We start from the raw sequence: 55,238 nt of genomic DNA on the forward strand, positions 1-55,238 counted from the left end.
ACCCGGTAGCCACGCACCTTCACCTGGCTGTCGCCACGCCCGACCCAGGTCAGGATGCCCGCCGCATCGACCGTCGCCAAGTCGCCGGTGTCGTACATCACGGTCCCCAGATCGCGCTTGAAGGGATTGGGCCGGAAGGCCCGCGCCGTGATATCCGGAGCCCGCCAATAGCCGTGAGCGAGTTGGCTGCCGGCGATCATCAACCGGCCCACCTCGCCGGGGGCCGCCAATTCGTCGGTATCGGCCCGCAGGACGAACAGTTCGCAATCGGTACTCGCCCGGCCGATGGGAACGGGCCGGCCGGCCTCGACCGGACCGTCGGCGTCGACCAGGAAGGCGGTGCAGAAGATCGCAGCCTCGGTAGGCCCATAGGTGTTCCAGATGGGCACGCCGGGTTGCAGGCGCCGCCATTCCAACGCCCATTCGGCGGGCAGGGCCTCGCCGATGAACAGGGCGACCCGCAGATCGGGAAAGGGGCCGGCGGCCAACTGGCGCGACTTTATCATCATGCCGATGGTGCCGGGAACGGAGCACCAGACAGAAATCCTCTGGCTGCGGATGAAGTCGCCCGGGAAGGTCAGATCCTTGCCCCCCAGGATCGGGCAGACGGTTCCGCCGGCCAGGAAGCCGGCGAAGATGTCGAACATGGCAACGTCGAAGGTCAGGCGCGAATGGTTGGCGAAGCGGTCGCCGGGCGCCAGCCGCCACAGATCGACGCTCCAGCGCAGCACCGACATTACCGCCCGGTGCGACAGCATGACGCCTTTCGGCCTGCCGGTGGTTCCCGAGGTGAAGAGGATATAGGCGAGGTCCTCCTCTCGGTTTTGCGGCACCAGGCGGGCGTGGGGGGCGGCTTCCAGGTCGTCGGCCCCGAACAGGTGCGAAGCCGGGATGGCCGGCCCCGCGTCCGGACGTCCGGCGACATCGAGGACCACCACCATGGGCGAGGCCTCGACCGCCGCATGGCCCAGCACGTCGGCGAGCAGCGGCAGGTGCTCGCCAAGGGTGACCACCGCCACCGGCCCTGCCTGCCCCACGATATCGGCCAAGCGGAAGGCCGGAAAGGCGGGACTGAGGGGCACGAAGCAGGCATCCGCCGCCAGGGTTCCCAGCAGCCCGGCATAGGCCTGGGCGCCGTTGTCCATCAGGACGGCGACCCGGTCGTTGCGCCCTACCCCCAGTTCGCGCAGCAAAGCCCCCAGGCGGCGCATGCGGTCGCGCAGTTCGCGGTAGCTCCAGACGGAACCGTACTCGTCCACCGCCGGGGCGTCCGGCGTCGCAGCCGCCCAGGCCTCGACCGCCTCGTGCAGGAGAGACGGGCGGACCATCACGCCACGCCCTCCCGAAGGAAGCCCAGCAAGGCCGGGACGTCGGTCAACTGGCCGAACATGTCGGGCGGCACCTGGACGCCGAAGCGCAGTTCGAGCGCCAGGATCAGATCGACCTGGGCCATGGAATCCCAGCCGGGCGTCTTGCCCATGGCCGCATCGACACCGATCTCCTTGCGCCGCAACTGTTGGCCTAGAAAGGCCAGCAGGTCGGATTCGCTGATCGCCATCGGTATTCCCTCCCCTTTAGAACCGCGAATAATAGGATGCCGTGCCACCACCCGCCGTCTTGTCGCGACGGTGCTCGGCCGTCAGCAGGAACAGCGCCACCGCCACCCCGAGACCGGTCAGGAAATGAAGCAGCCGCGGACGGTGGCCGAGCCAGGCTTTCATGGCGTTCTCCCCGTCGCCGGCAGGGATAGCCGCCATTCCGCCTGGCTGATGAGTTGTTCCCGCACCGCCTCCGATTCCGCCTCGGACAACATCGCCACCGGCATGGGCAGGGAGGGCAGGGCCGCCTCCCAGCGAGCCGGCGGCAGAAAGCGCGATGCAGGCCCCGCCACAATACGCCGCTCCGCCAAGTCGGCCAGCAGAATCCGGGCTTGCTTCAGCTTGCCGCCGAAGTTGAACAGATAGCCGCTGGCGAAGTGCTTCTCCGCATCGTAGACCTGATCGCAGGCCGACAAACCGTGGCCCATCGCATGGTCGACGACAGCCGCGTTGGGGAAGGCGGCCAGCACCGCCTTGATGCGCTCGACGAACCGGGGCCGAAACTCGGCCGCGTAGCGCGCCTCGGAGAGGTTGAGGTGAGGCGGCACGTAATAGACGAAGCGTACCCCGTGTTCCGCCGCCAAGCCGGCCGCGAGGCGCAGCCACGCCTGCCAAGTGGCCTCGCCGCCGGCGCCGATCCAGTACTGCCCGGCGGGCATCGGGGTTCGATTGCGGGCCTGGCAGGCGGCGGGATTGTCGTAGTTGGCCCGGACCTGTTCGAACAGCGTCCGCGCTTCGTGGTGCGCCCGCTGCATCGGCCAGACGGTGAAGGCGACGCTGTCGCGCAGGCCCTGCCAACGGCGGGCCACCCCGTCTGCCCAGGCGGACAGGCGGTCCGTGGCCGACGGCACCACCGCCTGGGCATGGCCCTGGGACGCGAGAAGCGCCGCGCGGAAGGTCTTCGCCTCCTCGGCCAGCCGCGGATATTCGGCCTCGATAGCCGCCAATACCGGCAGGGCCGCCAGGGTATCGGACGGACGGGTGAAGGTTTGCAGGGAGCCGGGATTGTTGATGTAGATCAGGCTGCGCACGTCGCCCTGGCGGACCGCCTGGTAGACCGAGATCAGATGGCGTTCGAAGTCCACGTCGGGCCGGCCGAAACCGTAGAAGCGCTCCTCTCCCCCACCCTTCTCGTCCAGGATGGCGTTCAGGGCGGCATGCAGGGTGGCCTTCTGGCTGTTGCGGGTCTCGTGACGGCCGGAAACCATGTAGGCTTCCGTGGTCCAGGTCCAGCAGCCGGTGCCGACGATCAGGTGCTTGGGCTGGGAACGAAAGTTCCAGGGATAGGTATCGAGGTAATAGTTGTCCCAGCCGTCCCGTTCGATACGCCAAGGGGGCGCCCAAGCCAGCAGGACGACCAGAGGCAAGGCCATACCCAGAAGAAAGGAGGCCCAGCGCGCCCTCATCCGAGGTAGTCGCCGTGCCGGGCCACCAGGGCCCCATGGACATGCCGCAAATGGGCCGCCACCTTGTCTCGGTCGACCAGACGCCGTCCCAGGTAGGCCAGTTCCCAGGCCTGCCAGAAAGCTTGGCCCGAGAGATTTCCGAAACCATCCCATGCCAGCAGCTTTTCCCGGTAGGAGTCCCAGAAGGCCTTGATGCCCTGGGTATGGAGGACGATCAACGGATGGCGTAGCGCCTGGGCCAGGGCGTCGTCGCCGGCCAGGGCTTCGCGGATCAGCGTCGGCCCCGGCGCGTCGTTCAGTGGACAGAGCGACAGGCCCTCCTTCAACTCGAAGGTCGCGTCCAGGATGGCGGCCGGGACGACCTCCTCGATGGCGCCGTCGACGCCGATCACCGGCACGAACGGATAGGTGCGGCACAACAGGGGCTTGGTGAACAGCTCGTTGCAACGCCCGAGATGGCGGCAGGGAACGTGGCGGAGCATGATCGGCCTCGGCCCGCCGAAGTCGAAGATCATGGGCTGGATCTCCTTGCCCTCGTCCTCGCCGCAGATCCTGTGGCCGTTGGCCTTCAGCCAGGCGTATTCGTCGTCCAGATAAACCACGATGGTCCCCTGCCCGCCGTTGGGCAGCAGGCGGAAGCGGAAATCCGGATGACTGTTGGAACAGCAGAATCCGCCGCAGCCTTTCCAGCAGTCCGGCACCGAAATGAGTGGGCGGCTGTGGATGGTATGCCAATCCACCGGTTCGAAAGACATGCGACGGGGGACTCCGGAAGGCGAGAGAGGATCTTACTCTAGCAAGCTGTGGCGCGGAAAGCCAACGAAGGCCTAAAGAAGATGCCAGAACCTTTCCGCGCCTCCGTCCGGCCGCAAGCGGCGGCCGCATTTCAGGGTGAGTGCGCTGACGCTCCCGTCGCCGTCCTGGGACCGGTAGCAGTCCATGCCCCTTTGCTTGACGGTCTCCATGTCCGGGTAGGCGACTTCCACCGCCTCCGCCCGCAACCGGTAACGCGCGGCCACTTCGGCGACGAAGCGGGGGATATCCTCCGGAGCGTAGTCGATGGCATAGGGAAGGTCCTCCCACAGGTAGACCGCCTCGGCGATGCCGGGCCCCAGCCCCAGTCCGCCGTCGCGAACCGCCCAATGGTCGGCGTGGCGCCCCAGGCCCACCGGAAGCAGCAGGGCAGTGCCCGCCTCGCCCGCCAATTCCTTCAGGTGTCCGGCCACCGCTTGTGCCAGGACGGCATCCTCGGGCCCGCCGCGGGCAGGGTCGAAGACCGCTTCCAGGGTGCCGCGGCGCACGATGGCGTCAAGATAGTCGAAATAGTGCAGCCCACAGGCAGGCCCCAGCAGGGCCGCATAGGACTCCTCCTCCCGCCGCCGCAGGGCCGTGGGTCCGTCCAGGTCGCCGTTCCGTTGGCCGTCGACGTAGAAGGTGCGGGTGCAGAAGGTGGCGATGGCGATCGCCCGTCCTCGCCGAACGGCTTCCCCCAGCATCCCGCCGCAAGCGAAGGCCGCGTCGTCGGGATGGGGGGCCGCGACCAGGAAGCGTCGATGCCGGAAGATGCTTTCGTCCATGGTCGTTCCTCGGGCAAAAAGAAAAGGCCCCGGAAGCGGGTGCTTCCGGGGCGCAATTCCAGACCTTCGATCGGGTCAACCCGCCAGCATGGCCAACAGCAGGATGGCCACGATGTTGATGATCTTGATCATCGGGTTGACGGCCGGACCCGCCGTATCCTTGTACGGATCGCCGACGGTGTCGCCGGTCACGGCCGCCTTGTGGGCGTCCGAACCCTTACCGCCGTAGTTGCCTTCCTCGATGAACTTCTTGGCGTTGTCCCAGGCGCCGCCGCCCGAGGTCATCGAGATGGCCACGAACAGGCCGGTCACGATGGTCCCCAGCAGCATGGCGCCCACCGCCGCGAAGGCGGCTTCCTGGGTACCGGAGATGCCGTAGATCACGAAGTACATCACCACCGGCGCCAGCACCGGCAGCATCGAAGGCACGATCATCTCGCGGATCGCCGCCTTGGTCAGCATGTCGACGCAGGTACCGTATTCGGGCTTGGCGGTGCCTTCCATGATGCCAGCGATCTCCTTGAACTGCCGTCGCACTTCGATCACCACCGATCCGGCGGCGCGGCCCACGGCCATCATGCCCATGGAACCGAACAGGAAGGGAAGCAGGCCACCGATGAACAGGCCGACCACCACGTAAGGGTCCTGAAGCTCGAAAGCGACCTTCAGGTTCGGGAAGTAGTGGGTCAGGTCCTCGGTGTAGGCGGCGAACAGCACCAGCGCGGCCAATCCGGCCGAGCCGATGGCGTAGCCCTTGGTCACGGCCTTGGTGGTGTTGCCGACCGCGTCGAGCGCGTCGGTCACCACGCGGACGTCCTTGGGCAGGTCGGCCATCTCGGCGATGCCGCCCGCGTTATCGGTCACCGGACCGTAGGCGTCCAACGCCACGACCATGCCGGCCAGGGCCAGCATGGTGGTCGCGGCGATGGCGATGCCGTAAAGGCCGGCCGCCATGTAGCTGAAGATGATGCCGCCGCAGATCACGATCACCGGCAGGGCGGTGGACTCCATGGAGACCGCCAACCCCTGGATCACGTTGGTACCGTGGCCGGTGGTCGAGGCGAGCGCGATGCTCTTGACCGGACGGTGTTCGGTGCCGGTGTAGTACTCGGTGATGCGGACGATCAGCCCGGTCACCGCCAAGCCGATCAGCGCGCAGGCAAAGAGCTGCGTGCCGGTGACGGCGCGGCCGGCCATCTCGAAGGCCTTGTCGAAGCCCAGCAGCCAGGAAGTCACACCTGCCACCAGGAAGGCGGAAATCACCGCCGAGGCGATGAGGCCCTTGTAGAGTGCCCCCATGATCTTGCGGCTGGGGCCCAGCTTGACGAAGAAGGTGGCGGCCACCGAGGCGACGATGCAGACCGCGCCGATCATCAGCGGGTAGATCATCATGGTTTCCACCGCAGAACCGGTGAAGAAGATGGCGCCCAGCAGCATGGTGCCCACCGTGGTCACGGCGTAGGTCTCGAACAGGTCGGCGGCCATGCCGGCGCAATCTCCGACGTTGTCGCCCACGTTGTCGGCGATCACGGCCGGGTTGCGTGGGTCATCTTCCGGAATGCCGGCTTCGACCTTGCCCACCAGATCGGCGCCCACATCCGCGCCCTTGGTGAAGATGCCGCCGCCAAGACGGGCGAAGATGGAGATCAGGGAGGCACCGAAGCCGAGGGCCACCAGGGCCTCCAGCACATGGCGCATGCCTTCCGGCGTCTCCGTGTTGTAGATGCCCTTCAGCACCATGTAGTAGCCGGCGACGCCCAGCAGGGCGAGACCGACCACCAGCATGCCGGTGATGGCCCCGGACGTGAAGGAGACGGCGAGGCCGCCCTCCAGGCCCTGGGTCCGGGCGGCTTCCGCCGTCCGCACGTTGGCGCGCACCGACACGTTCATGCCGATGTAGCCTGCCAGGCCGGAGAAGATGGCGCCGATGGCATAGCCGATGGCAACCGGGATACCCAGGCGCCAGCCCAGGATCACTCCGATCACGACGCCGACCATGGCGATGGTTGTATACTGGCGGTTCAGGTAGGCGCGGGCGCCTTCCTGGACCGCTGCGGCGATCTCCTGCATGCGGTCGCTGCCGGCCGGAGCCGAGAGAACGACCCGAATCGCCCAAGCGCCGTAGGCCAAGGCCAGGGCACCGCAGGCGAGGATCACGATGTTCACGGTTGTCAGCATTCGAGGAACCTTTTCAAGGTTGGAATGTCGTCAGCAGGGACCGGAAACCCCCCGGGATGGCTTGCGGTAGACGAGGACACCTTTCCCCTGCCCCCAAGAAAACGGAAGGAAGGTGCCAGAAACCGCGCCACAAAGCAACCGAACAGACGTGCTGCACTACGGAACGGGATGCGTGCGGCGCACCCGATGCTTCTGTCCCCGAACAATTCGCATGGGCCGATGGAAATGGCGCGCCTGAAAGGCCAGGGCGGGAAGGGGTACGCATGCCATCGGCCTCTTTAGAACGTCTATTGTTACCCCGACGGATCGAACCGCTATTTCGTTGCTTTATTTATTTCGCAATTGCTAACGGTTCGGAATGTCGGTCACCGACTGGATCAGGATATCGCTGGCCACGCCGGCCCCCATGACCCGGTCGGTCACCATCATCAGGCGGACCTTGAGGATGCCCACGTCGATGCGTTCGGTCTTCTTCAGCATGCGGGGGATGAAGGCGTGGAGTTCCGTAAGGTAGGCGCTACGCAGCTTGGCCTTTGCCTTGTATAGGGTATTGTAGTTTTCCTGGCCGACGGTCTCGATCTTGAGTTGGATATGGATGGTCGCGGCGGCCCGTTCCTCCTGGAAGACGGGAATGGCCAGCGGATCGGCCTCGACGAAGAGCTGCTTTTCCTCCTTGACCGGGGCCGGGGTGTCGGGTTTCTCGATCTGGGCGAAGGGGCCGAGCCCCATCCACTTGAGGATGCTTACCGCGCCGCCGGCGAGCATCACCATCAGCGCGAAAGCGATGATAAGTTTTTTCATGGCCGACTTCTTCCTCCCGAACCCGCGCCATTATAGGCGGCGCAAGGGCGTGGAAAAGCGCAAACCTCATCGGGTTCGCACAAGCCGGCGAGGGTTCCCAACTCGGGGAGCCGGGAAGCGAAGCGTCCCGTCGAAATAAAGCCGCCTTGGACGGCATCTAGAAGTGTCTGAACCCCGGCTTGTCGGGCGTGATGTCGCATCCTTCCGCGTCCAGCAGGCGGACTCCTGTCCCTTCCCGGATGGTTCCGATCCGGGTAAGGAGCAGGTCCAGTTCCGTCCCGGCTGCCGCGATGCCTTCCGCCGCCTCCGGCCGGGCGGCGAAGACCAGTTCGTAGTCGTCGCCACCCGTCGCCAGGGCCGTCCGCAGATCGGGCCGCAGTTCCAGAACGGCCTGGGCCGGCGCGGACAGGGGCAGGCGTTCCCGATCGACTTCCGCCGCCACCTCCGACGACCTGCAGATATGCCCCAGATCGGCCAGTAGGCCGTCCGAGACATCGGCGGCCGCGGTGGCCAGTCCCTGCACCGCCAGAAGGCGTCCCAGCGCCAGGCGGGGCGTCGGCCGTTCCAGCCGGTCGACCAGTCGGCGGGCCATCGCCGCGTCCAGGAAGGAGAGTCGTCCCTCCGCCGCCATCAACCCTAGAAACCCGTCGCCGATGGTCCCGGATACCCAGACGTCGTCGCCCGGCCGAGCGCCGGAACGGCGGAGTTCCTCTCCTCGGCCCACCAGACCCAAGGCCGTGACGGTCAGGACGAGCGGCCCGGGCGTCCGCACCGTATCGCCGCCCAGCAGGCGGATGGAATAGCGCTTCTGGTCCGCCGCCAGGCCGGCGCCAAAGCGGCGGATCCAGGCCTCGTCCAGATCGGCGGGCCAAGCGGTGTTCAGGGTATAGGCGCGCGGCTCGGCACCCATGGCCGCCAAGTCCGAAAGGTTGACCCGCAAGAGCTTGGCCGCCACATCCTCGGGGGCCGTCCCGGCGGCAAAATGAACGCCCTCGACCATGGTATCGGTGGTGACCACCAGCCGCCGACCGCTCGGCAAATCCAGCAGGGCCGCATCGTCCAGCAACCCCAACGCGCCGGGTTCCCCCGCCGCCAGAGGAGCGAAGACCTGGGCGATCAGGTCGAACTCACCCGCCGTCCGTCGGCTTTTCGGCGTTTGCTCCATGGCCGGCACCCTCCATCTCGGTGGGGCGCAGGGTCCGCGCCAAGCGGTCCAGCACCCCGTTGACCAGCGATGATTCCGTCCCCAGGAAAAAGGCCTTGGCCACGTCCAGGTAATCGGCCAACACCACCTTGGCCGGCGTCTCGGGCCGCGCCAGCAGTTCGAAGGCGCCCGCCCGCAGGATGGCCCGCATGACCGCCTGCAGCCGTTCGATGGTCAGGCCGCCGGCCAGGGCGCCGTCGATCATGGCGTCCAGATCGGCCTGCCGGCCGGCCACGCCCCGCACCAGCAAGGCCAGCAGCTCGCCGTCCGGCTCCGCCAGGGGCGGCTGGCCGTCTTCCGCCCCGGCATTGCGCCAGCGGTCGGCCATGAAGTCCTGCAGTACCGGATCGGCACCCGCTCCGGCCAGATCCATCTCGTATAGGGCTTGCACGGCCGTCAGGCGCGCCGCCGACCGTCCGGTGTTCTTGGCGCTACGGCCGCGGCCCTTGCTCGATTTGCGTTCGGGATCGTTCATCCGGCGAGCCCGAAGCTCTTCTTGACCTGCATCATGCGCAGGCAGGCCAGGGCGGCGACACCGCCCTTGTCCTTGCGGTCGACGCGGGCACGGGCTTCGGCCTGCTCGTCGTTCTCCACGGTGACGATCCCGTAGCCCAGCGCGATACCCGGACTGACCGACAGGTTCATCAGGGCACGGGCCGATTCGACGCAGACATAATCGTAATGGGTGGTCTCGCCCCGGATCACGCAGCCAAGCGCGACGAAGCCGTCGTAGTGGGGACTATTGCCGTGATTCATGGCGCGGACGGCGAACTGGATGGCCGCCGGAATCTCGAAGACGCCGGGTACGTCGAGCACGTCGTAGGCCACGCCCGCCTTTTCCAGGACCTGGATGGCCCCCTTCTTCAGGTGATCGGCGTATTCCTCGTAGAATCGCGCCTCGACGATCAGGACTCGGGCTTGGTCCGCCATGGGGCTACCTCGTCATGGGGTCGGAATGGGACGCTGTTCCGTCACCTTGAGGCCGAAGCCCTCCAGGGCCACGATGGTGTGGCGGGTGTTGGACAGCAGGATCATCTCCTTGACGCCCAGGTCGAGAAGGATCTGGGCGCCGACGCCATACTCGCGCAGTTCGACCCGCTTCTGTTCGGCGATGCCGAGCTTGGCCTTGATGCGGTCGGAAAGGGCCGTCGGATCGGGCGGACGGATCAGCACCACCACGCCGCGGCCTTCGGCGGCCACCATCTCCATGGCCTTGTGCAGGATGCCGGCCTTGCCTTCGGCGCGGCAGCCAAGCACGTCATCCATGATGTTGAGGGCATGCATGCGCACCAGCACCGGCCCGCCCGAGGACACGTCCCCCTTAACCAAGGCGATGTGCTCGGCGTAGGCGGTCTTGTGCACGTAGACCATGAGCTTGAATTCGCCGCCGTGGATGCTGTCCAGCGTGCTTTCCAGCTTGCGTTCCACCAAGTGGTCGTAGCGCAGGCGGTAGGCCACCAGATCGGCGATGGTGCCGATCTTCAGGCCGTGGTGGCGGGCGAACCCGATGAGATCGGGCAGGCGGGCCATCGTGCCGTCCTCGTTCATGATCTCGCAGATCACGCCCGAGGGGTTGAGCCCGGCCAGACGCGACACGTCGACCGCCGCCTCGGTATGGCCGGTGCGCACCAGCACGCCGCCCGGCCGGGCGACCAGCGGGAAGACATGGCCGGGCGTGGCGATGTCGCCCCGCCCCTTGGACGGATCGATGGCCACCGCGACGGTCCTGGCGCGGTCGGAAGCCGAGATACCGGTCGAAACCCCTTCGCGGGCTTCGATGGACACGGTGAAAGCCGTCTCGTGCCGGGATTCGTTATGGCGTGCCATCAGGGGCAGCCCCAGTTCCTCCACCCGCTGGCGGGTGAGCGCCAGGCAGATCAGCCCGCGGCCGAACTTGGCCATGAAGTTGATGGCATCGGCACTCGCCATTTGGGCGGGGATCACCAGATCTCCCTCGTTCTCCCGGTCCTCGTCGTCGACCAGAATGAACATGCGACCCTGGCGGGCGTCCTCGATGATTTCCTCTATGCTCGACAGATGTTCGCGGGACAAGCGATGTCACTCCTTCTCGAGAAGGCGCGCAACATAGCGTGCCAGCATGTCGATTTCCAGATTCACCGCATCGCCCACCCGCACCCCACCCAAAGTGGTGGCCTTCTGGGTGTGGGGAATGATGTTGATGCCGAAGCGGCGTCCGTCGACCTCGTTGACGGTGAGCGAGATGCCGTCCACCGCCACCGATCCCTTGGAGGCGATGAACTTGGCCATGGCCGCCGGCGCCTCGAAGACGAAGCGCAGGGATTCGTTCTCGGGGGTCATCGCGGCGATGGTCCCCACCCCGTCGACATGGCCAGAAACATAATGCCCGCCCAGTTCATCGCCCACCTTGAGCGCCCGCTCCAGATTGATGCGCCGCCCGGCCTGCCAAGTGCCCATGGTGGTCTTGGACAGGGATTCCGCCGATGCCTGGATGGCGAACCAGCCAAGCCCGGTCTCCACCACCGTCATGCAGGCGCCCGAGCAGCAGATGGAGGCGCCGATCTCGACGGTCTGGGTGTCATAGGCGGTGGCGATTTCGAAACGGGTGTCGCCGCCATCCTTCTTGAGAACGGCGCGGACGGTCCCCAGGTCGGTGATGATGCCGGTGAACATGAGCCTCTTCCTTTCCGAAGGCCCTGACAATAGGCATTTGCCGGCCCGCTGCAAGCCCATGCTTGCCTCCGGCCGCGGACATCCGGGAATTGCCGTCACAAGAGGGCGCGCTCAGGCGTCTATGAAGGAGAACCCCGCCGGGCGGGCAGGCCGCGGCGGGGGTTGGAAGCACTCACCAGAGGCGGGACTTCAGGAGGACGCGGGCTTGGCCTGGTCCTCCTGGGGGGCTGCGGCGGGCGACGGCGGCGCCTTGCCGCCGGTCTGGGCGATCTTGGCCGCGGCCACCGCCGCCGCCATTCCGCCCAGGTTCTGCAGTTGCTGCAGGCCGGCGGTGGTGGCCCCCTGCGCCATGGTGGCCCCTTGCGCCTGTGCCGCCACCGCGTTCTCGTAGAGCAACGAGGTGGAATGGGCGAAGGATTGGTACAGCGCCGCCATGGCCATGGCCGGCGCAAGCGCCAAGTTCGCCGGATCCACGTCGGTGGCCGGCGTCGTCGATACGGAAGTATCCGCCATTGTCGGTCTCCATCAATAGATGTTGCACAAGCCGGCGGCGACCGAGGCGCGGCCGAAGTCATCGATGGCGGACCGATGCCGGCATAGCCATTCTGCCACACAACCCTTCCGGAATCGATCCTCATCACAAACCGGGGGCTGCAACGTCATTGGAGGGAGCACCGCCCGCTGCCCCCCTTTCGGGCCCGTGGCGCGGAAACGTCGAGGCAGAAATCCGAAAGAGGAGATCAGCAATGGCTATTCCCACCCCCGTCAACGGCCAGATCACGGATTCGGTGACCCAGGCCAACGTCAAGGTCTTGGGCGACGCCCCGGCCATGGCCATGGGCGCCATCTACCAGTCCCTGTCCCATTCGACGGGCATCCTGTTCGAGAACGCGGTGAGCGCCCAGCAGCAGCTCGGCATCGCCGCCCAGGCGGCCACCAACCAGGGCGTCATCCAGATCTACAGCATCGACACCATGGCCGACGCCGTGGCGACCGGCAAGATCGCCAGCAGCGACGTCCCCGACAACATGCTGTCCCTGCTCAGCGCCCTGAAGGCGGTCGGCGGCTGACGGCATGACTGCGGCCGCCGGGTCCCGGCGGCCGTCAACGGAAGCGATCCTGAAGGAGAAAGACGATGGCGGACGATACTCCGGTCAACGGCCAGATCACCGATGCGGTCACCCAGGCGAACGTCAAGGTCCTGGGCGATGCCCCGGCGATGGCCATGGGCGCCATTTTCCAGGCGCTCGCCCATTCGACGGGCATCCTCTACGAGAACGCGGTCGGCGCCCAGCAGCAGCTCGGCATCGCCGCCCAAGCGGCCACCAACCAGGGCGTCATTCAGATCTATAGTGTCGACACCATGGCCGGCGCGGCGGCCACCAGCAAGATCGCCAGCAGCGACGTGCCGAACAACATGTTGTCGTTGCTGTCGAGCCTCAAGGCGGTTTCCAGCAAGCCTGTCACCTGAGGGCCGCCAAGGCCTCCAGGGGACCCGGGAACGCCGGCCCGCCGCGAGGCGCGGGCGGGTCGGCAGCCCGGGTCCGGCCGCTTCCCGAAGCGGCATTCGCGATCGCCGATGAGCCGCGCCGTTCGTCAGGAGACAGCCCATGTTCCCTCCCCGCGATGCCGAAGCGCCATCCCAGACCCAGACGGCCCACGCGGGCCCGCAGGACGACGAGGACGACGAGGCCCCCTGCCAGCCGATGCCCAACCAGATCGTAGCGCCGCAGATCACCGATGCCATCACCCAGGCCAACGTCACCAGTCTGGGCAGCGGCCCGGCGATTTCCGTGGTCCAGTCCTACCTGTCGATGTCGCAGGCCCAAGGCGTGCTGTTCGCCAACATGGTGTCCAACCAGCAGCAGCTCGCCATCGCCAGCCACGCCACCACCGTCGAGGCGGTGTCCAAGATCCTGAACCTGGGCGGCGGTTCCAGGAAATGAAGGGATAGGAGGTTTCCATGAGCGTGCCCAACATCGTCCAGCCCCAGGTCACCGATGCGGTCACCCAGGCCAACGTCACGACCCTGGGCAACGGCGCGGCGGTTTCGACGACCCAAAGCATCCTGGCCCTTTCCCAGGCCCAGGGCACCCTGTTCGCCAACATGGTCGGCGGCCAGCAGAGCCAGGCCATCGCCGCGCTCGCCACGGTGATGCGGGGCGTGGAACAGACCCTCGGCGGTGGCGGGAACGAAGCCGACGCCGGCATGCGCCAGGCACTGGTTTCCATCAACAAGACCATCGAGAACGTCGCCGCCCAGTCGGCGGCCAGCCGCGATTTCCTGAAGAAGATCGAGGGGGTGGCCGAATCCATCTCCATGAAGATCAAGTAGGCGCGAAAGGCGACGGCCATGCAGGTCAACGAACAGATCACCGACGCCGTCACCCAGACCAACGTCAAGGTCCTGGGGGAATCGCCGGCCCACGCGCTGGCCATCGCCTACCAGGCCATGTCCCACGCCATGGGCTTGGCTATGGAAAACGCCACCCAGACCCAGGGGGGACTTCAGCAGGTGGCCAATTCGGCGGCGTCCACCCTTTGCTCGATGATTATCAAGGCGGGCGCCGCCTGAATCGATTTCACAGACTCCGGGCGACCGGCGTCATAGAGAAGGGCGGTATCCGCCCGGACAAGGACAGGAGAGAGAGCGATGGCTATTCCGACGCCGGTCAACGGTCAGATTTCCGACTCGGTTTCCCAAGCCAACGTGGCGGTCCTGGGCAACGCCCCCGCCCAGGCCATGGGCACCGTCTACCAGAGCATGGCCCATTCGACGAGCATTCTCTACGAGAACTCGGTCATGGCCCAGAAGCATGCGGCGATCGCCGCCCAGGCGGCCACCAACCAGGGCATCATCCAGATCTACAGCGTCAACTCGATGGCCGCCGCGGTCGCCACCCAGAAGGTCGCGACCAGCAACACCCCCGACTTCATGATGGCGTTGCTGGTCGCGCTCGCCGCCTTGAAGAAGTAGACTAGGCTCCAGGACAGGGACCCGGACCGGGACGAAAAGACCGACGGGGCTGAATCATGGCGGACGTCACATCAGTCAACACGCAGGTCACCGACGCGGTCACCCAGACCAACGTCAAGGTGGTGGCCGAAGCCCCGGCGCAGGCGCTGGGACTGCTCTACCAGACCATGGCGCATTCGATGAGTCTCGCCATGCAGAACTCGGTCCAGGCCCAGGGCGGCCTGCAGCAGATCGGCAACGCCATCACGTCCAGCGCCGTGCGCATGATCCTCGAGGCGTCGGGCGGCGGCATGGGCGGCGGGTCCACACCGCCCAAGACCTGATATCTTTCCCTTAGGCGCGGAGGCCGAGCATGCCCGACGACAATCCCAATCCCGCTCCCGCACCGGCGCCGGCAGCGCCGCAAGGGACCAGCCTGACCACGGTCAACCCCCAGATTCTCGACGCCGTGACCAAGTCCAACACGGCGGTGCTGGGCGCGGCCAAGCAGGAAGGCTCGGCGGTCGCCCACCAGAAAGTCGCCCAGGCGGCGGCGCTGGCGGTCCAGGACGGCACCGACCAGCTGCGCAACATCATGACCATCGGCATGACCACCATCGGTATCTGCATGAAGCTGATGGTCGAACAGAAGACCACCACCCCCTATTCGGACATCATCACCCAGGCCAACACCGCCATGGATGCCGCACAGGCGCGTTTCGCCGCCATCGGCGCCTCGGCCGGGACCATCGTTTCGAACTTCCCCAGCGGTTCCTGACCGCGCCGCCTCTCCGTCCACAAGGAAGGGGCCCCGGTTGGGGCCCCTTCTCTTTAACGGATTCGCTCGGGATGGCCGGTCAGGCCGGGGCCGCGTCGACGATCGGGCGCGGCGGGTCCACCGCCACCGTCTCGGCCTCGGTGCGCTCGGCAACTTCCTCGGGCTCTTCGCCCTCGTCGCCTTCGCCCATGTCGTCCATGTCGCTGGTGCGCAATTCGCCGTCCAGCGCCACCTCGTCCGGCCGCGAACTGCGCGGCTGCTGAGGCTGCGGCTCCCCGCCCTGGCCCTGGAAGGCGGCCTGCGCCGCGCTCAGGATGCGGTAGTAGTGTTCGGCATACTGCAGATAGCTTTCCGCCTGGATACGGTCCCCGGCGGAAGAGGCGTCGCGGGCCAAGGCCAGATACTTCTCCAGCACCTGCTGGGCAGTGCCGCGCACCTTGACGTCGGGACCATTGCTCTCGAAGGTTTGGTTGCGCGGATTGAATTGACGCTTGCCATTGCCGCCGCGTGAGCGGCCGCGCCTGGGATTGTTGCCGTGTTTCATGGCACCTTGCATGCTCATTGACTTTGAATCTTTCCCGCCCCGTGCCCGCCCCCCTGGCCGGCACGGCCCGCACAACGAACGCCCGAATCGGTTCCGGCCTCGGTGTCGGGGGATATATGTGACCGGCCGTTGTGCCCACCTTGGGCTATCCGTCGCCGGCGCCGCGCGGCCCCGGAAGGCCAAGCGCAACTGCACCTTAGACCGAGTCGCCGCCCTTTCCAACCCCTTTTTTCGCCCCGTTTCCGCCGTTGCCGTTCCAGCGCCCCCAACGCACCGAGAGACGCCGACGGACCCGCCGCATACGCGGACTGTCGATGGACAGCACGACCAACCCCAGCGGCAGCATCCAAAAGCCCAAGATGGGCAGAAACCCCATGATGCCGCCCGTCACCAGGCTCCACCCCATCAATTGGCGATGGAACCGGCTGCGCGGCAGCCGGATGGTGTGCTTGCCGATGCGGTGGACGGTCATCGGTTCGGCATCAGGCGCGGACGGCCGCGTCGTAGGCTTCGATGAGCCGTCGGCACATTTCGCCCGGAGTGAAGGTATCGCCGTCGATGCGCCCCACCGGAGTCACCTCCGCCGCCGTTCCGGTAAGGAAGACCTCGGTGGCCCGGGATAGTTCGTCGGGAGTGATCTGGCGTTCGATCACCTCGATTCCCAGTCCACGCGCCAAGTCGATCACGGTGCGACGGGTGATGCCGTCAAGGAAGCAGTCGGGGGTGGGGGTGTGGAGCTTGCCGTCGCCGAAGGCGATGAAGATGTTGGCGCCGGTCGCCTCGGCGACCAAACCCCGGTAGTCCAGCATCAAGGCGTCGTCGCAGCCCTCGCGCTCCGCCTTGTGCTTGGACAGGGTACAGATCATGTAGAGCCCCGTCGCCTTGGCCTTGACCGGCGCCGTGTCGGGAGCCGGACGGCGCCACGGGGCCGTCTGCATGGCGATACCCTTCATCCGCTTCTCAGGCGAGAAGTAGGACGGCCAAGCCCAGGTCGCCACCGCCAGATGGATCTTGTTCTGCTGGGCGGCGACCCCCATCATCTCGCTGCCCCGCCAGGCGATGGGGCGGACGTAGCCGTCGACGATGCCGTTGGCCTTCAATGTCTCGACGCATGCCGCGTCGATCCGGTCGGCCGAATAGGGAATGTCAAATCCCAGCATCTCCCCCGAGGCGACCAAGCGGTCGGTGTGCTCGCGCAGCTTGAAGATCTTGCCGCCATAGGCACGCTCCCCCTCGAAGACCGCCGAGGCATAGTGCAGCCCGTGGGTCAGCACATGAACCTTCGCGTCGCGCCAGGGAATCAACGCGCCGTCGAACCAGATGAAGCCGTCGCGGTCATGGAAGGGCTGGGACGCCATGGCAATGATCTTTCGCTAAGGGTTGCCGTCTCGCAACGATATTGCCTTACCTACCACCCTCTGGCATATACGTCAACAATACTGCCATATAAGCGGGCCTCATGACCGACACCTTTCCCCCTTCCTTCCCGGCAGAGACAGAAGAATCCCTCCGGCAGGCCATGGAACTGCTGTTCTTCGCCTACCGCGACTTCACGGCGGGTCCCGACGCCGTGTTGGAAGACTTCGGCTTCGGTCGGGCCCACCACCGGGTGATCTATTTCGTCGGCCGCCATCCCGGCATCACGGTAGGCGACTTGTTGGGCATATTGCGCATCACCAAGCAGAGCCTCGGCCGGGTTCTGGGCGACCTGCTGGATCTGGGGTTCGTTACCCAGACGCCCGATGCCCGCGACCGCCGCCGACGGCGCCTGATCCTGACCCCCAAAGGAGCGGACCTGGAACAGCGTCTCACCGCCGGCCAGATGCGCCACGTCGGGGAGGCCTGCCGGGCCGCCGGCCCCGCGGCCGCGGAAGGCTTCCGGTGCGTGCTGCGCCGCCTGGTCAATCCCGAGGACCGGGCCCGGTTTCCCGCAACCCCGTAACCGTGCTACGGTCAGGGCCATGGACGAGGACCTGCCGCATATCCTGGTCGTGGACGACGACGACCGCCTGTGGGCGACAGCGGTTTCCTGGTGGCGACGGCGCACGATGCGGCGGACGCCCGTTCCAAGATGGCGGCCGGAGAATTCGATCTGATCGTCCTGGACCGCATGATGCCGGGGGAGTCGGGGATCGACTTCGCCCGCTGGCTGCGGGGCAACCACCCCATGCCGGTCCTGATGCTGACGGCCATGGGCGAGCCGGACCATCGCATCGCCGGCCTGGAAGCGGGAGTCGACGACTACCTCGCCAAGCCTTTCGAGCCCCGCGAACTGGTGCTGCGCATCCAGAGCATCCTGCGCCGCGCCGCCACCGTCCCTCCCAGCCGGACCACGGCCCTGCGGCTGGGCGCCTTCGCCTTCGACCCCGAGCGCAACGAGCTGACCCGCGATGGCCAGCCGATCCGCCTGACCGACGTCGAAGCGACCTTGCTGAAGGCCCTGGCCTCGAAGCCGGGCGCCATTCTCAGCCGCGAGGACCTGATCGAACTGACCGGCGCCCAAGGCGGCGACCGGGCCATCGACGTCCAGGTCACCCGGCTGCGCCGCAAGATCGAGGACGATTCCCGCCTGCCGCGCTATCTGCAGACCGTGCGCGGCAAGGGCTACGTCCTCCGGCCGGATTGAGGGAGAGGCGCCCCATGATAAAGCGGCTGCTGCCGAAAAGCCTGCTGGGGCGGACCCTGCTGATCATCGTCTCGCCGGTGGTGCTGCTCCAGTTGGCCTTGGGCGTCATCTTCTTCCAGGGGCATTGGGATAAAATCAGCCTGCGGCTGGCCCGCAACCTGGCCGGCGACATCGCGGCCATCGTCGCCCTGATGCAGCAATACCCCGGGGAAGCCAACCAGGGATGGATCTTCGGAATCGCCGTCGCGCACATGGAAATCGAGCCCTCCTTCGCACCCGGGGCCATCATGCGACCGACGACGACGCCCGACGAAAGCGACCCGGACGACCCGCTGGTACGCGGCCTCCAGGACTACCTGGGCAAGCCCTTCCACGTCGACGCGGCCTCCCTCGGCCGTCACGTCGCGGTGGAAGTCCAACTGCCCGACGGCGTCCTGACCACCGTGACCAACCGGAAGCGCCTGTTCAGTTCGACCACCACCGTCTTCCTGCTGTGGATGGTGGGGACATCGATGATCGTGGTGGGTATCGCGACCATCTTCATGCGCAATCAGGTGAAATCCATCCGCCGCCTGGCCCAGGCCGCCGACGAATTCGGCAAGGGACGTGACGTCACCGGATTCAAGCCGGAGGGAGCCCGCGAGGTCCGGCAGGCCGCCGTCGCCTTCCTGGCCATGCGCGATCGCATCCGGCGCCAGATTTCCCAGCGCACCGACATGCTGTCGGGAGTTTCCCACGACCTGCGCACCCCATTGACCCGCATGAAGCTGGAACTGGCCATGCTGGAAGGAGTCGAGGGGATCGAAGACCTGAAGGCCGATGTCGCCGAAATGGAACGCATGCTGGAAGGCTACTTGGCCTTCGCCCGCGGCGAGGGAGGCGAAAGGCCGGAATCCGCGGACTTGGCGGCCCTGCTGGCGGAAGTGGCCGAACAGGCCCGCCGCAAGGGTGGCAATATCGACCTTCATGTCGAAAGCGACATGATCGTTCCCCTGCGCCCCAACGCCTTCAAGCGTTGCGTTACCAACCTGGTCGACAACGCCATCCGCTATGCCGAACATGTCTCGGTCCGCGCCGGACAGCGCAAGGATGCCATCGAGATCACCGTGGACGACGATGGACCGGGCATTCCGGCCGAACAGCGGGAAGAGGTCTTCCGGCCCTTCTTCCGACTGGACGAATCCCGCAATCCGGAAACCGGCGGGGTCGGCCTGGGCCTTTCCATCGCCCGCGACATCATCCGCCGCCACGGCGGCGACATCGAATTGACCGACTCCCCCCTGGGTGGGCTGCGCGCCCGCCTCCGACTGCCCCTGTAGTTGCCGGGACGGTCCGGGTACGGAATTTTTTCACCCCCGTCACGATTCGAATTGCAAGAATTCGCAGCCTGATTTACATATCGAGGGGTTACAAACCACTGATCTTTCCCAAAGAATGCGAGTCATGAGCAGGCGCTTTGTGTCGTTGCTTTCGGGGGCTCTGTTGCTGGCTTCGGCGGCACAGGCCGTTGCGGCGGACCGTGATGGGGCAACTCCGACCCCGGCAAAGAAGATGGCGGCTCCGGCTGCGGTCGGCGCACCGCAGGCTATGGTGGCGTCCACGTCTCCCGGCAAGGGTCCGGGAGTCGCGGCATCGACCAGTCAATGCACGTGGTTGGGCAAGCGGGTCCTGTTGCTGCTGGCCCGCGAGGACGTAGTCGCGGCTGGCGATTTCTCCCGGTTTTACGTCTGGTTCGGCTGTCCCGACGACCATATCAGCAAGGCCTTCGGCTGCCTGATGGCGGCGGAAGTGCCCGTGGTCGACATGCGCAAGGCCCTGGACAGCCAAGCCTCCCCGGAAGCCCGCAAGGCGGCCGAGACCGTGGCGGCAGAGGCCAAGAAGGCGGTCGGCCATCGCGCCGACCAGTGCTGGACCGATACCAACGCTCCGGCGCCCGAGCGCAAGGAAGCAGCCTCGGCAGCCCAACCCGCCGCACCACCAGCGCCGTCCCCGGCGGCGGCAACGACGGCACCGGCACCGGTGACAACGCCCGCGCCGTCAGCGCCTCATCCGGCGCCCGCGGCGGCGGGCATGCAGGGAAAATGATCCCCAGGTAGCGGGGCGCGACGAGAAATGGGAATGATCGGTGGTACGGATTCGCCATAATTAGGTCAAACTCGGGCCGGATCATCCGCAAGGTCAGCCAACGGGGCTGGTAGAGGGCTTTTTTCGGGAAGACCAAGACCATGAGGAACATCGTTGCGGCAGCCGTTGTCGCCGCGGTATTGCATGCGGGTGCTTGGGTCGTCGCGCACAAGACGATCTCGCCGCCGGACTTCGAAGGCGCTTTCGACTCGCTGTCTTTCAGCACTTCGCCGCCGCAGTTGAAGATGGTCGATCCCTCTCCCGAGGAAATCGAGAAGATCTCCGGCGAACTGCGCACGGTCGCCTCGGTGACCGACACCATCCGCCTCTACGCCTCGGCCGGCCGCTACGGCAAGATCGTCGAACTGGCCAAGGAACAGGGGCTTAACGTGATCGTCGGGGCTTGGCTCGACAAGGGCGCGGTCGATGCCAACCGCGAGGAGGTCGAGGCCGCCATCGCCCTGGCCAACAAGTACTCCAACGTCCGCGCCGTGGTGATCGGCAACGAAACCATCCTGCGCGAGGACATGGGGTCCGAGGAACTGATCGGCTATCTGCGCCAGGCCCGCAAGCGGGTGCGCGTCCCGGTAACCACCGGCGAAACCTGGAAGATCTGGCAACAGCATCCCGAGATCGTCAACGAGGTGGACTTCATCGCCGTCCACATCCTGCCCTACTGGGAAGGCGTTCCGGCCGAAGCGGCGACCCGCCACGCCGTCGAGCGCTATGGCGAACTGAAGCAGTCCTATCCGGGCAAGCGGGTGGTGATCGCCGAATTCGGCTGGCCCAGTCAGGGCTACAATTTCAAGCTCGCCAACGCCGAGCCGATGATTCAAGCCGGCGTGGTGCGCGAGTTCGTCGCCGAGGCCAGGCGGCGGGGCATGGAATACAATCTGATCGAAGCCTTCGATCAGCCCTGGAAGGTCGACGAAGGTAGCGTCGGCCCCTACTGGGGTATCTTCGACGCGGGCGGGATTCCCAAGTTCAACATGTCGGGCATCGTCGAGACCCGCCATCTGGCCCGCACCGCCATCGTGGCCCTGGCCATCGGCTTGGCCATCAGCCTGTTGGCCCTGTCCAGGCGCCATCCCACCTTTGCCCATGCCCTGGTCTTCGCGGGGGCCGCCAACGCCCTGGCCGCCGGTATCGGCCTGGCCGCCATGTATCCTTTCGACAACTACCTGAACTTCGGTTCGGCGTTGGCCTGGGTGATCGGCTTCGTCCTGATGTGGCCGCTGACCGCCATGACCCTGGTGAAGGTGCACGAGATGGCCGAGGTCATCCTGGGCCGCCGCCCGCGCCGGCTGATTCCGGCCGAAGGGGCCTTCCTGCCGATCGACGGTTCTTTCTCGCTGCCCAAGGTCTCGATCCAGATCCCGGCCTACAAGGAACGGCCGGAAATGCTGAAGGAAACCTTGGATTCCTGCGCCGCCCTCGACTACCCGGACTTCGAGGTGGTGGTCATCATCAACAATACCCCCGAAGAACATTATTGGAAGCCCATCGAGGAGCACTGCGAGCGCCTGGGCGCCCGCTTCAAGTTCGTCAACCTGCCCAAGGTGGCCGGCTTCAAGGCGGGGGCGCTCAATGTCGCCATGGATCGGGTGGACCCCGAGGCGGGCATCCTGGCCCTTCTCGATGCCGACTACGTGGTGCACCGCGACTGGCTGAAGCACCTGGTGCCCGCCTTCGCCGACCAGAAGGTCGCCCTGGTCCAGGCGCCGCAGGACCATCGCGACGGCGAACAGACCTTCCTCAAGTCGGTGATGAACAGCGAATACGCCGGCTTCTTCGACATCGGCATGGTCCAGCGCAACGAGGACGACGCCATCGTCGCTCACGGCACCATGCTGCTGATCCGTCGTTCCGCCTTCGACGAAGTGGGCGGTTGGGCCACCGACACCATCACCGAGGACACCGAACTGGGCCTGCGCCTGATCGAGGCCGGCTACGAATCGCTCTATACCAGCCGCCGCTACGGCTGGGGCCTGCTGCCCGACACCTACAAGGCCTTCAAGACCCAGCGCCACCGGTGGGCCTATGGCGCCATGCAGATCATGCGCAAGCACGCCAAGCACATGCGCCTGAGTTCCAAGACCCTGTCCAGCGCCCAGAAGTTCCAGTTCGTTACCGGCTGGTCCTACTGGCTATCGGACGCCTTCGGCGTCGGTGCCGCTGTGCTAAACCTGTTCTGGGTACCGATGATCGTGCTGGTCGGCGTGTTGATCCCGACCCTGCCCTTCACCCTGCCCATCCTGGCCGCGTTCGCGGTCAACCTGCTGCACTGTGCGGTACTTTATGCCGAACGCGTCAAACTGCCGATCCACCATATCGGCGGCGCGGCCCTGGCATCCATGAGCCTGCAGTTCACCATCGCCAACGCGCTTTTCATGGGCATCCTCAAGGACAACCTGCCCTTCCTGCGTACCGACAAGGGCGGCAATGCCAAGGCCGGCGCCACCAAGGCCGGCGAGACTTCCGGCTTCCGCCCCCTGGCCGCCGTCAAGCGCTTCCTGTTCGGGCGCAAGGAAGACCCGGCCCGCTGGGAAACCCGCCTGGGCTTGGCCCTGATGGCCGGCGCCACGGCGGTGATCGCCACCAACAAGCTGGATATCGTGGAGATCAACGTCTTCGCCGCCACCCTGATCGTCCAGGCCACGCCCTTCCTCACCACCACCCTGATGGTGGCGGCGGAGCGGTGGGAGATCGCTTGGCGCCAGCGTCGGGTCGCGGCCGAACCGGCCATCGTTCCCGCGGAATGAAAAGCATGGCGGCACCCCTCGCCCGGCTGCGCGCCGAGGCCCCCATCCTGCTCGCCCTGCTGGTGGTGGCGGCGACGGCCGCCCTGGCCTGGGTGGTACGTTACCAGTTCGTCGAGCCCGAGACCCTGGGCAATGCCTGCGAGGCGGCCAACCAGGGACTCTGGTGGTGTTCCTGGCGCACCGGGTTCATCGTCTTCACGAAGTGGCGCGGCTTCGGTATCGGCGCCGGCATCCTGGCCGTCCTGGCCGTGATGGCACCGCCGCGGCTGGCTTTCCGCTTCGTCGTCGCCGCGATGGTGGCCGGAGGCATGGGCCTGTTGCTGTACGACACCGCCTACGCGGCGACCGCGGTACTGTTCGCCGGCCTCAGGGCCGTGCGGCTTCAGGACGCCCCCAACTGATCCTCAGCCCGGCTTGCCGTCGATCCGGGGCCGGGTGAGGATCGGCCAGTAGATGACCCCGAACAGCCCGAAGCCGGCCGACCAGACCACCGAAGCCGCCGCCATGACCCAAACGTAGGCCGATGGCAGCAGGATCGGGCCCAGAACCCGAATCAGGGCGCCCAGGGCGACCAGGACGTAGGCCGCGGGAACGAAGCGGGGCAGCACCAGCGGCCGTCCCGAATGGCCGAGAGCGGCGCGGGACGCGATGGCGATCAGCATGACGCCGACGGCCCCCGTGGTGAAGGCGTGCAGGGCCACGGTGGACGGGAACAGATGAGTCAGGTCGCCGATGCCCTTCAGCGCGAAGGCCGCCACCAGCCAACCGTGGCCCAAGTGCAGGACCCAGACGATGGGGCTGTGGATGGTCTGCCGGGTGCCCCAGTCCCCCATGCGCAGGGCGAGCATCCCGGCGGCGGTCAGGGCGAGCAGCCCGGTGACCGGCGACGCCCCAAGAGCCAGATCGGCGACGATGGTCGCCAGGACCGCGTTGACCGCCCCGGCTTCCACGTTGGGTGCCGTTTTGATGTCGAGCAGCCGGTTCTGCATGCGGAGCGCGTTGGCGGTGAAGCTGGGTACCACCCGGCCGGTCACCACGGTCAGCATGACCAGCACCGAATAGAGCCCCAGGTAGGTTCCCTTGGCGCCGGTACCGGACGCCAGCCCCAGCAACTCCAAATGGACCAACAGGTTCCCCACCGCGTAGGCGCCCAGCAGACCGATGAAGATGTAGTTGCGCTGGTTGCGCGCCAAGACGATCTGCCGGCCGATGAAATAGGCCAGCAGCAGCAATAGCGGCAGGTCGAGCAAGGTAACGGCCACCGTCGGCAGGCCGTCGATCAGCCAGAAACCGGCGCGGCCGGCCAGCCAGAAAGCGGCCATGACGCCCAGTGGCCAGCCGTGCAGGGTATCGCCGCCCGTCCAGTTGGGCACGGCGGTGAGCAGGAAGCCCGCCACCGCCGCGGCGGCGAAGCCGAACACCATTTCGTGTCCATGCCAGAGTGCGGGATTCATCGCCTGGGGAAACGCCATCCCGTGGGCGAAGATGCCGGCCCAGGCAATGGGCGCCACCACCGCGTAGAGCACGCAGAACAGGAAAAATGGGCGGAATCCCGAGGCCAGCAGGATGGCCGGCCCCCGGTAGAGCGGATGTTTCATGGGTCCAAGAGCCTCTTTTCGTGGTTGCCGCCCTTGGTAGGGAATGGCCGCCTCCCCCGCATTGATGGGGGTCAACCCCCCTTGAACTCGGCGAAGAAGTCGTTTCCTTTGTCGTCGACCACGATGAAAGCCGGGAAATCCGCCACATCGATGCGCCATATGGCCTCCATCCCCAGTTCGGGATATTCGATGCATTCCACCTTCTTGATGCAGTCCTGGGCGAGCCGGGCGCCGGGACCGCCGATGGAGCCCAGATAGAATCCGCCGTGCTTCCTGCAGGCTTCCGTCACGGCCGGCGAGCGGTTGCCCTTGGCGACCATGACGAAGCTGCCGCCGGCCGCCTGGAATTCGTCGACGTAGCTGTCCATGCGCCCGGCCGTGGTCGGCCCGAAGGAGCCGGAGACATAACCTTCCGGCGTCTTGGCCGGCCCCGCGTAGTAGACCGCCATGTCCTTGAAGTACTGGGGCAGCCCTTCGCCGCGGTCCAGGCGCTCCTTCAGTTTGGCGTGAGCGATGTCGCGGGCCACGATCATCGGTCCGGTCAGGGACAGGCGGGTCTTGATCGGGTATTGGGAGAGGGTCTTGCGGATTTCCGCCATGGGGCGGTTGAGGTCGAGGCGCACCACGCCATCGGACAGGTGCTGGTCCTCGACTTCCGGCAGGAAACGGGCCGGATTGGTCTCCAACTGCTCCAGGAACACACCGTCCGCCGTGATCTTGCCCAGCACCTGGCGATCCGCGGCGCAGGACACCCCGATCCCCACCGGGCAGGAAGCGCCGTGGCGCGCCAGGCGGATGACGCGGACGTCGTGGCAGAAATACTTGCCGCCGAACTGGGCGCCGATGCCCAGACGCCGGCTCATTTCCAGGATGCGTGCCTCCCATTCCAGGTCGCGGAAGGCCTGGCCGTATTCGTTGCCGCGGGTGGGCAGGGGGTCGAGGAAGCGGGCGGAGGCCAGCTTGACCGTCTTCAGGTTGGCTTCCGCCGACGTGCCGCCAATGACAATCGCCAGATGGTAGGGCGGACAGGCCGCCGTGCCGATGCTGCGCAGATTGGCGTCCAGGAACTTGACCAACGAATCCGGGTTCAGCAAGGCCTTGGTCTGCTGGAACAGGAAGGTCTTGTTGGCCGAGCCGCCGCCCTTGGCCATGAACAGGAAATGATATTCGTCGCCGTCGGTGGCGTAGATGTCGACCTGGGCCGGCAGGTTGGTGCCGGTGTTGACTTCCTTGAACATGTCGAGGGGCGCCACCTGGGAATAGCGCAGATTACTTTCCGCATAGGTTTTCAGCACGCCTTCGGCCAAGGCCGCCTCGTCGTCGCCGCCGGTCCAGACCGCCTGGCCCTTCTTCGCCATCACGATGGCGGTGCCGGTGTCCTGGCACATGGGCAGCACGCCGCCGGCCGAGATGCAGGCGTTCTTGAGCAGATCGAGGGCGACGAACCTGTCGTTGGGCGAGGCCTCGCCATCATCCAGGATGGCCCGCAACTGCGCCAGATGGCCGGGCCTGAGCAGATGGGCGGAATCGCGCATGGCCTCGGCCGCCAGCCGGGTGAGCGCCGCCGGATCGACCTTGAGGATGCGGCTGCCCTCGAAGTGGCCGGTGCCCACGAAATCGGAGGTGACCAGCCGGTAGGGAGTCGCGTCCTCCCCCAAGGGAAACGTCTCGTGATGCACGAAGCGGGTCATGGAAAGGTCCTTCATGCCGGATGTGATGTGCGAGTCGCGGGCGACTCCCGGAAGGCCCTACTTCTTCTTGCCGCCGCGAAAGGCGTCCAGGGTCACCACATTGTTGCCATCTTCCGCTTCCGCATCGACCGGCACGGGCCGGTCCTCGGAGGCGGGAGGTGTCTTGTCGTCCTTATCGTCGGCCGGAGCGCTCATGCGCAGTTGCAGGCCGAAGTTGACCGAGGGGTCGGCAAAGCCGGTCATCGCCGCCAGCGGAATGTACAGCCGTTCCGCCTTGCCGCCGAAATAGAGGACCACCGTCAGGGCTTCGTCGTCGACCTCGAGGTTTTCGAACTGGTGCTGGAGCACGATGGTCATTTCCTCGGGATAGCGGGCCTTGAGGTGGGGCGCGATCGACACGCCGGGCGCCGTCGTATCGAAGGTGACATAGAAATGGTGCTTGCCCGGCAGCCCTTCGAGGACCGCCACGGACAAGGCCCGCCGCACGACGCCGCGCAACGCCTCTTCGATCCATTGATCGTAGTGTATTCCCGAATCCGTCATGCTTGCAGCCTAGCCGCGCGAAGCAGGCGGTTCAAGAGGCTAAGGAGGGAGGGAAGTGGGAGGCTTCTGTTGCCAGGTGCCTCCCGAACCCCGTGCTACCGATTACGCGGCAGCGGCATACGCAACGTTGTCGTTGGCATATGTAAAGTAGCCCGATAACGGCGGTACCATGCCGAGCGAAAACCATGTCTTTACCACGCGCGTCGATCCTGTTTCGCCCCCGCCGAAAACCCGGGTGGACAGACTGTCCAAGCCGGGCTTCTGGTGGAGGCGCCGGGTACCGCCCCCGGGTCCGCAACGCTTATTCCACAGAGCGTTTATCGCCATAGCCGGTTTCCCGGCGCCCTCATTATAGGCGAACGAACGCCGAAAGGGAAGCGATCCGCAAGCACGCCGCAGGATATGTAATTCTTCTAACATACGTGCATGGGATGCCGTCCCATGTTATAGGACCGCCGCATTGATTCCCGCCAGGAGGCTACCGATGACCGAGGACATGCTCCAGGAGAAGGAAAAGTCCGAGGAAGCCCACTTCAAGTTGGGCGAGGAACTGCGTTTCAAGGCGACCGCCCGACGCAACCGGATGATCGGCCTGTGGGCCGCCCGGCTGATCGGCCTGGGTCCCTCGGAAAGCGAGGCCTACGCCAAGGAAGTGGTGATCGCCGACCTGGACGAACCGGGCGATGCCGACGTGGTCCGGCGACTGATGGCCGACCTGACGGCCAAGGGGATCGATGTCACGGAAGAGGCCGTCGCCGAAGAAATGAAGCGGCTTTTCGCGGCCGCCCTGGCCGAACTGGCCAAGGACTATCCCATGCCCCTGGCCCCCGACCACGAGCGGGTTGGCGACTGAGTCACGAAAGCAGGCCGACCACGGTCCCCGACAGACAGGTGGCGAGAGTCCCCGAAACGATCGCCTTGAAACCCAGGGAGACGATCTCGGCGCGACGTTCCGGCACCATGGTACCCATGCCGCCGATCATGATGCCCAGGCTGCCGAAGTTGGCGAAACCGCAAAGGGCGTAGGCCAGGATCAGGCGGGATTTCTCCGACAGGGCGTCGGGGGGCAGCTTGGCGAAGTCCAGGTAGGCGATGAATTCGTTCAGCACCGTTTTGGTGCCCATCAGGGAGCCGGCGGCATGGGCTTCCGCCCAAGGCACGCCCATCAGCCAGACCACCGGCGCCATGATCCAGCCCAGCAGGCGCTGCAAGGTGAGCGGGGCGCCCAGGACGTCGGGCGCCAGGCCCAGGATCTGGTTGGCGAGATGGACCAGGGCCACCAGCACGATCAGCATGGCGGTGACGTTGATAAGCAGCGAGATGCCGTCCATGGTGCCCCGCGTCACGGCTTCCATGGCGCTGCCGGCCGGATCGGTCGGCGCCAAGTCGTCGGCCGCCGTGGCCGTCCCTTGGTCGGGCACCATCAGGCGCGACACCATGAGCGCCGCCGGCACGTTGATGATCGAGGCGATCAGCAGGTGCCCCAACGCGCCCGGCAGCACCGGGGCGATGAAACTGGCATAGAGCACCATCACCGTTCCGGCGATGGTCGCCATGCCGCAGGTCATGACCATGAACATCTCGCCGCGGCCCAGGCGGGCCAGGTAGGGGCGAACGAACAGCGGCGCTTCCACCATGCCGACGAAGACGTTGGCCGCCGCGCTCACCCCCACCGCGCCGCCGACCCCCATGGACCGGCGCAGCAGCCAGGCGAACGCCTTGACCACGGCGGGCAGAACCTTCCAGTGGAACAGCAGGGCCGATAGGGCGCTCATCACCAGGATCAGCGGCAGGGCCTGAAAGGCCAGCACGAATCCGGCGCCGGGGACCTTCTCCTCGAAGGGCAACGGACCGCCGCCCATGTAGCCGAAGGCGAACGAGGTGCCGGCCCTGGTGGCATCCTGCAGGGCGGTCACCGCCCCGCCCAGCCAGAGGAAGACCTCGCGAAAGAAGGAAAGCTTGAGCAACAGCAGCGCCAAACCGATTTGCAGGCCGAGCCCAACCGCCACGGTGCGCCAGGAATTGCTTCGGCGGTCCTCGCCCATCGCCCAAGCCACCGCCACCAGCGCCGCCAGCCCCAGAACGCCCTGCATCGTTCCCTCCCTGATGAATCGCGCGGATTGTAGAGCGCGGGCGGGAGACCGTCGATGGCCCAGTCACCCGAATGTGTCGATGCATCGGCCGGGGACGCTGCTATATTGGGGATATGATCCGCGCTGACGATTTGACCCTTGCTCGCTTGGTGAGTCCGGCCGACCGTCTCCGGCTGCATGGGCTGGCCCTGGTCGCCCCCCTGTTCCTGGCGGTCTACGGCAAGCTGGTCTGCCCCTTCATCGACGGCATCGCCCCCGCCATGCTGGCTTTCGGACTGGGTGTCGTCACCGTCTTCCATCTCGCTCTCCGCGAGCTGCTGTTCCGCCGGGTCCCCTACCGGCAAGGCGAGGCGACGCCGGCCCGCTTCGGTTTCCGCTTGTCGGTGATCGCCTGGCTGGCGGCAGGGGTAGTGGCGGTTGTCGTGCACGCCCTGCTTTATCCCGACTTTCCCTGGGCCAGCCATCTGAAGCTGATTACCGGCTACGGTGCCCTGGGAGCCGGCCTGTTGGCGCAACTGGAATACGGGGCGCTGGAGCGGGCGATGCGCCGCGCCGGCATCGCGCTGTCCCCGGTCCGGCCGGAACGGATGGCGCACCGGCTCTTGGAGAAGTTCCTGGTCTTCACCGGCGTGCCGGCCCTCACGGTCACCATGATGGTGGGCCGCTATATCGGCGAGGGCTTCATCGGCATCGGGGTGGGCATCGAGGTGGTCTTCCTGGTGGTCCTGTTCCTGCTGGCGGCGCAGGCCGTGGCCTGGAACTACGGCACGACTCTGGGGGAGGATACCCGGGGTCTCGTCGCCGGTTTGGACGGCATCGCCGCCGGCCGCTTCGACGTCCGCCTGGACGCCAGCCGCGCCGACGAACTGGGCCAGGTGGCCCAAGGCATCAACGGCATGGCGGAAGGCCTGGCGTTGCGCGAACGCATCCGCGACGCCTTCGGCCGCTTCGTCTCGCCCGAGGTGGCGGAAAGCGTGATCCGCGACAACGCGGCTTCGGGCAAGGCCATATCCCTGGGCGGCGGGCGCCGCGACCTGACCATCCTGATGGCCGATCTGCGCGACTTCACGCCGCTGAGCGAGACCCTGGCACCCGAAGCCCTCACCGACACCCTGAACCTCTTCTTCACCGAGATGGTGGCGGCCATCCAGGAACAGGGCGGCATGGTGGACAAGTTCATGGGCGATGCCGTGATGGCCGTCTTCGGCTTGGTGCCCGAACGAGGATGCCCGGCCCGGTCCGCCGTCGCCGCCGGGCTCGGCATGCTGCAGCGCCTGGACGGCCTGAACCGCCAACGGGCGGCGCGCGGCGAACCGCCCTTGCGCGTCGGCATCGGCATCCACCGGGGCGAGGTGGTGGCCGGCTACCTGGGCAGCCTGGACCGCCTGGAATTCACCGTCATCGGCCACGCCGTCAACTTGGCTCAACGCATCGAGTCGGAAGCGCGCGGCGACCGGCCGCCCCTTCTGTTCAGCGCCGAGGTGGCCGAACGCATCGAGGGGACCTTGCCACTTCGCCTCGTCGGCAAGGTCAGCCTGAAGGGCATCGAACACCCAGTCGAACTCTTCACCATCGACATCAAGACTTAGGAAGGAACCGCCATGCTCGCCAAGACCCTCGTCGAAGGGCGTGATCGCGCCGTGGTCACCACCACGCCGGACACCACGGCCACCGCCGCCGCCCGGCTGCTGCACGACCGGCGCATCGGCGCTCTGGTGGTGGTGGACGGCAGCGGCGCCATCGTCGGCATCCTGTCGGAACGCGACGTGGCCCGCGGCGCCGCCCTGCACGGCGGCGGCGCCCTTGATACCCTGCCCGTTTCCGCCCTCATGAGCCCCAAGGTGACGCTCTGCAACCCGACCGACTCCGTCGAGAAGCTGATGGCGGTGATGACGGGCCTGCGCATCCGTCACCTGCCCATGGTCGAAGACGGCAAGCTGGTCGGCATGGTCTCCATCGGCGACGTCGTCAAGGCGGCGCTGGAAGATGCCGCCGCCGAGGCCCAGCAGTTGCGCGACTACATCGCCACCTGACGCTTGTGGTAGAGCAAGGCCCCGCTTTTCATGCGTTTCCGCTGATGATAAGGTCCGTGTCCTCAGGGGGCTTGGCAAGGAGTGGACAGCGTGGCCATCGACCATTCGAAGCGACCGTTCCGGGCGGAGCTCCGGCGGCAGCAGGAAGCCGGGGCGGGGGCGGCGGTTCCGGGTGGGCCGCCCCTCGACGACGCCGCGGCCAGGGCGCGCCATGACGAACTGATGTCGGCCATTCACCAATTGCGCGCCGACCTGACGTCGCGCGACGCGGTGGCCCCGACGGTGCTGGAGGAATACAAGAAGGAGGTCTTCGAGACGGCCAGCTTGAAGCACCAGCTCCAGGAGGTTTCCGAGGCGATCCTGACCACCAAGAAGGAAATCGCCAAGCTCCACCCCTTGGACCGCAGCAACGATCGCATCGCGGCCATGACCGACGAACTCGATGCCGTGGTGGACGCCACCGAGGGGGCCACCGAGGTCATCCTGGCGGCCAGCGAAAAGATCGAGGCCCTGACCGAGAGCATCCGGGTCCACGCCTCCAGCGATGACGAACGCAATGCGGTCGAGGACATTACGGACCAGATCCTGAAGATCTTCGAGGCTTGCAACTTCCAGGACCTTACCGGCCAGCGCATCACCCGTGTGGTGAACACGCTTCGATTCGTCGAAGAACGCATCGATACCATGATCTCCGCTCTGGGCGGAGAGAAGGAAATCGCCCAGGTGGTTCCCGAGGCCCAGGCCAAGGAAGGTGATGCGCGCCTGCTGCACGGGCCGCAGTCGGGCGAGAACCGCATCTCGCAATCGGAGATCGACTCCCTGTTCGATTGACCGACCGACCGGCCTTCGCTATGTAACCCCCAGCATCCCGGACACGGAGACGCCCCCATGCGCGCCGAAGTCGAAACCATGGCTCAGGACATCAAGCAGTCGCTGGAACTGCTGAGGGGGCATCTTTGACTACGATCGCGCCCGTGACAAACTCAAGGAACTGAACGCCCGCGCCGAGAGCCCCGACCTCTGGAACGATCCCGAGGCCGCCCAGACGGTGATGCGCGAACGCACCCGCCTGGAAAACGCCATCCGGACCATCGACGGTCTGCGGCAGGGATTGGACGACAATCTGGGATTCATCGAACTGGGGGAGGCGGAGGGCGACGCCGAAGTGATCGCCGAGGCCGAAGCCGCCATCGCCAGTCTGCATGTCCAAGCCCAGAAGGCGGAGTTGCAGACATTGCTGTCCGGCGAGGCCGACAGCAACGACTGCTACCTGGAAGTCCATGCCGGAGCCGGCGGCACCGAGGCCCAGGACTGGGCCGAGATGCTGCTGCGCATGTACGTCCGCTGGTCCGAAAGGCGCGGCTACAAGGTGGAATGGATCGAGGAAAGCCCAGGCGAGGAGGCGGGACTCAAGTCGGCGACCGTTCGCATCACCGGCCCCGACGCCTATGGATGGCTGAAGACCGAAAGCGGCGTCCATCGCCTGGTGCGCATTTCGCCCTACGACGCCAGCGCCCGCCGCCACACCAGTTTCTCGTCCACCTGGATCTACCCGGTGGTCGACGACAACATCGAGATCGATATCCAGGAAAAGGACCTGCGCATCGACACCTATCGCGCCTCGGGCGCCGGCGGCCAGCACGTAAACCGAACCGACAGCGCGGTCCGCATCACCCACATCCCGACCGGCGTGGTGGTCCAGTGCCAGAACGACCGCTCCCAGCACAAGAACCGGGCGGCAGCCATGAAGATGCTGAAGGCCCGCCTCTACGAACGGGAACTGCAGAAGCGCGAGGCCCAGGTCCAGGCCGAACACGATTCCAAGACCGATATCGGCTGGGGTCACCAGATCCGGTCTTATGTCCTGCAGCCCTACCAGATGGTCAAGGACCTGCGGACCGGCGTGGAAACCAGCAACACCGGCGCCGTGCTCGATGGCGACATCGACGATTTCATGGCAGCGGCGCTCGCCCAGCGCGTCAAGGGCGGCGGCAAGTCCCAGGTCGCCGATATCGACTGACGACCTGGGAAGAACCTATTCCGGATAGCCCGGCAGGTCCGACTTGCCCTTCATCAGGAACTGGTCCACCGAGCGGGCGCAGGCGCGGCCCTCGCGGATCGCCCAGACCACCAGGGACTGGCCACGACGCATGTCGCCGGCGACGAAGACCTTCTTGGCCGATGTCTGGTAGGCCTGGGTGTCGGCCTTGACGTTGCCGCGCCCGTCCAGTTCGACACCCAGCTGCTTCAGCATGCCCTCGTGCACCGGATGGACGAAGCCCATGCCCAGCAGCACCAAGTCGGCCTGGATCTGGAATTCGGAACCGGCCACGTCCTGCATGGTCATGCGGCCGTCGGCGCCCTTGGTCCATTCGACGCGCACGCAGTCCAGGCGCACCAGATGGCCGTTCTCTCCCTCGAAGGCCTGGGTGGCGACCGCCCATTCGCGGCGGCAGCCTTCCTCGTGGGAGGTGGAGGTGGCGAGCTTGTGGGGCCAGTTGGGCCAAGTGACGAGCTTTTCCTCCTTCTCCGGCGGACGGGGCATGATTTCCAGTTGGGTGACCCAACGAGCGCCCTGGCGCACCGAGGTGCCGACGCAATCCGACCCTGTATCGCCGCCGCCGATCACCACCACGCGCTTGTTGGTGGCGAGGATGGCTTCGTCTTCCGGGATGCGGTCCCCGGCCACGCGGCGATTCTGCTGGGTGAGGAAATCCATGGCGAAATGGATGCCCTTCAGCCCGCGGCCGGGCACCGCCAGGTCGCGTGGGGCTTCCGCGCCGCCGGCCAGCACCACCGCATCGTAATCGTCCAGCAACTGCTTGCCGGGAATGTCGGAACCCACGTGGACACCGGGCAGGAAGCGGACGCCCTCGGCCTGCATCTGGCCCATGCGGCGGTCGATCAGGCGCTTGTCGAGTTTGAAATCGGGAATGCCGTAGCGCAGCAGACCGCCGATACGCGACGCCTTCTCGTAGACGTCCACCTTGTGGCCGGCCCGCGCCAGTTGTTGGGCACAGGCCAAGCCGGCCGGGCCGGAACCCACCACGGCGACCACCTTGCCGGAGCGGTGGCGGGGAATCTGGGGCTTGATCCAGCCTTCCTGCCAACCGCGATCCACGATGGCGCATTCGATGGTCTTGATGGTCACCGGCTCGTCCTGGAGGTTCAGCGTGCAGGCCGCCTCGCAAGGCGCCGGGCAAACGCGGCCGGTGAATTCCGGGAAGTTGTTGGTGGAATGGAGAACCTCGACCGCTTCCCGCCAGCGGTTGCGGAAGACCAAGTCATTCCAGTCCGGGATGATGTTGTTGATCGGACAGCCGTTATGACAGAACGGGATGCCGCAATCCATGCATCGCGCCCCCTGCCGGTTCAACTCCGGCTCGGGCAGCGGGATCATGAACTCGCGGTAGTGCTGGATGCGGTCCGAGGTCGGCTCATAGCTCCGATTGAGCCGCGCGATCTCCAGGAATCCGGTCGCCTTTCCCATGGTCGCTCACCCTTCCTTGGGCCGTTGGCCCGAGCGTTCGGTCTTTTGATTTTCCGCGCCGCGCAAGGTCTGCAGGGCACGCCGGTAGTCGACGGGCATGACCTTGACGAACTTGGGCAGCGTGGCCTCCCAGTTGTCGAGAACCTTCTTCGCCCGGGTGCTGCCGGTATAGTGCAGGTGCTTTTCGACCAGCGCCTTCAGGCGCAGGGCGTCGAAGCCCAGCATGTCCTTGATCGCCTCGTCGCGGGACATGCCGGAAGGCAGGGACTCTTCCTCGGAGAGATGCTCGATCTCCACCATCTGGGTGTTGCAGCGTTTGCCGAAGCTGCCGTCCTCGTCCAGCACGTAGGCGATACCGCCCGACATGCCGGCCGCGAAATTGCGGCCCGTCGGCCCCAGCACCACCACCACGCCGCCGGTCATGTATTCGCAGCCGTGATCGCCGACGCCTTCCACCACCGCCGTGGCGCCCGAGTTGCGCACGGCGAAACGTTCCCCGCCCACGCCGCGGAAGTAGCACTCGCCGGAAATGGCGCCGTAGAGCACCGTGTTGCCGACGATGATGTTGTCTTCGGGCACCACCGGGCTTTCCTTGGGCGGATAGATGACGATCCGCCCGCCCGACAGGCCCTTGCCCACGTAGTCGTTGGCGTCGCCCGCCAGTTCGATGGCGATGCCGTGCGCCAGCCAAGCGCCCAGGCTCTGGCCGGCGTTGCCGGTCACCTTGATCTGGATGGTATCGTCGCGAAGTCCCTTGTGACCGTACTTCTTCGCCACCTCGCCGGACAGCATGGTACCGAAGGTGCGGTTCACGTTGTAGATGGGCAGGTCGATCTGCACCGGCTTGCCGCTGTCCAGCGCCGGCCGGGCCCTTTCGATCAGGGCATGGTCCAACGCCCGGCCCAGGCCATGGTCCTGGGCCTGGCAATTGTGGACGGCGACCCCTTTGTCCACCGCGGGGCGATGGAAGATGCGCGCGAAGTCGAGCCCCTTGGCCTTCCAGTGTTTGATGCCCGGCCGCATGTCGAGCATGTCGGAGCGGCCGATCATTTCCTGGAAGCTGCGAAAGCCCATTTCGGCCATATACTCGCGCACTTCCTCGGCCACCATGGTGAGGTAGTTCACCAGATGCTCGGGGCTGCCGGTGAACCGCTTTCTCAGGTTGGGGTCCTGGGTGGCGACGCCGACCGGGCAGGTGTTCAGGTGGCATTTGCGCATCATGATGCAGCCCTGGGTGACGAGCGCCGCGGTGCCGAAGCCGATCTCGTCGGCGCCCAGCAGCGCGGCGATCACCACGTCGCGCCCGGTGCGCATGCCGCCGTCGGCCTGCACGCAGATGCGGCGGCGCAGGTCGTTCATCACCAGGGTCTGGTGGGTTTCGGCCAAACCCACTTCCCAGGGCAGGCCGGCATGCATCACCGAGGTGATGGGGCTGGCGCCGGTGCCGCCGTCGTAGCCCGAGATCAGCACATGGTCGGCATGGGCCTTGGAGACGCCGGCGGCGATGGTGCCGACGCCGACTTCGGACACCAGCTTGACCGAGATGCGGGCCTTGGGATTGGTGTTCTTGAGGTCGTGGATAAGCTGCGCCAGATCCTCGATGGAATAGATGTCGTGGTGGGGCGGCGGCGAGATCAGGCCGACGCCCGGCGTCGAATAGCGCACACGGGCGATGGTCCGGTTGACCTTGTGGCCGGGCAACTGGCCGCCCTCGCCGGGCTTGGCGCCCTGGGCCATCTTGATCTGGATCTCGTCGGCGTTGACCAGGTATTCGGTGGTCACGCCGAAGCGGCCGGAAGCCACCTGCTTGACCGCGGAACGCATGGAATCGCCGTTGGGCAGGGGTTGGAAGCGTTCGGCCTCCTCGCCGCCCTCGCCGGTGTTGGACTTGCCGCCCATGCGGTTCATCGCCACCGCGATGGAACTGTGCGCCTCGTAGGAAATGGAGCCGAAGGACATGGCCCCGGTGGCGAAGCGCCTGACGATCGCCGAGGCGGGCTCGACCTCGTCCAGGGGCACCGGCTTGCGGCCCTTCTTCAGCTTGAACAGGCCGCGCAGGTTCTTCAGCGACGCCGTCTGCTCGTTCATCAGGGCGGCGAACTGCTTGTACTTGCCGCGGTCGCCGCTGCGGATGGCGTGCTGGAGGAGCGAGAGGCTCTGCGGCGTCCAGGCATGTTCCTCGCCGCGGACCCGGTAGGCCAGTTCCCCGCCCACGTCGAGCGCTTCCTTGAGGATCGCCTCGTCGCCGAAGGCCCGGCGGTGGCGGGCCGCGGTCTCCTGGGCGATTTCCTTCAGGCCGACGCCTTCCACCGGGGTCTTGGTGCCGGTGAAGTAGGCCTCGACGAATTCGGCGTTCAGGCCGATGGCGTCGAATATCTGGGCGCCGCAATAGGACTGGTAGGTCGAGATGCCCATCTTGGACATAACCTTCAGGATGCCCTTGGAAGTGGCCTTGATGTAGTTCTGGTGGGCCTTCTCCTCGGTGGTGCCGTTGCCCAGTTCGGGCAGGATGGCCGAGATGGTCTCGAAGGCCAGGTATGGGTTGACCGCCTCGGCGCCGTAGCCGGCCAGCAGGCAGAAATCGTGCACCTGGCGAGCCTCGCCGGTCTCGACCACCAGGCCGACCTCGGTGCGCAGGCCCTTGCGGATCAGGTGATGATGCACCGCCGCAATCGCCAGCAGGGCCGGCACGGCGATGTGGTCGGCATCCATCTCGCGGTCGGACAGGATGATGATGTTGTTGCCCTCGCGCACCACTTCCTCGGCCTCGCGGCAGATCCGCTCGATGGCCTTCTCCATGCCCGTCGCGCCCATGTCGGCCGGATAGACGATGTCCAGCGTATAGGCGTGGAAACGGTCGTTGACCTTTTCCTGGATGTGGCGGATGCGTTCCAGGTCCACGTTGGACAGGATGGGTTGCTTGACTTCCAGGCGTGGGTGGCTGACCCCGGTTTCCAGGTTCAGCAGGTTGGGCCGGGGCCCGATCAAGGACACCAGCGACATCACCGATTCCTCGCGGATCGGGTCGATGGGCGGGTTGGTCACCTGGGCGAAGCACTGCTTGAAGTAGTCGTAAAGCATCTTCGGCCGGTCGGACAGCACGGCCGGCGGAATGTCGCGGCCCATGGAACCCACCGGGTCCTGGCCGTCCAGCGCCATGGGCGCCAGAAAAAACTTGATGTCTTCCTGGGTGTAGCCGAAAGCCTGCTGGCGATCCAGCAGGGTCGCCGGATCGGGCGCCATGGCGGCCACTTCGGCCGGCAGGCTCTCGACGCGGATCTGGGTCTTGTCCAGCCATTCCTGGTAGGGGAAGCGGGAAGCCAGTTCCTCCTTCACCTCGGCGTCGTCGATGATGCGGCCCTGTTCCAGGTCGATGAGGAACATCTTGCCCGGCTGCAGGCGCCACTTCTTGACGATCCTCTCTTCCGGGATGTCGAGTACGCCGACTTCCGAGCTCATCACCACCATGTCGTCGTCGGTGATGACGTAGCGGGCGGGCCGGAGCCCGTTGCGGTCCAGGGTCGCGCCGATCTGGCGGCCGTCGGTGAAGGCCACGGCGGCGGGGCCGTCCCAGGGTTCCATCAGGGCGGCGTGGTATTCGTAGAAGGCCTTGCGCTTCTTGTTCATCAGCGGGTTGTTGTCCCAGGCCTCGGGGATCATCAGCATCATGGCATGCGCCAGCGAATAGCCGCCCGCCACCAGCAGCTCCAGGGCATTGTCGAAGGTGGCGGAATCGGACTGCCCGTCGCCGATCAGCGGCCAGAGCTTGTCCAGATCCTCCCTGAGGATCGCCGACTTCATGTTGTGGCGGCGCGCCAGCATCCAGTTGATGTTGCCGCGCAGCGTGTTGATCTCGCCGTTGTGGCAAAGGTAGCGGAAGGGCTGCGCCAGTTCCCAGGAGGGAAAGGTGTTGGTGGAAAAGCGCTGGTGCACCAGGGCGAGCGCCGATTCGACGCGCGGGTCCATCAGGTCGGGGTAGTAGAGCGGCACGTTCTCGGCCAGCATCATGCCTTTGTAGCAGATGGTGCGGCAGGACATGGACGGCACGTAGAAGCCTGACGAGGTGACCTTGCCCGCGTCCCAGATGCGGTGATGCGCCTGCTTGCGGATGACGTAGAGCTTGCGCTCGAAGGCGTCCTGGTCCTTGCAGTTGGCGCCGCGCTGGATGAAGACTTGGCGGATGCAGGGTTCGATGGGCTTGACGCTGTAGCCCAGAACCTTGTCGTCGCAGGGTACGTCGCGCCAGCCCAATACCTTCTGGCCTTCCAGATCGGCCACGTCCTCGATGGCCTTCTCGCAGGCGGCGCGCGCCTTCTTGTCCTTGGGCAGGAAGACCATGCCGACGGCATACTCGCCGACCCGGGGCAGCGCCATGCCAAGCGCCTTGGTCTCCTCGCGCAGGAAGCGGTCGGGAATCTGCATCAGGATGCCGGCGCCGTCACCGGCCAGCGGGTCCGCGCCGACCGCGCCGCGATGGGTCAGGTTGACCAGGATGTCCAGGCCCTTGCGCACGATATCGTGGCTTTTCTTGTTCTTGATGTTGGCCACGAAGCCGACGCCGCAGCTGTCGTGCTCGTTGGAGGGGTCGTAGAGACCCTGGCGCGGGGGCAAGGAACAATGGACCATGGTGACGTCCTTGAATTGAGTCGATCGGTTGCCGTTAGCCGAAGGGACGGTGTTCTAGCGGACTCGCGCGGCCGCGCACAAGACCGAAGTCTCCGGCCCCCAATTTCGGGGGGCCGGTCCTCCTGTCCTGCGCTCGGAATCGCGACGGAAAAGCCAGCGAGCCGCAACGCCGCCCGCGCCGACGGCCCGCCGACGCGGCCGTGAACTATAACGAAGGCCCGCCCCGCGACCAAGAACAAGAATCGCCCGCCGGAAAGATTCCTTTGGCACGGTGGTTCGCCTGCCCAACGAATGGGCAGGACGCTACTTCACCACCAGGATCGGACACTTGGCCAGCCCGATGACGCGCTCGGCGACGCTGCCCACCAGCACCCGTTCGAAGCCGGTACGGCCGTGGGTGCCCATGACGATCAAGTCGGCGCCCGCCGTGTCGGCGGCTGCGGCGATGACGTCGGCGGCCTCGCCCGGCTCAACCACGCCCTCGGCATCGAAGCCTTCCTTTTTCAGGTAGTCGACGGTACGGGCGACGGCGTCGCGGCCTTCCTGCTGGCGTTGCGCACTATGGCTGGGCACCAGGGCGCCCACCACCGTCACCGGCAGCTTGCAACAGCGGGCCACGTTGGCCGCCGCCACCGCTGCCGCGTCTCCGAAGCGCGAGCCGTCGGTGGCGAGCAGGATGCGCTTCTGCCACATGGCGGCCGCCTTGGGCACCACCAGGACGCTGCACCGGGCGGCGCCGATCACCTTCACGGTGGCGTCGCCCACCATGATGCGGGCCAGACCGCGCCGGCCGCGCCGGCCGACCACGATGACGTCGGCGTTCACCGATCCGGCCGCGCCGACGATCACCTCGTGCGGCAGGTCGCCGTGGCGGATCAGGGGCTCGGCCTCGACACCGGCGGCCTGGGCCGCCTCCACGATGGTCTTCAGGTGGGCCATGGCATCGTTTTCCGCCTTCTCGACCAGTTGCGGCGCCAGGGCGGCATACTCCGGATTCACGTAGACCATCATCACCGGAAAGATCTTGGCCACCGCCTTCTTGGCGAGGTCCACCCCCACCTTGCGGGCGCCGACGGTGAATTCGGAGCCGTCGGTGGCGATCACGAAGCGGGCCAAGCGGCCCATCGGCGACATCTGCTGTTCCATGAAAGTCTCTCCCTTCCGCTCGGTCAGTGGCCGGCCGCCAGAATGCCGGAAGCGCCCAGCACCAGGATCAGCACCTGCCCCACCGCGATGATGCCGTAGATCCTGTCCTTCTTGGCGAACAGCATCGGCAGTATCCTAAAATAGCACCCGATGGTCACCGCCGACAGGAAGGCGATGCCGGCGAAGTTCAGGAAATCGCCCTTGTGCAACAGGCCCACCCAAGTCCATCCCCCGTGCACGCCGGCCTTTTCCATGTATTTGCCGACCGGCAGGTTCCAGTACTCGGGCAGATGGTCCACGGGAACGTGAGCCGGAAGGATGCCGGTCACATAGAGCAGGAAGCTGACCACCAGGATGGCGAAGCCGGCCTTCATGCCCCAGTCCAGGACGGTGGCGTAGGCGAGCTGTTCCTCGGTGGCGTAGGACGTCTTCGGATCGTATTCGGCCATGACTTTCTCCTATATTCCGAAGCCCTTGAGCACGGCGCGCACACCGGCCAGGAGCAGCATGCCAATGACGATCTTGCGGATCACCGCGGCCTTGGTGCGGGTCAACAGGCGAACGCCGACCAGCGAGCCCAGCATGATGCCGACGATGGACGGCACCGCCACCACCGCCAGCACGGCGCCCTGGTTCAGGTAGACCCAGGCGGCGGCGGTATCGACGATGCCCAGCATGAACTTGCTGGTGGAAACCGACACCTTGAGCGGCGCCCCCAGCAGAAGGTTCAGCACCGGCACATTGGCCCAGCCGGCGCCCAGCCCGAACATGCCGGCCATGATGCCGATGAGCACGAACAGCAAAAGACCGTAGGCGGTGCGGTGGATATTCCAGTTCACTTCCTTGCCCAAGGTCCTTTCCAGGTAGGACCCATGGATGCCCAGCATGACCGACAGGGCGTCGGGCTTGAGCACCTCGGGGTATTCGGACTTCTTGGCCGTGGCCATCAGGGCCACGATGCCGAGGATGGTGACCCCCAAGGCGATCTGGACGTAATTGGTGGGCAGCGCCAAGCCCATCATGGCGCCGACGATGGCGGCGGCCGAGGCGATCAGGCCCATGGGTAGCGCCAACTTGAGGCTCGCCATGCCGCTGCGCAGCAGGCCAGGTCCGGCGGCCAGGGCGCCCGCCAAGGCGACCAGCAGGCCGGCACCCCGCACGAAATCGAAATGGAAGGGGAAGAAACCGCCGACGATGGGCACGAACAACACGCCGCCGCCCACGCCGCCCAGCACCGCGACGATGCCGAGGCCGAAGGACACGACGAACAGGATCAGCGCCCAACCCCACCAGGGAATGGATGTCTCGGTGGCGGCCTGGACCGGATCGGCCGCCAGGGCGGCGTCCGACCCCGCCGCCAGGAGCAGCAAGCCCAGCAGCAAGACGAGAATTCTTTGAACAGACACGGCAAAGCCCCTTCGTGGTCGGATGGCTCCGGGAAAGGGTGCGCCGGGAAGACGGAAAGCCTGCCGCCAGACGAGTCTGGCGAAGGGAACATCTCCGGGACGCGACGGGCCTCTCCCAGAACCCCGCGCTCCCATCCTTGACCGGAAGGCATGATCCCGCCGGAAACCGGCCGGGAACGCAGATACTTTAGGAATTTCTGATGAAAGACTTAGTAAGAGCCAGAAAAAGGGGCGTCAACATGCTTGTTTGCTGATGTATTGCATGAGGCAACGCAGACAAAATACTTGGCGTTGCTTATTGCATCATACCGCCCGCCGCCGCCGATGGGAGGCGAGGAACAGGGGGGTGCGGGAATGGGGGACCTTGTGGACGAAGTTGTATCGCGCCACGTGGTAGCTCGGATCGAAGCCGTAGAAGTTCAGCCGCATACGTTCCAACTCCCCGGCCCGGTAGGCATCCAAAGGCTTGACGGCCTCGTCGGCGGCCCGGCGGGCCTTCTTCTCGGCGATCAAGGGGGCGACGTCCAGGTTGCGAGCCAGTTCCAGCACCTCGTCGAAATCACCGAAGGTGCCGTCGATCAGGCCCAGCCGTTCCGCCTGGGCGGCGCCCAGCGGCAGGCGCCGACCCATGATCCGTCCGATCCCGTCCTCCCCTACCCTGCGGGGCAGCAGGTAGGTCCAGTATTCGGAGCCGTAAAGGTTGCCCATGTTCTTGTAATGAGGATTGAGTACGGCGCCGTCGCGCGCCAGCACCCGGTCGGCGGCCATGGCGAGGAAGACCCCGCCCGCTCCCGCGTTGCCCCGCATGGCGGCGATCACGTAGCGGTCGGTGGCGGACAGGATGGTCCGGCAAAGATCGTCCATGGCTTCGATGTTGGCCATGGATTCGTCGGCCGGGCTGGCGGCGGCCTCGATGGCGTTCAGGTGGATGCCGTTGCACCAGAAGTCTTCCCCGCCGGCCAGCACGATGACCTTGGGGGCGCGGCTGCAGGCATGGCGGAAAGCCGCTTCCAGGCGCCGGCACTGGGCGGTGCTCATGGCGCCGTTATAAAGCGGGAACGTCAGGACGCCGACCCCGTCCCGTTCGCGAAAGCCGATCTCCGCCCAGGTGTCGGGCTCGAACTCGGGGGCGTCGATGTCGCCCAGGACGGCGGTGGCCGGCAGCTTCAGCTTGCCTTCGCCCGGTTCGCGGACGTGGCCGATCCAGACCGCGCCGTCCACCGTCCCCAGGCAGACCGCTCCCTTGTAGCGGGCGATGGGCACGCCGGGGCGGCCCATCAGGGTGGTTTCCGGATGGGCGTCGAACAGATGGACCGCCCGGCCGCCGATCACGTCCAGCACACCGGGAAAGCCATCCGCGGCATGGATCTTCCGCAGAACGGTTTCGGTGTCGTCACGGTTCCAATCAATGGCCCGCATCTCCTGCTTCATGACGGGCCGCCAGGTGCCGGGCGGCGCCGGGTCGGGACGGCCGCCGGACTCGATCTTCGCCAGGGCCTCCAGCAGGGCGGCGACGGCGGCCTCGGTCACCTCGCGGCGATAGAGGCTGGCCTTGGGCGCCAAGCGCATGGGAAAGGTCCGGAAGGCCCAGACGGGACCGCCGTCCATTTCGGCGTTGGCCTGCAAGACGGTAACGCCCCAGTCCTCTTTCGCCTCATGGATCGCCCAATCCAGGGACGACGGGCCGCGGTCGCCCGGCGGGCCCGGGTGGACCACCAGGCAGACATGGCGGCTCCAGACGCTTTGGGGGATGGCGCGGCGCAGGTAGGGGGCGATCACCAGGTCGGGACGGAAAATATCCACCGCCTCGATGGCGACCTCGTCCTTGATGTCGAATTCCACCGACAACTCGTGGCCCCGTTCCGCCAGTTCCACGTAAAGCCGCTGGGTCAGGCTGTTGAAGGCATGGGTCAGGAAGAGGATGCGCATCGATCCCTCTCCGCGGGCTTGAGGAACAGGGCGAGCAGGGCCGCCGACAGCACCGCCGCCGCGGCCGCCCCGTAGGCCACGGCGAAACTGCCGCTAGCCTCGGCCAACAGGCCGGCCACTGCCGGCCCGGCCACTTGGCCCGCACCGAAGAACACTGTCACCAGGCCGAAGGCCTTGGCGGCGCGGGCAGGCCCCAGGGTATCGCCCACCGCCGCCGCCATGATGGTCGGGACGGCAAATGCGGTGAAGCCGAACAAGGACACCGACAGCAGCACCGCGGCCCCCGGCAGGCCGCCAGAGGCCAAGCCGTAGGCCAGCGCCTGGATCAGGAAGGCCGCGATCAGGCCGGTGCGCCGACTGGTCCTGTCCGAGAGGGTGCCGAAGACCGGCCCCGAGAAGAGGCTGAGGAACCCCACCCAGGCCCAGAAGGCGCCGGCGGTGTCTTCGGGGAATCCCTGTTCCTTGACCAGGGTGGTGACGATGAAGGTCACGTAGACGGAATAGGTCGCCCCGAACAGGAAATAGATGGCCCCGAGGTGCAGCACCGCCTTGCGCGGCGCCGTCCCGGCCGGTCCGGCGGCGGGGGCCGGCGCTCCGGTCTCGCCGCCCAAGGGCTCCAGGTCCAGGTCGCCCGGATCGTTGCGCACCGTCGCCGCGACGGCAGCCGCCGCCAGCAAGGCGATGGCCCCCAGGACGGCCCAGCCCCAGCGCCAGCCGGCCGCGCCGCCCCAGCCGTTGATCCAGGGCACCAGTTGTCCGGCGGTCACGATGGCGAGGCCGTTGCCGACGATCATCAGGCCTGCGGCCTTACCCCTGAGGCCACGCCCGAACCAGTGCGACACCAGGCCCATGATCGGCACGTTGGCGAAGCCACTGCCCACCCCGGTCGCCGCATAGAGCAGGAGAGCGGCGGCGAATCCCCCTGCGGCGCCCATCAGGATCATGGTACCGGCGACCAGAAACAAGCCGGCCCCGACTACCGCCCGCGCGCCGAACCGCTGGGCGACATGGCCGGCCACCATGACGGCGCCCAGATAGCCGAGAAAGTTGGCCGTGCCGAGAAATCCCATCTCGGCATACGACAGGTCCAGGCCTTGGCCCATGGAGGGCAGCAGCATGCCGAGGGCGAAACGGCCCAGCCCGATGGCGGCGAAGACGGTCAGGGTCCCCGCAGCCACGATGGCCCAGCCGTAGTGAAAGGAAAGGCGCATGCCGGGTTCATGCGCCCCGCCCCCGATCTCTGTCAAGATCGGACCCGTCAGGGCGGTAGACATCCCGACCGGGCTGGATTATCACTGCCCCGTGTGGCCCCCTGGTGGAATGGCAGACACGCGTGACTCAAAATCACGTGCCCTCCGGGCATCCGAGTTCGAGTCTCGGGGGGGCCACCATTCTTCATCTTTCCCGGCGGTGGAATTCCCGTGCTGCGACGCGTTTACGACTGGGTGATGGCCCTGGCCGCCCACCGCCATGCCGTCTGGTGGCTGGCGGCGATTTCGTTCATCGAAAGCTCGCTGTTTCCCATCCCGCCCGACGTCATGCTGATCCCCATGATCCTGGCGGTGCGCGAGCGTGCCTGGTGGTTCGCCTCGGTCTGTACGGTCAGTTCGGTGGTTGGCGGCTATCTGGGTTACGCCATCGGCTATTTCCTGTACGAGACGCTGGGCCTATGGGTAATCAAGGTTTACGGCCTGGCCGAGAAGTTCGAAGGCCTGCGCAAGGGCTTCGAGGACTACGGCACCTGGATCATCCTGATCAAGGGTGCCACGCCCATCCCCTACAAGCTGATTACGATCGCCGCCGGCGTGTTCCATTTCGACCTGACGGCTTTCACCTTCGCTTCCATCGGCTCGCGCGGGTTCCGCTTCTTTCTGGTGGCGATCCTGCTTTGGTATTTCGGGCCTATCATCCGCGACTTCGTCGAACGCCGCCTGATGACCGTAACCACGATCGGCGTGATCCTGCTGGTCGGCGGATTCGTGGTGGTGAAATACCTGATCTAGCGGTAGCGGCCTTGTTCTTCTATAGTGCCACATCATGATGCGCCTGGAAAAACTCATCCCCCTCGCCATCCTGGGAGTCTGCGTGGGCGCCCTGGCCATGGCTTTCACCGCCCAACACGTCTTCAACCTGGAGCCCTGCATCCTGTGTATCTACCAGCGTATCCCTTATGCGGCGGGGGGAGTGCTGGCCATGGTCGTCCTGGCGGCGCCCCTGCCGCCCGCCTTGCGGGCCGGGTTGGTAGCGCTCTGCGGCATCGGCTTCCTGGGCGGGGCGGCGGTGGCTTTCTACCACGTGGGGGTGGAGCAGCACTGGTGGATTTCCAGTTGTGGCGGCACGCCCCCCACCGCCATGACCCTGCAGGAGATGCTGGATCAGGCCCAGGTCAAGCCGCGACGGTCCTGCGACGACGTCAACTGGAGTTTCCTTGGCCTGTCCATGGCCACCTACAATCTCCCCTTCTCGCTGGCCATGGCGGTCTTCGCCTTCGCCGGCGCCTGGACGATGCGCCGCGCGTGACCCCACCTTTGTTGTGGAAAAAGTTACCCCCACCCTGTGAATAGCGGGGAAAGGGCGCCATCGGCGAACGCAGCCCTCGGGCAGGCAGGAATGCGCCGCTCCGGATAAATGTACCCTGTATGTTCTTGACCCGGAACGGGGGCCGGCCTAAAATGGGGCTAGGTCGGCAAGGAGCGGATGCGGTGGTGCAGATTTCGTCCATATCGCAGCAGATCTGGGACATGAAATACCGGCTGAAGGGGCCGGACGGCCATCCTCTGGATCGCACGGTAGACGACACCTGGGCGCGCGTCGCCCGCGCTCTGGCCGCCGTCGAGGCGCATCCTGAGGAATGGGAGCCCCGTTTCTTCAAGGCGCTGAGCGATTTCCGCTTCCTGCCCGCCGGGCGTATCCTGTCGGGGGCCGGCGCCCGGCGCACCGTGACCCTGTTCAACTGCTTCGTCATGGGCGACATCCCCGACGACATGGCCGGCATCTTCGACGGTCTCAAGGAGGCCGCCCTGACCATGCAGCAGGGGGGCGGCATCGGCTACGACTTCTCGACGCTGCGGCCGAAGGGCGCCCCGGTCAAGGGCGTGGGGGCGGACGCTTCCGGGCCGTTGACCTTCATGGACGTCTGGGACGCCATGTGCCGCACCATCATGAGCGCCGGATCGCGGCGGGGCGCCATGATGGCGACCATGCGCTGCGACCATCCGGACATCGAGGCCTTCATCGAGGCCAAGCGGGAACCCGGACGGCTGCGCATGTTCAACCTGTCGGTCCTGGCGACCGACGCCTTCATGCTGGCGGTGAAGGAGGACGCTCCCTGGGAGCTGTCCTTCGGCGGCACGGTCTACAAGGTCCTGCCCGCCCGCGAGTTGTGGGACAAGATCATGCGCGGCACCTACGCCTATGCCGAACCGGGCGTGATCTTCATCGACCGCATCAACCGCCTGAACAACCTGGCCTACTGCGAGACCATCCACGCCACCAATCCCTGCGGCGAACAGCCCCTGCCGCCCTATGGGGCCTGCCTGCTGGGCTCGGTGAATCTGGCGCGCCTGGTCAACGATCCCTTCACCGACAAGGCGGGTCTGGACCTGGCGGCCCTGGCCGACTTGGTGGCGGTGGCCGTGCGCATGATGGACGACGTGATCGAGGTTTCGCGCATGCCCCTGCCCCAGCAGGAGCACGAGGCCAAGGCCAAACGCCGCATCGGCCTGGGGATCACCGGCCTGGCGGACGCCCTGATTATGTGCGGGGCGCGCTACGGCGGACGCCAGGCGGTGGAACTGACCGAAACCTGGATGGCCACCATCCGGCGTGCCGCCTACCTGACCTCGTCGAATCTGGCGGCCGAAAAGGGTGCCTTCCCTTTGTTCGACGCCGAGAAGTATCTCGCCGCGCCAGCCGTCCAGGAACTGGATGCCGACGTGCGCGATGCCATCCGCCACCAGGGAATCCGCAACGCCCTGCTGACCTCGGTGGCCCCGACGGGGACCATATCGCTGTTCGCCGACAACGTGTCCTCGGGTCTGGAACCGGTGTTCAGCTTCAAGTACAGCCGCCATGTCCTGCAGCCCGACGGCAGCCGGCGGGAAGAGGAAGTCTCGGACTACGCCTACCGGCTCTACCACCGCCTGTTCGGCGAGACCGCCAAGCTGCCCGAGGCCTTCGTCGACGCCCAGGCGCTCACCCCCTACGACCATCTGGTCATGCAGGCGGCGGTGCAGAAGTATATCGACAGCTCGATCTCCAAGACCATCAACGTGCCCGAGGACATCCCGTTCGAGGAGTTCAAGGACATCTACCGCCAGGCCTACGACCTGGGTTGCAAGGGCTGCACCACATACCGGCCCAACGACGTGACCGGGGCGGTGCTGGAGGTCCGGAAGAAGGACGGCAAGGCCCTGGTTCCCGCCAAGACCCCCAAGCAGGCGGAACTGCCGCTCCTCGCCCCCTCGGCCCGCCCGCGGCCGAAGGATGGGGGCGACGCGGGGGCGGTGGTACGCATGTTCCAGCCCCTCGACCGACCCGACGCCCTGCCCGGCGCCACCTACAAGGTGCATTGGCCGGAATCGGATCATGCCATCTACATCACGCTGAACGACATCATCGACGACCAGGCGCGGCGGCGGCCCTTCGAGATCTTCATCAATTCGAAGAACATGGAGCACTACGCCTGGACCGTCGCCCTGACGCGCATGATCTCGGCGGTATTCCGGCGCGGCGGCGACGTATCCTTTGTGGTCGACGAGTTGAAGGCGGTATTCGATCCGCGGGGCGGGCAGTGGATGGGCGGGCGTTACGTGCCGTCGCTGCTGGCGGCCATCGGCGAGGTCATCGAACGCCACCTGATCGCCATCGGCTTCCTCGGCCGCGGCGAGGCCTTCGCCCCCCGCGGGTCGGAATCCAAGGTGGTTGCCCTGGGCGGTCCGTCCTTCCCCGACCCCGAGGCACCCCAGCCCACCGGCGCCAGCCCTCTTTTCCGCCAATGCCCCAAATGCCTCCAGCCCAGCCTGATGCGCCAGGAAGGCTGCGATACCTGCACGAGCTGCGGCTATTCGAAGTGCGGGTGAATCTCCATTGCCCTGCCCGCCCGCCCTGAAGCCGAGGTTGGAAGTATCGTCCGGCAGGAATAATATCGCTGTCCTGGAAATTGCCATCGGAGCATACCATGCCGGAGAACTCTGCCCCACGCGACGCCGAGATCGACGCGGCTTTCACGGATGAAGCCCAGGTCGCGAACCAAAGCGACCTTGAGGCGCAAGGCGGGTTTCACGAGTTCTTCGAGACGTTCCGGCACGCCCCGGAGTCCCACGTCCTGATCCTGATGCTCTGGGAACTCCAGCGCATCGCGGATTCTCTTGATCGGATCAAGGACGACATGGAACCGGGACAATCCGCCTGGAGATCGCTGAAGGAGATTCTCGCCAGGGGAACCTAGCCCCATGGCTCCGACGGCACCGCCCGCCAACCTTTCCTCGGAGGAGATGGGCCGCCTCAAGAAGACGGCCACGGCGATATCCCTGGCGGTCGCGGGGGTCATGCTCGGGATGAAGGTCGGGGCATGGGCTGCCACCAGTTCGGTGAGCGTCTTGACGTCCTTGATGGATTCGGTCCTGGACAATTCCGTCGCGCTCCTGAACTTCCTGGCCGTCCGTCAGGCGGTGCGCCAAGCGGACCGCTTCCATCGATTCGGCTTCGGTAAAGTCGAGCCCTTGGCGTCTTTGGTCGAATCGGTATTCCTTGTCGGCGTCGCAATCATGATCGTCATCGAGGCGATCGACCGTTTCGGCCATCCCCATTCCATTGCCCGGGCCGAATGGGGAATCGGCGCCATGGCGGGCGTGATCGTCCTGACGGGTGGCTTGGTCCTTTATCAGCGGCACGTCGTCAGGTTGACGGGGTCGCTCATCCTGCGCGCCGACTCGGTCCATTACTCGACGGATATCCTCACGCATCTGGGAATCATCCTCTCCCTCGCCTTGTCGGGCCTTGGTGGCCTGTTATGGGTCGATGCGCTCTTCGCGCTTGGCATTGCGATTTACCTGGCCTGGAATGCCCGAAGCATCTTCATCGACGCCCTTGGCGCACTTCTCGACCGCGAACTTTGCGATGAAGAAAGGCACAAAATTCGGAACCTCGCCCTTTCCCATCCCGAAGTTCACGGCGTCCACGATCTGCGCACGCGGTCCTCGGGGGATAGGCTATTCATCCAGCTTCATGTTGAAATGGCCCCCGACCTCCCGTTGCGGGATGCCCACCGCTATGCGGAAGAAACCATAGACGTCATCCTGGCGGCCTATCCCAACGCCGAGGTCCAGGTTCACGAGGAACCCGTGGGAATGCCCCGCCATCGCTCTTGGTGCAGGCAGGCCGGACTTCCCACCCCCGAGTTCGCCGGAGAGTATGGGGGAATACCCCCGGAGCCCGGAGAGCGTCGCGAGAAGCCGTTGACCGGTTCCAAAATCCATGGCGATTTGGTAGAATGACGAATATGGCTTATGGCGCGAATGCGCCTTGAAACAAGGAGACGTTCCGATGTCGTCGACCGCGTCCATGGGAAGGGCTGCCGCGACGGCCGCACGTTCCTTTGTTTCTCTCCTCTCGGACCTCGCGGAGATTCTTTCCGGTGCCGTGCTCCTGTCCGACCTCTCCAAGAAAAAGATCGAGCCCAACGTCCTTTATTCGACGACCGAGGTCGCGAAGTTTCTCGGCACCAGCCGTATCGAGGTCATCAGGGAAATTCACGCCGGCACCCTGCACGCCAAGAAGGTGGGCGACAACTACCGCATCACGGGAAAGAGCGTCATCACCTTCGTCGCGGGGTGATCCTCGTCAAACCCTCTCAAGTTCGCCGGCGGTGGCCGATGGGGGCGTTTCATCGTCCCCCCGGGCCTCGGGCTCGGCATGGACGACCACGCGGGAAACCCCCGATATCCGCTTCCTCAAGTCATGTTCGATCTTGGCCGTGGTGTCGCGAACGGCATCCATCGGAACGTCGTTCGGGAAGGTACAGTGGACGGCGACGTAGATCCCGTCAGGGCCGCGCAGCATGGTCACCAATTGGCCCCTGCGGACCACAGCGAAAGACCCCACCACCTTCGTGACCAGGACGCGGGCCCGTTCCAACTCGTCCGCGGCGACCAACTCGCCATTCAAGACGTGGCTCCGCCGCGGATCGATATGGATGTCGATGCTGACGTTTCCGCCCAGTTCCTGAATCAAGCGATCCTCCAGGGCGGAGGCGACGTCGTGCGCCTCCCGGATGCCCAGGCGTCCATCGACCTCCAGGTCGAAGCCGATGTGACGGTGCTCGCCCACCGCATGGATGTCGATGTTATGGACACCGAGGTTGTGGTTGGCGGCGGCGATGCGAATCGTTTCCGCCACATCCTCGTTATCCAGGGTCAGGGGTTCGACGACCACCAGCGGGTCGACATCGGGAAGCTCGCTGGTGATCAGGGCATGCAGATTGTTCCGGATGTCCTGGACCCGTTCCAGGGGCAACCCGCGATTGACCTTGACCACCACCTCGACGTACACGTAGGTCCCTGCGGGACGCGCACGTACCCGCTCGATGCGGGCGACGCCGGGATAGGCGGCCACCAATTTCGCGACGTCATCGGCGACACCTTCGGGAGCCGTATCGATCAACACATCGACGGTGCGCATGGCCAGGCGGTAGCCCGCCAGGAAAACGAACCCCGCCACGCCGATGGCCGCGATGGCGTCGCCCTTCTCCCAACCGATGGCGACGAACCCGAGACCGAGCAGCACGACGGCCGAGCTCCAGACGTCGGAGGAGAAATGGAGCGCATCCGCCTCGAGGGCCTTGCTGCCCGTCTCCTTGGCGACCTTCAAGAGAGCACGCGAACGATTGACGTCGATGACGATCGAGACGACGATGACGGCCACGGCATACCATGTCGTCTTGACCTCGACGGCGTCCGTCATCAGGCGCGCGACCGCTTCCCGCAAAATCCAGGCACAGGTGAGAAACAGCAGCCCGGTTTCGATCAGGGCCGAAATGCTTTCGATCTTTCCATGCCCAAAGGGGTGTTCCTCGTCGGGAGGCTTGTCGCCGGCGCGCACCGCGAACCACGTCAGCGACGCGGCCCCGAGGTCCATGAAGGAATGCGCGGCTTCGGACAGGATGCCGAGACTTCCCGTCATCAGCCCGACGACGAGCTTCATGGCGGCCATGAAGGCGCTGGCGAACACCGAGGAAAGCGCGACGCTTTCCTTCCTGTCGCTCATGCTCTCGTCGGCCCAGACGGAATCCGCATCCGCGGACGAGGCGCCCATGTCCGTAAGGCTCGTCAAGCCCCGATAGGCGGCCATCACCCCGGTCCTGAGCACGGCCAGCGAAACCAGGATCGCGGCGACGCGGTCCGCGATCGGCCAGCCGAGAAAGGCGAGCACGATGCCCAGCAACGCCACGCTCGAAACGAACGCATCCATCTTCTCGTCCAGGGACGCCGAAGAAGGCACGGAGCAGCCGTCGTGCTGGTCCACGCATTTTTCATACCGGCGCATGAGCACGAACGTGGCGATGCCGAGGACGACTCCCAGGACCGAAAGCTCGCTCGGGACATCCAACACGCCGTCGCCGATGTCGCGCAGGCTCAGGAAGGAGACCAGGATCGCCCCCCCCGCCAAACCGGCACCGATCAAGACCGCCAGGAAATGCAGCAGCTTGGCGGTTTCAATCCGCGACTTCTTGGGAAACAGGCGGGATGCCACGTCGAGCCCCGCCCGAGAACTCCCTTTGGTCAGGAACCCGGCGGCGGCTCGCAGGCCGTAGGCACTCATCGCCGAACTGCCGGTAAGAACGCCGAACGCTCCCATGAATACAGCCGTACCCAAGCTGACCTGCAAACCAAATCCATCCGTTTCAGGACGACATTCTTCGCAAGTCTTGGCAGTAGCCATGTTATTCTCCGACATGCTCGATCGACATTTCCCCGCCTGCACGGGCCGCGCCCCGAAGAACTCGGGAAGCAAGGCACCAAGCGGCGATCCTGGAGTTCTAGCGAAAATGCCCCGCCTTGTCAGCAAAAATGGGGCGTTCTCCCGGCCCCCACGACAAAGCCATGATACTTGTTCGGGGCCGGCATCATGACATATCATCCGGCGCGCCATCCCAGGAACCAACGCGGAAAGCACCGGACCGCATGACCCTATTGAATCAAGCATTGCATATGCTGGCCTTGGGGTTCGTGGGCTTGGTGTTCCTGCCCCTGTATTTCCTTCCGGCCATCATCGCAGCCCTTGCCGGCCATCCCCAAAAAATCCAGGTCTTTGTTTTCAATCTTCTTCTAGGATGGACCGGACTGGCATGGGTCATCGCCCTGGGTTGGGTGCTGGCGGGCCCTCGGAAGCCGCGCGATACCGACCAGGGTCGGATTTCTTGATGCCCATGGAATCCGTTGTTATCATCGCCGGGCATGCCGACGGAGGCGTCGCGCCCGTTCGAACGTCCGGAAAAGGAAGGCGTCAACTTTGGTCAGGCCCTATCACGACGTAAAGAAGCATTGGCCCCTGGACATCTTCTGGAAGCGAAAGCAGAAAGCCATTCAGGAGATCGAGCAGCGGACCGGGCATCATGGCCCGCATCATGAATCGACGCCTCCCGAGAGCCTCCGCCTGATCGAGCAGATGGATCACATCCTCAAACTGCTCGAGAAGAAGGAACGGGCCCGCAAGCATATGTTCGCCAAGGTCCTGCTGGGTTGGCTGGTGGCCTACAGCCTGGTTTCGGGCGAGGTGCCCTGGTTCGTCGTCAAGGCTTGGCATTCGATCAATCACGCGGCGGCGGCGGTCGGCGCATCGCCGCCGCCCACGCCATCCCCGCCGTAGGGACGGGGGGGGTAGTCTTTCGTGGGACCAGGGGCTTAGCCCTGGGGGGGCATTGGGGAGAGGGACTGGTGACCACATACGACTTGGACCGCGTGTCCGTCCTGCTGGTCGAGGACAATCGCTTCATCCGCGGCATTCTCGAAGACATGCTGCGGCATTTCCGTTTCGGGCGGATCAGCACCTGCGCCAACGGGCAAGAGGCCATCGATTATCTCAAGACCATGCGCGCGGGAATGTCTCCCGGCTCGCCGCCGCCGCTCGACATGGTGATTTCCGACCTGGTGATGTCGCCCATCAACGGCCTGTTGCTGCTGCGCTGGTTGCGCAGCGCCAAGGAATCGCCCAATCGCTTCGTCCCCTTCATCATGCTGTCGGGGGCGGCCGACCGGGATTACGTGAATGCCTGCCGCGACCTCGGGGTTACCGAATTCCTGGGAAAGCCCTTCGCCGCGGAAGCGGTGTACAAGCGCCTTCTGGAAGTCATCGACCACCCGCGCCAATTCGTGACGACCCAGCGATATTTCGGCCCGGACCGCCGCCGCCAGGATCTTCCCCCTCCCGATGGCGAGGACCGGCGCGTGACGAGTGACGCGGACGTCACCGTCGTCTATTCGGCGGACAAGGTCGTGAAGGCGACCCGGCCGACCGAGGTCTGGTATTTCCGCCTGCCCAACCGATTGAAGGAGAAGGTCGGCGGAGGTGGGGGACGATCCAGCGCCGGGGAGCTTCCCATGGACTTGCTGGAGGAAGCCGAAAACAAGTTGGAAAGGGCCGCCCTCGACTTCACCGAATGGGCCACCAGCTACCTGGCGAAGCTTTCCGACCTCTGCACCGAGGCCCTGATGAAGCCGGGGCGCCGCGACAGCTATTTCCACGAGATCAACCTCCTGGCGCACGAATTGCGCGGCCAGGGCGGGACCTTCGGCTATCCGCTGGTCAGCATGTTCGGCAAGATGCTCTATGACGTGACCGGCGAGAACTGCCGCGAAGACGACAACGCGGTCGAGATCGTCAAGGCCCACATCGACACCATGCGCGCCGTGCTGCGCGAGAAGATCGTCGGCGACGGCGGCCAGTTGGGGCGCGAACTCCTGAAGGCCCTCAGGTTGGCGATCGACAAGTATTCCGTGGTGACGTGACCCCCTCGCGGGATCTTCAGGCGTTTTCCTCCAGGCAGGCCCGCACTTCCTTGACGAGCTTGTCCGCGGTGAAGGGCTTGAAGATATACTTGGTCACCCCCCCCGTCTTGGCATCGATGACATGGTCCAGCAGGCCGCTGGCCGTTATCATGATGAAGGGAACGCCGCGGCCCACCGCCGCCGAACGCACCTTGTTCAGAAGCTCGATGCCGGTCATTCCCGGCATGGTCAAATCGCTGATGACGAGATCGAAGGGCACGGCGGCGTTTTCGAACAGTTCCCACGCCTTGGCGCCATCCTCCGCGAACACGACATCCTGAATTCCCACGCCCTTCAGCATCATCCCGACCAAGGTCCGATGGTCGCGGTTATCTTCTACGACCATGATCCGTCTGGAACTGGATATCGCCATCGCTTGTCCCCCACTCGATGAACATTGATCGAGTCCATTGCCCGCCGACGAATGTAGCG

The 55,238-nt window shown here is 65.8% G+C and carries 57 protein-coding genes, 1 tRNA gene, 1 other RNA gene and 1 pseudogene (1 of these 60 cut by a window edge); 29 read left to right on the top strand and 31 right to left on the bottom strand.

Annotation, left to right across the window (positions count from 1 at the left end):
- The 14 genes from H7841_03960 to H7841_04025 all read right to left on the bottom strand — a co-directional run.
- Window positions 1-1,328 carry the 5' portion of an amino acid adenylation domain-containing protein gene (locus H7841_03960; protein ID MEO5336041.1) on the bottom strand. 274 nt of this gene lie to the left of the window's left edge, so 1,328 of the gene's 1,602 nt are visible here — the first part of the coding sequence; the start codon lies at window positions 1,326-1,328; its stop codon lies beyond the left edge, outside the window.
- Entirely contained in the window at window positions 1,328-1,558 is a 231-nt protein-coding gene (locus H7841_03965) for an acyl carrier protein (protein ID MEO5336042.1), read from the bottom strand. The genes H7841_03960 and H7841_03965 overlap by 1 nt, the downstream gene beginning before the upstream one ends.
- A 16-nt stretch (window positions 1,559-1,574) precedes the next feature.
- Window positions 1,575-1,721 carry a hypothetical protein gene (locus H7841_03970; GenBank protein ID MEO5336043.1) on the bottom strand — a complete coding sequence of 49 codons (147 nt, stop codon included), beginning with the start codon at window positions 1,719-1,721 and terminating at the stop codon, window positions 1,575-1,577.
- The gene (locus H7841_03975; GenBank protein ID MEO5336044.1) at window positions 1,718-3,004 is read right to left on the bottom strand and encodes a hypothetical protein; all 1,287 of its coding nucleotides are present in this window, start codon (window positions 3,002-3,004) and stop codon (window positions 1,718-1,720) included. The genes H7841_03970 and H7841_03975 overlap by 4 nt, the downstream gene beginning before the upstream one ends.
- On the bottom strand, window positions 3,001-3,759 hold the full coding sequence (locus tag H7841_03980) for a hypothetical protein (protein ID MEO5336045.1): 759 nt from the start codon (window positions 3,757-3,759) through the stop codon (window positions 3,001-3,003). The genes H7841_03975 and H7841_03980 overlap by 4 nt, the downstream gene beginning before the upstream one ends.
- 72 nt (window positions 3,760-3,831) lie before the next feature.
- Window positions 3,832-4,581, bottom strand: coding sequence for a PIG-L family deacetylase (locus H7841_03985; protein ID MEO5336046.1), 750 nt, complete (start codon window positions 4,579-4,581; stop codon window positions 3,832-3,834).
- Window positions 4,582-4,656: 75 nt separating this feature from the next.
- A complete protein-coding gene (locus H7841_03990; GenBank protein ID MEO5336047.1) occupies window positions 4,657-6,759 on the bottom strand; it encodes a sodium-translocating pyrophosphatase in 2,103 nt (700 codons plus the stop codon).
- Between the two features lie 345 nt (window positions 6,760-7,104).
- Complete coding sequence (locus H7841_03995; GenBank protein ID MEO5336048.1) at window positions 7,105-7,560, bottom strand: hypothetical protein; 456 nt, start codon at window positions 7,558-7,560, stop codon at window positions 7,105-7,107.
- Window positions 7,561-7,717: 157 nt separating this feature from the next.
- Window positions 7,718-8,725, bottom strand: a complete 1,008-nt coding sequence (gene thiL / locus H7841_04000) for a thiamine-phosphate kinase (GenBank protein MEO5336049.1) — start codon at window positions 8,723-8,725, stop codon at window positions 7,718-7,720.
- Window positions 8,688-9,239 carry a transcription antitermination factor NusB gene (nusB, locus tag H7841_04005; protein MEO5336050.1) on the bottom strand — a complete coding sequence of 184 codons (552 nt, stop codon included), beginning with the start codon at window positions 9,237-9,239 and terminating at the stop codon, window positions 8,688-8,690. Before nusB ends, thiL begins: the two co-directional genes overlap by 38 nt.
- Window positions 9,236-9,694, bottom strand: coding sequence for a 6,7-dimethyl-8-ribityllumazine synthase (ribH, locus tag H7841_04010; protein ID MEO5336051.1), 459 nt, complete (start codon window positions 9,692-9,694; stop codon window positions 9,236-9,238). The genes nusB and ribH overlap by 4 nt, the downstream gene beginning before the upstream one ends.
- Before the next feature lie 12 nt (window positions 9,695-9,706).
- Complete coding sequence (ribB, locus tag H7841_04015) at window positions 9,707-10,756, bottom strand: 3,4-dihydroxy-2-butanone-4-phosphate synthase (GenBank protein MEO5336052.1); 1,050 nt, start codon at window positions 10,754-10,756, stop codon at window positions 9,707-9,709.
- Window positions 10,757-10,822: 66 nt separating this feature from the next.
- A complete protein-coding gene (locus H7841_04020; GenBank protein ID MEO5336053.1) occupies window positions 10,823-11,416 on the bottom strand; it encodes a riboflavin synthase in 594 nt (197 codons plus the stop codon).
- 189 nt (window positions 11,417-11,605) lie between these two features.
- Window positions 11,606-11,929 carry a RebB family R body protein gene (locus H7841_04025; protein MEO5336054.1) on the bottom strand — a complete coding sequence of 108 codons (324 nt, stop codon included), beginning with the start codon at window positions 11,927-11,929 and terminating at the stop codon, window positions 11,606-11,608.
- Window positions 11,930-12,162: 233 nt separating this feature from the next.
- Here H7841_04025 and H7841_04030 point away from each other — a divergent pair, with 233 nt between their 5' ends.
- The 8 genes from H7841_04030 to H7841_04065 all read left to right on the top strand — a co-directional run bounded on the left by H7841_04030 (window position 12,163) and on the right by H7841_04065 (window position 15,150).
- Entirely contained in the window at window positions 12,163-12,486 is a 324-nt protein-coding gene (locus tag H7841_04030; GenBank protein MEO5336055.1) for a RebB family R body protein, read from the top strand.
- Window positions 12,487-12,551: 65 nt separating this feature from the next.
- Complete coding sequence (locus tag H7841_04035; protein MEO5336056.1) at window positions 12,552-12,887, top strand: RebB family R body protein; 336 nt, start codon at window positions 12,552-12,554, stop codon at window positions 12,885-12,887.
- A 139-nt stretch (window positions 12,888-13,026) separates the two neighbouring features.
- Entirely contained in the window at window positions 13,027-13,362 is a 336-nt protein-coding gene (locus tag H7841_04040; protein ID MEO5336057.1) for a RebB family R body protein, read from the top strand.
- 17 nt (window positions 13,363-13,379) lie between these two features.
- On the top strand, window positions 13,380-13,751 hold the full coding sequence (locus H7841_04045; protein MEO5336058.1) for a RebB family R body protein: 372 nt from the start codon (window positions 13,380-13,382) through the stop codon (window positions 13,749-13,751).
- 18 nt (window positions 13,752-13,769) lie between these two features.
- Window positions 13,770-13,991 (top strand): RebB family R body protein, encoded by a 222-nt coding sequence (locus H7841_04050; GenBank protein MEO5336059.1) that lies wholly within the window; start codon window positions 13,770-13,772, stop codon window positions 13,989-13,991.
- 78 nt (window positions 13,992-14,069) lie between these two features.
- The gene (locus H7841_04055; GenBank protein ID MEO5336060.1) at window positions 14,070-14,393 is read left to right on the top strand and encodes a RebB family R body protein; all 324 of its coding nucleotides are present in this window, start codon (window positions 14,070-14,072) and stop codon (window positions 14,391-14,393) included.
- A gap of 56 nt (window positions 14,394-14,449) precedes the next feature.
- Window positions 14,450-14,716, top strand: coding sequence for a RebB family R body protein (locus H7841_04060; GenBank protein MEO5336061.1), 267 nt, complete (start codon window positions 14,450-14,452; stop codon window positions 14,714-14,716).
- A 29-nt stretch (window positions 14,717-14,745) separates the two neighbouring features.
- Window positions 14,746-15,150, top strand: a complete 405-nt coding sequence (locus tag H7841_04065; protein ID MEO5336062.1) for a hypothetical protein — start codon at window positions 14,746-14,748, stop codon at window positions 15,148-15,150.
- 79 nt (window positions 15,151-15,229) lie between these two features.
- Here the strand turns inward: H7841_04065 and H7841_04070 are convergent, their stop codons facing one another.
- The 3 genes from H7841_04070 to H7841_04080 all read right to left on the bottom strand — a co-directional run bounded on the left by H7841_04070 (window position 15,230) and on the right by H7841_04080 (window position 17,052).
- Entirely contained in the window at window positions 15,230-15,694 is a 465-nt protein-coding gene (locus tag H7841_04070) for a DUF4167 domain-containing protein (GenBank protein ID MEO5336063.1), read from the bottom strand.
- A 196-nt stretch (window positions 15,695-15,890) separates the two neighbouring features.
- Entirely contained in the window at window positions 15,891-16,166 is a 276-nt protein-coding gene (locus tag H7841_04075) for a hypothetical protein (protein ID MEO5336064.1), read from the bottom strand.
- Between the two features lie 10 nt (window positions 16,167-16,176).
- Window positions 16,177-17,052 carry a branched-chain amino acid aminotransferase gene (locus H7841_04080; protein MEO5336065.1) on the bottom strand — a complete coding sequence of 292 codons (876 nt, stop codon included), beginning with the start codon at window positions 17,050-17,052 and terminating at the stop codon, window positions 16,177-16,179.
- Between the two features lie 101 nt (window positions 17,053-17,153).
- On the opposite strand from H7841_04080, the gene H7841_04085 reads away from it, so the two are divergent.
- The 6 genes and pseudogenes from H7841_04085 to H7841_04110 all read left to right on the top strand — a co-directional run bounded on the left by H7841_04085 (window position 17,154) and on the right by H7841_04110 (window position 23,607).
- On the top strand, window positions 17,154-17,636 hold the full coding sequence (locus H7841_04085; protein MEO5336066.1) for a MarR family winged helix-turn-helix transcriptional regulator: 483 nt from the start codon (window positions 17,154-17,156) through the stop codon (window positions 17,634-17,636).
- A 19-nt stretch (window positions 17,637-17,655) separates the two neighbouring features.
- Window positions 17,656-18,320: pseudogene (locus H7841_04090) on the top strand (response regulator transcription factor).
- Between the two features lie 14 nt (window positions 18,321-18,334).
- Entirely contained in the window at window positions 18,335-19,639 is a 1,305-nt protein-coding gene (locus H7841_04095) for an ATP-binding protein (protein ID MEO5336067.1), read from the top strand.
- Between the two features lie 124 nt (window positions 19,640-19,763).
- Window positions 19,764-20,405, top strand: coding sequence for a hypothetical protein (locus tag H7841_04100; GenBank protein ID MEO5336068.1), 642 nt, complete (start codon window positions 19,764-19,766; stop codon window positions 20,403-20,405).
- Between the two features lie 140 nt (window positions 20,406-20,545).
- On the top strand, window positions 20,546-23,206 hold the full coding sequence (locus tag H7841_04105) for a glycosyltransferase (GenBank protein MEO5336069.1): 2,661 nt from the start codon (window positions 20,546-20,548) through the stop codon (window positions 23,204-23,206).
- 5 nt (window positions 23,207-23,211) lie between these two features.
- A complete protein-coding gene (locus H7841_04110) occupies window positions 23,212-23,607 on the top strand; it encodes a hypothetical protein (protein MEO5336070.1) in 396 nt (131 codons plus the stop codon).
- Between the two features lie 3 nt (window positions 23,608-23,610).
- Here H7841_04110 and H7841_04115 read toward each other — a convergent pair whose 3' ends face one another.
- The 4 genes from H7841_04115 to ssrA all read right to left on the bottom strand — a co-directional run bounded on the left by H7841_04115 (window position 23,611) and on the right by ssrA (window position 27,419).
- Window positions 23,611-24,804, bottom strand: a complete 1,194-nt coding sequence (locus H7841_04115) for an NnrS family protein (protein MEO5336071.1) — start codon at window positions 24,802-24,804, stop codon at window positions 23,611-23,613.
- A gap of 71 nt (window positions 24,805-24,875) precedes the next feature.
- Window positions 24,876-26,495, bottom strand: coding sequence for a fumarate hydratase (locus H7841_04120; GenBank protein MEO5336072.1), 1,620 nt, complete (start codon window positions 26,493-26,495; stop codon window positions 24,876-24,878).
- A 57-nt stretch (window positions 26,496-26,552) separates the two neighbouring features.
- Window positions 26,553-27,038, bottom strand: a complete 486-nt coding sequence (locus H7841_04125; GenBank protein ID MEO5336073.1) for a ClpXP protease specificity-enhancing factor SspB — start codon at window positions 27,036-27,038, stop codon at window positions 26,553-26,555.
- A 54-nt stretch (window positions 27,039-27,092) separates the two neighbouring features.
- Window positions 27,093-27,419: a transfer-messenger RNA gene (gene ssrA, locus H7841_04130) on the bottom strand.
- 103 nt (window positions 27,420-27,522) lie between these two features.
- On the opposite strand from ssrA, the gene H7841_04135 reads away from it, so the two are divergent.
- Window positions 27,523-27,891 carry a DUF1476 domain-containing protein gene (locus tag H7841_04135; GenBank protein MEO5336074.1) on the top strand — a complete coding sequence of 123 codons (369 nt, stop codon included), beginning with the start codon at window positions 27,523-27,525 and terminating at the stop codon, window positions 27,889-27,891.
- A gap of 1 nt (window position 27,892) precedes the next feature.
- Here the strand turns inward: H7841_04135 and H7841_04140 are convergent, their stop codons facing one another.
- Window positions 27,893-29,131, bottom strand: a complete 1,239-nt coding sequence (locus tag H7841_04140; GenBank protein ID MEO5336075.1) for a nucleoside:proton symporter — start codon at window positions 29,129-29,131, stop codon at window positions 27,893-27,895.
- 113 nt (window positions 29,132-29,244) lie between these two features.
- Here H7841_04140 and H7841_04145 point away from each other — a divergent pair, with 113 nt between their 5' ends.
- The 4 genes from H7841_04145 (at window position 29,245) to prfB (ending at window position 33,184) form a co-directional block, all read left to right on the top strand.
- Window positions 29,245-30,720: a HAMP domain-containing protein gene (locus H7841_04145; protein ID MEO5336076.1), complete on the top strand. Its 1,476-nt coding sequence runs from the start codon at window positions 29,245-29,247 to the stop codon at window positions 30,718-30,720.
- A 12-nt stretch (window positions 30,721-30,732) separates the two neighbouring features.
- Window positions 30,733-31,164: a CBS domain-containing protein gene (locus tag H7841_04150; protein ID MEO5336077.1), complete on the top strand. Its 432-nt coding sequence runs from the start codon at window positions 30,733-30,735 to the stop codon at window positions 31,162-31,164.
- 90 nt (window positions 31,165-31,254) lie between these two features.
- Complete coding sequence (locus tag H7841_04155; GenBank protein MEO5336078.1) at window positions 31,255-31,995, top strand: protein phosphatase CheZ; 741 nt, start codon at window positions 31,255-31,257, stop codon at window positions 31,993-31,995.
- A gap of 57 nt (window positions 31,996-32,052) precedes the next feature.
- A protein-coding gene (gene prfB / locus H7841_04160) for a peptide chain release factor 2 (protein ID MEO5336079.1) occupies window positions 32,053-33,184 on the top strand; the annotation gives its coding sequence in 2 pieces (ribosomal slippage) (window positions 32,053-32,121 and window positions 32,123-33,184; 1,131 coding nt in all).
- Between the two features lie 15 nt (window positions 33,185-33,199).
- On the opposite strand, the gene H7841_04165 is transcribed toward prfB, so the two are convergent.
- The 7 genes from H7841_04165 to H7841_04195 form a co-directional block, all read right to left on the bottom strand.
- On the bottom strand, window positions 33,200-34,654 hold the full coding sequence (locus tag H7841_04165; protein MEO5336080.1) for a glutamate synthase subunit beta: 1,455 nt from the start codon (window positions 34,652-34,654) through the stop codon (window positions 33,200-33,202).
- 6 nt (window positions 34,655-34,660) lie between these two features.
- A complete protein-coding gene (gene gltB / locus H7841_04170; GenBank protein MEO5336081.1) occupies window positions 34,661-39,280 on the bottom strand; it encodes a glutamate synthase large subunit in 4,620 nt (1,539 codons plus the stop codon).
- Between the two features lie 303 nt (window positions 39,281-39,583).
- On the bottom strand, window positions 39,584-40,426 hold the full coding sequence (locus H7841_04175; GenBank protein ID MEO5336082.1) for a universal stress protein: 843 nt from the start codon (window positions 40,424-40,426) through the stop codon (window positions 39,584-39,586).
- A gap of 23 nt (window positions 40,427-40,449) precedes the next feature.
- Window positions 40,450-40,875, bottom strand: coding sequence for a hypothetical protein (locus H7841_04180; protein MEO5336083.1), 426 nt, complete (start codon window positions 40,873-40,875; stop codon window positions 40,450-40,452).
- Between the two features lie 9 nt (window positions 40,876-40,884).
- Window positions 40,885-41,832 (bottom strand): sulfite exporter TauE/SafE family protein, encoded by a 948-nt coding sequence (locus H7841_04185; GenBank protein MEO5336084.1) that lies wholly within the window; start codon window positions 41,830-41,832, stop codon window positions 40,885-40,887.
- A gap of 303 nt (window positions 41,833-42,135) precedes the next feature.
- Window positions 42,136-43,761: a hydrogenase maturation protein gene (locus tag H7841_04190; protein ID MEO5336085.1), complete on the bottom strand. Its 1,626-nt coding sequence runs from the start codon at window positions 43,759-43,761 to the stop codon at window positions 42,136-42,138.
- Complete coding sequence (locus tag H7841_04195; protein ID MEO5336086.1) at window positions 43,743-44,972, bottom strand: YbfB/YjiJ family MFS transporter; 1,230 nt, start codon at window positions 44,970-44,972, stop codon at window positions 43,743-43,745. The genes H7841_04190 and H7841_04195 overlap by 19 nt, the downstream gene beginning before the upstream one ends.
- 95 nt (window positions 44,973-45,067) lie before the next feature.
- Here H7841_04195 and H7841_04200 point away from each other — a divergent pair.
- The 7 genes from H7841_04200 to H7841_04230 all read left to right on the top strand — a co-directional run bounded on the left by H7841_04200 (window position 45,068) and on the right by H7841_04230 (window position 50,598).
- A tRNA-Leu gene (locus H7841_04200) sits at window positions 45,068-45,152 on the top strand.
- Between the two features lie 30 nt (window positions 45,153-45,182).
- Window positions 45,183-45,764, top strand: coding sequence for a DedA family protein (locus H7841_04205; protein MEO5336087.1), 582 nt, complete (start codon window positions 45,183-45,185; stop codon window positions 45,762-45,764).
- 34 nt (window positions 45,765-45,798) lie between these two features.
- Window positions 45,799-46,281, top strand: a complete 483-nt coding sequence (locus tag H7841_04210) for a disulfide bond formation protein B (GenBank protein MEO5336088.1) — start codon at window positions 45,799-45,801, stop codon at window positions 46,279-46,281.
- Window positions 46,282-46,433: 152 nt separating this feature from the next.
- The gene (locus H7841_04215; GenBank protein ID MEO5336089.1) at window positions 46,434-48,842 is read left to right on the top strand and encodes an adenosylcobalamin-dependent ribonucleoside-diphosphate reductase; all 2,409 of its coding nucleotides are present in this window, start codon (window positions 46,434-46,436) and stop codon (window positions 48,840-48,842) included.
- Window positions 48,843-48,940: 98 nt separating this feature from the next.
- Entirely contained in the window at window positions 48,941-49,210 is a 270-nt protein-coding gene (locus H7841_04220) for a hypothetical protein (GenBank protein ID MEO5336090.1), read from the top strand.
- A 109-nt stretch (window positions 49,211-49,319) separates the two neighbouring features.
- Window positions 49,320-50,258 carry a cation diffusion facilitator family transporter gene (locus H7841_04225; GenBank protein MEO5336091.1) on the top strand — a complete coding sequence of 313 codons (939 nt, stop codon included), beginning with the start codon at window positions 49,320-49,322 and terminating at the stop codon, window positions 50,256-50,258.
- A 49-nt stretch (window positions 50,259-50,307) separates the two neighbouring features.
- Window positions 50,308-50,598 (top strand): helix-turn-helix domain-containing protein, encoded by a 291-nt coding sequence (locus tag H7841_04230; protein ID MEO5336092.1) that lies wholly within the window; start codon window positions 50,308-50,310, stop codon window positions 50,596-50,598.
- Window positions 50,599-50,604: 6 nt separating this feature from the next.
- On the opposite strand, the gene H7841_04235 is transcribed toward H7841_04230, so the two are convergent.
- Window positions 50,605-52,617 (bottom strand): cation diffusion facilitator family transporter, encoded by a 2,013-nt coding sequence (locus H7841_04235; protein MEO5336093.1) that lies wholly within the window; start codon window positions 52,615-52,617, stop codon window positions 50,605-50,607.
- A gap of 380 nt (window positions 52,618-52,997) precedes the next feature.
- Here H7841_04235 and H7841_04240 point away from each other — a divergent pair, with 380 nt between their 5' ends.
- From H7841_04240 to H7841_04250, 3 genes are all read left to right on the top strand, one after another.
- Window positions 52,998-53,183: a superinfection immunity protein gene (locus H7841_04240; protein MEO5336094.1), complete on the top strand. Its 186-nt coding sequence runs from the start codon at window positions 52,998-53,000 to the stop codon at window positions 53,181-53,183.
- 88 nt (window positions 53,184-53,271) lie between these two features.
- Window positions 53,272-53,628 (top strand): hypothetical protein, encoded by a 357-nt coding sequence (locus H7841_04245; GenBank protein MEO5336095.1) that lies wholly within the window; start codon window positions 53,272-53,274, stop codon window positions 53,626-53,628.
- A 68-nt stretch (window positions 53,629-53,696) separates the two neighbouring features.
- Window positions 53,697-54,767, top strand: a complete 1,071-nt coding sequence (locus H7841_04250; GenBank protein MEO5336096.1) for a response regulator — start codon at window positions 53,697-53,699, stop codon at window positions 54,765-54,767.
- A 16-nt stretch (window positions 54,768-54,783) separates the two neighbouring features.
- Here H7841_04250 and H7841_04255 read toward each other — a convergent pair whose 3' ends face one another.
- A complete protein-coding gene (locus H7841_04255) occupies window positions 54,784-55,152 on the bottom strand; it encodes a response regulator (protein ID MEO5336097.1) in 369 nt (122 codons plus the stop codon).
- Window positions 55,153-55,238 lie beyond the last annotated feature (86 nt).

The organism is Magnetospirillum sp. WYHS-4, assembly GCA_039908345.1.
GTDB lineage: Bacteria > Pseudomonadota > Alphaproteobacteria > Rhodospirillales > GLO-3 > JAMOBD01.

What these genes read in the sequence shown, in the direction of transcription:
- H7841_03990 (MEO5336047.1), bottom strand. Translation starts at nt 6,759, where the DNA reads ATGCTGACAACCGTGAACATCGTGATCCTCGCCTGCGGTGCCCTGGCC.
- H7841_04140 (MEO5336075.1), bottom strand. Translation starts at nt 29,131, where the DNA reads ATGCAGGGCGTTCTGGGGCTGGCGGCGCTGGTGGCGGTGGCTTGGGCG.
- H7841_04145 (MEO5336076.1), top strand. Translation starts at nt 29,245, where the DNA reads ATGATCCGCGCTGACGATTTGACCCTTGCTCGCTTGGTGAGTCCGGCC.
- H7841_04055 (MEO5336060.1), top strand. Translation starts at nt 14,070, where the DNA reads ATGGCTATTCCGACGCCGGTCAACGGTCAGATTTCCGACTCGGTTTCC.
- H7841_04180 (MEO5336083.1), bottom strand. Translation starts at nt 40,875, where the DNA reads ATGGCCGAATACGATCCGAAGACGTCCTACGCCACCGAGGAACAGCTC.
- H7841_04210 (MEO5336088.1), top strand. Translation starts at nt 45,799, where the DNA reads ATGATGCGCCTGGAAAAACTCATCCCCCTCGCCATCCTGGGAGTCTGC.
- H7841_04225 (MEO5336091.1), top strand. Translation starts at nt 49,320, where the DNA reads ATGAAGGTCGGGGCATGGGCTGCCACCAGTTCGGTGAGCGTCTTGACG.
- H7841_04215 (MEO5336089.1), top strand. Translation starts at nt 46,434, where the DNA reads ATGGGGCTAGGTCGGCAAGGAGCGGATGCGGTGGTGCAGATTTCGTCC.
- H7841_04105 (MEO5336069.1), top strand. Translation starts at nt 20,546, where the DNA reads ATGAGGAACATCGTTGCGGCAGCCGTTGTCGCCGCGGTATTGCATGCG.
- H7841_04100 (MEO5336068.1), top strand. Translation starts at nt 19,764, where the DNA reads ATGAGCAGGCGCTTTGTGTCGTTGCTTTCGGGGGCTCTGTTGCTGGCT.
- H7841_04050 (MEO5336059.1), top strand. Translation starts at nt 13,770, where the DNA reads ATGCAGGTCAACGAACAGATCACCGACGCCGTCACCCAGACCAACGTC.
- H7841_04110 (MEO5336070.1), top strand. Translation starts at nt 23,212, where the DNA reads ATGGCGGCACCCCTCGCCCGGCTGCGCGCCGAGGCCCCCATCCTGCTC.
- ribH (MEO5336051.1), bottom strand. Translation starts at nt 9,694, where the DNA reads ATGGCGGACCAAGCCCGAGTCCTGATCGTCGAGGCGCGATTCTACGAG.
- H7841_03995 (MEO5336048.1), bottom strand. Translation starts at nt 7,560, where the DNA reads ATGAAAAAACTTATCATCGCTTTCGCGCTGATGGTGATGCTCGCCGGC.
- H7841_04230 (MEO5336092.1), top strand. Translation starts at nt 50,308, where the DNA reads ATGTCGTCGACCGCGTCCATGGGAAGGGCTGCCGCGACGGCCGCACGT.
- H7841_04195 (MEO5336086.1), bottom strand. Translation starts at nt 44,972, where the DNA reads ATGCGCCTTTCCTTTCACTACGGCTGGGCCATCGTGGCTGCGGGGACC.
- thiL (MEO5336049.1), bottom strand. Translation starts at nt 8,725, where the DNA reads ATGGAGCAAACGCCGAAAAGCCGACGGACGGCGGGTGAGTTCGACCTG.
- H7841_04120 (MEO5336072.1), bottom strand. Translation starts at nt 26,495, where the DNA reads ATGACCCGCTTCGTGCATCACGAGACGTTTCCCTTGGGGGAGGACGCG.
- H7841_03985 (MEO5336046.1), bottom strand. Translation starts at nt 4,581, where the DNA reads ATGGACGAAAGCATCTTCCGGCATCGACGCTTCCTGGTCGCGGCCCCC.
- H7841_04065 (MEO5336062.1), top strand. Translation starts at nt 14,746, where the DNA reads ATGCCCGACGACAATCCCAATCCCGCTCCCGCACCGGCGCCGGCAGCG.
- H7841_04025 (MEO5336054.1), bottom strand. Translation starts at nt 11,929, where the DNA reads ATGGCGGATACTTCCGTATCGACGACGCCGGCCACCGACGTGGATCCG.
- H7841_04190 (MEO5336085.1), bottom strand. Translation starts at nt 43,761, where the DNA reads ATGCGCATCCTCTTCCTGACCCATGCCTTCAACAGCCTGACCCAGCGG.
- H7841_04040 (MEO5336057.1), top strand. Translation starts at nt 13,027, where the DNA reads ATGTTCCCTCCCCGCGATGCCGAAGCGCCATCCCAGACCCAGACGGCC.
- H7841_04085 (MEO5336066.1), top strand. Translation starts at nt 17,154, where the DNA reads ATGACCGACACCTTTCCCCCTTCCTTCCCGGCAGAGACAGAAGAATCC.
- H7841_03965 (MEO5336042.1), bottom strand. Translation starts at nt 1,558, where the DNA reads ATGGCGATCAGCGAATCCGACCTGCTGGCCTTTCTAGGCCAACAGTTG.
- H7841_04070 (MEO5336063.1), bottom strand. Translation starts at nt 15,694, where the DNA reads ATGAAACACGGCAACAATCCCAGGCGCGGCCGCTCACGCGGCGGCAAT.
- H7841_04095 (MEO5336067.1), top strand. Translation starts at nt 18,335, where the DNA reads ATGATAAAGCGGCTGCTGCCGAAAAGCCTGCTGGGGCGGACCCTGCTG.
- H7841_04235 (MEO5336093.1), bottom strand. Translation starts at nt 52,617, where the DNA reads ATGGGAGCGTTCGGCGTTCTTACCGGCAGTTCGGCGATGAGTGCCTAC.
- H7841_04060 (MEO5336061.1), top strand. Translation starts at nt 14,450, where the DNA reads ATGGCGGACGTCACATCAGTCAACACGCAGGTCACCGACGCGGTCACC.
- H7841_04150 (MEO5336077.1), top strand. Translation starts at nt 30,733, where the DNA reads ATGCTCGCCAAGACCCTCGTCGAAGGGCGTGATCGCGCCGTGGTCACC.
- H7841_04220 (MEO5336090.1), top strand. Translation starts at nt 48,941, where the DNA reads ATGCCGGAGAACTCTGCCCCACGCGACGCCGAGATCGACGCGGCTTTC.
- H7841_03970 (MEO5336043.1), bottom strand. Translation starts at nt 1,721, where the DNA reads ATGAAAGCCTGGCTCGGCCACCGTCCGCGGCTGCTTCATTTCCTGACC.
- gltB (MEO5336081.1), bottom strand. Translation starts at nt 39,280, where the DNA reads ATGGTCCATTGTTCCTTGCCCCCGCGCCAGGGTCTCTACGACCCCTCC.
- H7841_03975 (MEO5336044.1), bottom strand. Translation starts at nt 3,004, where the DNA reads ATGAGGGCGCGCTGGGCCTCCTTTCTTCTGGGTATGGCCTTGCCTCTG.
- H7841_04115 (MEO5336071.1), bottom strand. Translation starts at nt 24,804, where the DNA reads ATGAAACATCCGCTCTACCGGGGGCCGGCCATCCTGCTGGCCTCGGGA.
- H7841_04045 (MEO5336058.1), top strand. Translation starts at nt 13,380, where the DNA reads ATGAGCGTGCCCAACATCGTCCAGCCCCAGGTCACCGATGCGGTCACC.
- H7841_04175 (MEO5336082.1), bottom strand. Translation starts at nt 40,426, where the DNA reads ATGGAACAGCAGATGTCGCCGATGGGCCGCTTGGCCCGCTTCGTGATC.
- H7841_04080 (MEO5336065.1), bottom strand. Translation starts at nt 17,052, where the DNA reads ATGGCGTCCCAGCCCTTCCATGACCGCGACGGCTTCATCTGGTTCGAC.
- ribB (MEO5336052.1), bottom strand. Translation starts at nt 10,756, where the DNA reads ATGTTCATTCTGGTCGACGACGAGGACCGGGAGAACGAGGGAGATCTG.
- H7841_04075 (MEO5336064.1), bottom strand. Translation starts at nt 16,166, where the DNA reads ATGACCGTCCACCGCATCGGCAAGCACACCATCCGGCTGCCGCGCAGC.
- H7841_04125 (MEO5336073.1), bottom strand. Translation starts at nt 27,038, where the DNA reads ATGACGGATTCGGGAATACACTACGATCAATGGATCGAAGAGGCGTTG.
- H7841_04035 (MEO5336056.1), top strand. Translation starts at nt 12,552, where the DNA reads ATGGCGGACGATACTCCGGTCAACGGCCAGATCACCGATGCGGTCACC.
- H7841_04135 (MEO5336074.1), top strand. Translation starts at nt 27,523, where the DNA reads ATGACCGAGGACATGCTCCAGGAGAAGGAAAAGTCCGAGGAAGCCCAC.
- H7841_04165 (MEO5336080.1), bottom strand. Translation starts at nt 34,654, where the DNA reads ATGGGAAAGGCGACCGGATTCCTGGAGATCGCGCGGCTCAATCGGAGC.
- H7841_03980 (MEO5336045.1), bottom strand. Translation starts at nt 3,759, where the DNA reads ATGTCTTTCGAACCGGTGGATTGGCATACCATCCACAGCCGCCCACTC.
- H7841_04020 (MEO5336053.1), bottom strand. Translation starts at nt 11,416, where the DNA reads ATGTTCACCGGCATCATCACCGACCTGGGGACCGTCCGCGCCGTTCTC.
- H7841_04030 (MEO5336055.1), top strand. Translation starts at nt 12,163, where the DNA reads ATGGCTATTCCCACCCCCGTCAACGGCCAGATCACGGATTCGGTGACC.
- H7841_04255 (MEO5336097.1), bottom strand. Translation starts at nt 55,152, where the DNA reads ATGGTCGTAGAAGATAACCGCGACCATCGGACCTTGGTCGGGATGATG.
- nusB (MEO5336050.1), bottom strand. Translation starts at nt 9,239, where the DNA reads ATGAACGATCCCGAACGCAAATCGAGCAAGGGCCGCGGCCGTAGCGCC.